General features: G+C 51.8%; 49 protein-coding genes, 1 tRNA gene and 2 pseudogenes (1 of these 52 running past the window's edge). 26 read left to right on the forward strand and 26 right to left on the reverse strand.

Annotated features, from left to right (window positions below):
* Positions 1 to 569: DNA adenine methylase (locus CZ787_RS00115; protein WP_087105307.1), on the forward strand; the 569-nt coding region annotated here is incomplete at its 5' end.
* 68 nt (positions 570 to 637) lie between these two features.
* A complete protein-coding gene (locus CZ787_RS00120) occupies positions 638 to 1,456 on the forward strand; it encodes a hypothetical protein (protein WP_087105308.1) in 819 nt (272 codons plus the stop codon).
* A gap of 102 nt (positions 1,457 to 1,558) precedes the next feature.
* Here CZ787_RS00120 and CZ787_RS00125 read toward each other — a convergent pair whose 3' ends face one another.
* Both CZ787_RS00125 and CZ787_RS00130 read right to left on the reverse strand, forming a co-directional pair.
* Positions 1,559 to 1,846, reverse strand: coding sequence for a hypothetical protein (locus CZ787_RS00125; RefSeq protein ID WP_254908502.1), 288 nt, complete (start codon positions 1,844 to 1,846; stop codon positions 1,559 to 1,561).
* A gap of 97 nt (positions 1,847 to 1,943) precedes the next feature.
* Positions 1,944 to 2,020 (reverse strand) — tRNA-Ile (locus tag CZ787_RS00130).
* A gap of 113 nt (positions 2,021 to 2,133) precedes the next feature.
* Between CZ787_RS00130 and CZ787_RS00135 the strand changes: the two genes are divergently transcribed.
* Positions 2,134 to 2,724, forward strand: coding sequence for a hypothetical protein (locus CZ787_RS00135; protein WP_087105309.1), 591 nt, complete (start codon positions 2,134 to 2,136; stop codon positions 2,722 to 2,724).
* 20 nt (positions 2,725 to 2,744) lie between these two features.
* On the opposite strand, the gene CZ787_RS00140 is transcribed toward CZ787_RS00135, so the two are convergent.
* Genes CZ787_RS00140 through CZ787_RS00155 form a run of 4 tightly spaced genes read right to left on the reverse strand, consistent with a single transcriptional unit; the run spans position 2,745 to position 6,683 of the window.
* Positions 2,745 to 3,554 carry an ABC transporter ATP-binding protein gene (locus CZ787_RS00140; protein WP_087105310.1) on the reverse strand — a complete coding sequence of 270 codons (810 nt, stop codon included), beginning with the start codon at positions 3,552 to 3,554 and terminating at the stop codon, positions 2,745 to 2,747.
* Positions 3,551 to 4,699 carry a FecCD family ABC transporter permease gene (locus CZ787_RS00145; RefSeq protein WP_087105311.1) on the reverse strand — a complete coding sequence of 383 codons (1,149 nt, stop codon included), beginning with the start codon at positions 4,697 to 4,699 and terminating at the stop codon, positions 3,551 to 3,553. The genes CZ787_RS00140 and CZ787_RS00145 overlap by 4 nt, the downstream gene beginning before the upstream one ends.
* A gap of 7 nt (positions 4,700 to 4,706) precedes the next feature.
* Positions 4,707 to 5,720: a FecCD family ABC transporter permease gene (locus CZ787_RS00150; protein ID WP_087105312.1), complete on the reverse strand. Its 1,014-nt coding sequence runs from the start codon at positions 5,718 to 5,720 to the stop codon at positions 4,707 to 4,709.
* A gap of 39 nt (positions 5,721 to 5,759) precedes the next feature.
* Entirely contained in the window at positions 5,760 to 6,683 is a 924-nt protein-coding gene (locus tag CZ787_RS00155) for an iron-siderophore ABC transporter substrate-binding protein (RefSeq protein ID WP_087105313.1), read from the reverse strand.
* A gap of 274 nt (positions 6,684 to 6,957) precedes the next feature.
* Here CZ787_RS00155 and CZ787_RS00160 point away from each other — a divergent pair, with 274 nt between their 5' ends.
* Positions 6,958 to 9,174, forward strand: coding sequence for a TonB-dependent receptor domain-containing protein (locus CZ787_RS00160; protein ID WP_087105314.1), 2,217 nt, complete (start codon positions 6,958 to 6,960; stop codon positions 9,172 to 9,174).
* A 153-nt stretch (positions 9,175 to 9,327) separates the two neighbouring features.
* Here CZ787_RS00160 and CZ787_RS00165 read toward each other — a convergent pair whose 3' ends face one another.
* Positions 9,328 to 11,289, reverse strand: a complete 1,962-nt coding sequence (locus CZ787_RS00165) for a ligand-gated channel protein (RefSeq protein ID WP_087105315.1) — start codon at positions 11,287 to 11,289, stop codon at positions 9,328 to 9,330.
* A gap of 180 nt (positions 11,290 to 11,469) precedes the next feature.
* Between CZ787_RS00165 and CZ787_RS00170 the strand changes: the two genes are divergently transcribed.
* The 5 genes from CZ787_RS00170 to CZ787_RS00190 all read left to right on the forward strand — a co-directional run bounded on the left by CZ787_RS00170 (position 11,470) and on the right by CZ787_RS00190 (position 17,600).
* Positions 11,470 to 12,384, forward strand: coding sequence for a LysR family transcriptional regulator (locus tag CZ787_RS00170; protein ID WP_087105316.1), 915 nt, complete (start codon positions 11,470 to 11,472; stop codon positions 12,382 to 12,384).
* 78 nt (positions 12,385 to 12,462) lie between these two features.
* Entirely contained in the window at positions 12,463 to 13,356 is an 894-nt protein-coding gene (locus CZ787_RS00175) for an AEC family transporter (RefSeq protein ID WP_087105317.1), read from the forward strand.
* 99 nt (positions 13,357 to 13,455) lie between these two features.
* The gene (locus CZ787_RS00180; protein ID WP_087105318.1) at positions 13,456 to 14,634 is read left to right on the forward strand and encodes a PQQ-dependent sugar dehydrogenase; all 1,179 of its coding nucleotides are present in this window, start codon (positions 13,456 to 13,458) and stop codon (positions 14,632 to 14,634) included.
* Between the two features lie 108 nt (positions 14,635 to 14,742).
* The gene (locus CZ787_RS00185) at positions 14,743 to 16,188 is read left to right on the forward strand and encodes a sensor histidine kinase (protein WP_087105319.1); all 1,446 of its coding nucleotides are present in this window, start codon (positions 14,743 to 14,745) and stop codon (positions 16,186 to 16,188) included.
* 11 nt (positions 16,189 to 16,199) lie between these two features.
* Entirely contained in the window at positions 16,200 to 17,600 is a 1,401-nt protein-coding gene (locus CZ787_RS00190; protein WP_087105320.1) for a sigma-54-dependent transcriptional regulator, read from the forward strand.
* Between the two features lie 283 nt (positions 17,601 to 17,883).
* On the opposite strand, the gene CZ787_RS00195 is transcribed toward CZ787_RS00190, so the two are convergent.
* The gene (locus CZ787_RS00195) at positions 17,884 to 18,288 is read right to left on the reverse strand and encodes a hypothetical protein (protein ID WP_087105365.1); all 405 of its coding nucleotides are present in this window, start codon (positions 18,286 to 18,288) and stop codon (positions 17,884 to 17,886) included.
* Between the two features lie 363 nt (positions 18,289 to 18,651).
* Here CZ787_RS00195 and CZ787_RS00200 point away from each other — a divergent pair, with 363 nt between their 5' ends.
* From CZ787_RS00200 to CZ787_RS00215, 4 genes are all read left to right on the forward strand, one after another.
* A complete protein-coding gene (locus tag CZ787_RS00200; RefSeq protein WP_087105321.1) occupies positions 18,652 to 19,854 on the forward strand; it encodes a quaternary amine ABC transporter ATP-binding protein in 1,203 nt (400 codons plus the stop codon).
* Positions 19,854 to 20,687, forward strand: a complete 834-nt coding sequence (locus CZ787_RS00205) for an ABC transporter permease (protein WP_087105322.1) — start codon at positions 19,854 to 19,856, stop codon at positions 20,685 to 20,687. Before CZ787_RS00200 ends, CZ787_RS00205 begins: the two co-directional genes overlap by 1 nt.
* Before the next feature lie 152 nt (positions 20,688 to 20,839).
* The gene (locus CZ787_RS00210) at positions 20,840 to 21,712 is read left to right on the forward strand and encodes a glycine betaine ABC transporter substrate-binding protein (protein WP_087105323.1); all 873 of its coding nucleotides are present in this window, start codon (positions 20,840 to 20,842) and stop codon (positions 21,710 to 21,712) included.
* A 170-nt stretch (positions 21,713 to 21,882) separates the two neighbouring features.
* Positions 21,883 to 23,526: a BCCT family transporter gene (locus tag CZ787_RS00215; protein WP_087105324.1), complete on the forward strand. Its 1,644-nt coding sequence runs from the start codon at positions 21,883 to 21,885 to the stop codon at positions 23,524 to 23,526.
* Between the two features lie 63 nt (positions 23,527 to 23,589).
* On the opposite strand, the gene CZ787_RS00220 is transcribed toward CZ787_RS00215, so the two are convergent.
* The 6 genes from CZ787_RS00220 to CZ787_RS00245 all read right to left on the reverse strand — a co-directional run bounded on the left by CZ787_RS00220 (position 23,590) and on the right by CZ787_RS00245 (position 29,852).
* A complete protein-coding gene (locus CZ787_RS00220; protein ID WP_087105325.1) occupies positions 23,590 to 24,315 on the reverse strand; it encodes a 3'-5' exonuclease in 726 nt (241 codons plus the stop codon).
* 1 nt (position 24,316) lies between these two features.
* Positions 24,317 to 26,227: a DUF294 nucleotidyltransferase-like domain-containing protein gene (locus CZ787_RS00225; protein ID WP_087105326.1), complete on the reverse strand. Its 1,911-nt coding sequence runs from the start codon at positions 26,225 to 26,227 to the stop codon at positions 24,317 to 24,319.
* Positions 26,228 to 26,356: 129 nt separating this feature from the next.
* On the reverse strand, positions 26,357 to 26,749 hold the full coding sequence (locus CZ787_RS00230; RefSeq protein WP_087105327.1) for a DUF4168 domain-containing protein: 393 nt from the start codon (positions 26,747 to 26,749) through the stop codon (positions 26,357 to 26,359).
* A gap of 270 nt (positions 26,750 to 27,019) precedes the next feature.
* A complete protein-coding gene (gene mtgA / locus CZ787_RS00235; protein ID WP_087105328.1) occupies positions 27,020 to 27,736 on the reverse strand; it encodes a monofunctional biosynthetic peptidoglycan transglycosylase in 717 nt (238 codons plus the stop codon).
* An 8-nt stretch (positions 27,737 to 27,744) separates the two neighbouring features.
* Entirely contained in the window at positions 27,745 to 28,599 is an 855-nt protein-coding gene (gene fghA / locus CZ787_RS00240) for an S-formylglutathione hydrolase (protein WP_087105329.1), read from the reverse strand.
* A gap of 143 nt (positions 28,600 to 28,742) precedes the next feature.
* On the reverse strand, positions 28,743 to 29,852 hold the full coding sequence (locus CZ787_RS00245) for an S-(hydroxymethyl)glutathione dehydrogenase/class III alcohol dehydrogenase (protein ID WP_018916457.1): 1,110 nt from the start codon (positions 29,850 to 29,852) through the stop codon (positions 28,743 to 28,745).
* Between the two features lie 160 nt (positions 29,853 to 30,012).
* Here CZ787_RS00245 and CZ787_RS00250 point away from each other — a divergent pair, with 160 nt between their 5' ends.
* From CZ787_RS00250 to CZ787_RS00260, 3 genes and pseudogenes are all read left to right on the forward strand, one after another.
* Positions 30,013 to 30,909 (forward strand): LysR family transcriptional regulator, encoded by an 897-nt coding sequence (locus CZ787_RS00250; RefSeq protein ID WP_087105330.1) that lies wholly within the window; start codon positions 30,013 to 30,015, stop codon positions 30,907 to 30,909.
* A gap of 248 nt (positions 30,910 to 31,157) precedes the next feature.
* Complete coding sequence (locus CZ787_RS00255; protein ID WP_087105331.1) at positions 31,158 to 31,808, forward strand: hypothetical protein; 651 nt, start codon at positions 31,158 to 31,160, stop codon at positions 31,806 to 31,808.
* A 2-nt stretch (positions 31,809 to 31,810) separates the two neighbouring features.
* Positions 31,811 to 32,107 (forward strand): annotated as a pseudogene (locus tag CZ787_RS00260) (IS3 family transposase); the annotation flags it as partial.
* A gap of 91 nt (positions 32,108 to 32,198) precedes the next feature.
* Here the strand turns inward: CZ787_RS00260 and rpoD are convergent.
* The 3 genes from rpoD to rpsU form a co-directional block, all read right to left on the reverse strand.
* On the reverse strand, positions 32,199 to 34,052 hold the full coding sequence (gene rpoD / locus CZ787_RS00265; protein WP_087105332.1) for an RNA polymerase sigma factor RpoD: 1,854 nt from the start codon (positions 34,050 to 34,052) through the stop codon (positions 32,199 to 32,201).
* Positions 34,053 to 34,277: 225 nt separating this feature from the next.
* Positions 34,278 to 36,158: a DNA primase gene (gene dnaG, locus CZ787_RS00270; protein WP_087105333.1), complete on the reverse strand. Its 1,881-nt coding sequence runs from the start codon at positions 36,156 to 36,158 to the stop codon at positions 34,278 to 34,280.
* Between the two features lie 174 nt (positions 36,159 to 36,332).
* On the reverse strand, positions 36,333 to 36,548 hold the full coding sequence (gene rpsU, locus CZ787_RS00275; protein WP_008956349.1) for a 30S ribosomal protein S21: 216 nt from the start codon (positions 36,546 to 36,548) through the stop codon (positions 36,333 to 36,335).
* A 237-nt stretch (positions 36,549 to 36,785) separates the two neighbouring features.
* Here rpsU and tsaD point away from each other — a divergent pair, with 237 nt between their 5' ends.
* Positions 36,786 to 37,835: a tRNA (adenosine(37)-N6)-threonylcarbamoyltransferase complex transferase subunit TsaD gene (tsaD, locus tag CZ787_RS00280; RefSeq protein WP_087105334.1), complete on the forward strand. Its 1,050-nt coding sequence runs from the start codon at positions 36,786 to 36,788 to the stop codon at positions 37,833 to 37,835.
* Here the strand turns inward: tsaD and plsY are convergent, their stop codons facing one another.
* Positions 37,836 to 38,408: a glycerol-3-phosphate 1-O-acyltransferase PlsY gene (gene plsY, locus CZ787_RS00285; RefSeq protein ID WP_087105335.1), complete on the reverse strand. Its 573-nt coding sequence runs from the start codon at positions 38,406 to 38,408 to the stop codon at positions 37,836 to 37,838.
* Positions 38,409 to 38,486: 78 nt separating this feature from the next.
* Here plsY and folB point away from each other — a divergent pair, with 78 nt between their 5' ends.
* Together folB and folK are read left to right on the forward strand one after the other, a co-directional pair.
* Complete coding sequence (gene folB, locus CZ787_RS00290; protein ID WP_087105336.1) at positions 38,487 to 38,858, forward strand: dihydroneopterin aldolase; 372 nt, start codon at positions 38,487 to 38,489, stop codon at positions 38,856 to 38,858.
* A 4-nt stretch (positions 38,859 to 38,862) separates the two neighbouring features.
* The gene (folK, locus tag CZ787_RS00295; RefSeq protein WP_087105337.1) at positions 38,863 to 39,408 is read left to right on the forward strand and encodes a 2-amino-4-hydroxy-6-hydroxymethyldihydropteridine diphosphokinase; all 546 of its coding nucleotides are present in this window, start codon (positions 38,863 to 38,865) and stop codon (positions 39,406 to 39,408) included.
* Positions 39,409 to 39,426: 18 nt separating this feature from the next.
* Here folK and CZ787_RS00300 read toward each other — a convergent pair whose 3' ends face one another.
* Entirely contained in the window at positions 39,427 to 40,587 is a 1,161-nt protein-coding gene (locus CZ787_RS00300) for a polynucleotide adenylyltransferase (RefSeq protein ID WP_087105338.1), read from the reverse strand.
* Positions 40,587 to 41,405: a symmetrical bis(5'-nucleosyl)-tetraphosphatase gene (locus CZ787_RS00305; RefSeq protein ID WP_087105339.1), complete on the reverse strand. Its 819-nt coding sequence runs from the start codon at positions 41,403 to 41,405 to the stop codon at positions 40,587 to 40,589. Before CZ787_RS00305 ends, CZ787_RS00300 begins: the two co-directional genes overlap by 1 nt.
* 409 nt (positions 41,406 to 41,814) lie before the next feature.
* On the opposite strand from CZ787_RS00305, the gene CZ787_RS00310 reads away from it, so the two are divergent.
* The 5 genes from CZ787_RS00310 to CZ787_RS00330 are packed head-to-tail and all read left to right on the forward strand — an operon-like array spanning position 41,815 to position 48,438.
* Positions 41,815 to 42,537 (forward strand): FAD-dependent oxidoreductase, encoded by a 723-nt coding sequence (locus CZ787_RS00310; protein WP_087105340.1) that lies wholly within the window; start codon positions 41,815 to 41,817, stop codon positions 42,535 to 42,537.
* A gap of 27 nt (positions 42,538 to 42,564) precedes the next feature.
* On the forward strand, positions 42,565 to 44,037 hold the full coding sequence (locus tag CZ787_RS00315; protein WP_087105341.1) for a site-specific integrase: 1,473 nt from the start codon (positions 42,565 to 42,567) through the stop codon (positions 44,035 to 44,037).
* Complete coding sequence (locus tag CZ787_RS00320; protein ID WP_087105342.1) at positions 44,034 to 45,995, forward strand: hypothetical protein; 1,962 nt, start codon at positions 44,034 to 44,036, stop codon at positions 45,993 to 45,995. The genes CZ787_RS00315 and CZ787_RS00320 overlap by 4 nt, the downstream gene beginning before the upstream one ends.
* On the forward strand, positions 45,992 to 48,031 hold the full coding sequence (locus tag CZ787_RS00325) for a hypothetical protein (RefSeq protein ID WP_087105343.1): 2,040 nt from the start codon (positions 45,992 to 45,994) through the stop codon (positions 48,029 to 48,031). Before CZ787_RS00320 ends, CZ787_RS00325 begins: the two co-directional genes overlap by 4 nt.
* On the forward strand, positions 48,028 to 48,438 hold the full coding sequence (locus CZ787_RS00330; protein ID WP_087105344.1) for a hypothetical protein: 411 nt from the start codon (positions 48,028 to 48,030) through the stop codon (positions 48,436 to 48,438). Before CZ787_RS00325 ends, CZ787_RS00330 begins: the two co-directional genes overlap by 4 nt.
* 173 nt (positions 48,439 to 48,611) lie before the next feature.
* Here CZ787_RS00330 and CZ787_RS00335 read toward each other — a convergent pair whose 3' ends face one another.
* From CZ787_RS00335 to CZ787_RS00355, 5 genes are read right to left on the reverse strand one after another with little or no spacing between them, the layout of a single operon-like run.
* Positions 48,612 to 49,391: a M48 family metallopeptidase gene (locus tag CZ787_RS00335; protein WP_087105345.1), complete on the reverse strand. Its 780-nt coding sequence runs from the start codon at positions 49,389 to 49,391 to the stop codon at positions 48,612 to 48,614.
* Positions 49,391 to 52,669 carry a type I restriction endonuclease subunit R gene (locus tag CZ787_RS00340; RefSeq protein WP_087105346.1) on the reverse strand — a complete coding sequence of 1,093 codons (3,279 nt, stop codon included), beginning with the start codon at positions 52,667 to 52,669 and terminating at the stop codon, positions 49,391 to 49,393. Before CZ787_RS00340 ends, CZ787_RS00335 begins: the two co-directional genes overlap by 1 nt.
* Positions 52,666 to 53,889: a restriction endonuclease subunit S gene (locus tag CZ787_RS00345; protein ID WP_087105347.1), complete on the reverse strand. Its 1,224-nt coding sequence runs from the start codon at positions 53,887 to 53,889 to the stop codon at positions 52,666 to 52,668. Before CZ787_RS00345 ends, CZ787_RS00340 begins: the two co-directional genes overlap by 4 nt.
* On the reverse strand, positions 53,879 to 55,396 hold the full coding sequence (locus tag CZ787_RS00350) for a type I restriction-modification system subunit M (protein ID WP_087105348.1): 1,518 nt from the start codon (positions 55,394 to 55,396) through the stop codon (positions 53,879 to 53,881). Before CZ787_RS00350 ends, CZ787_RS00345 begins: the two co-directional genes overlap by 11 nt.
* A 1-nt stretch (position 55,397) precedes the next feature.
* Complete coding sequence (locus CZ787_RS00355; RefSeq protein WP_087105349.1) at positions 55,398 to 56,021, reverse strand: restriction endonuclease subunit S; 624 nt, start codon at positions 56,019 to 56,021, stop codon at positions 55,398 to 55,400.
* A gap of 107 nt (positions 56,022 to 56,128) precedes the next feature.
* Between CZ787_RS00355 and CZ787_RS00360 the strand changes: the two genes are divergently transcribed.
* Complete coding sequence (locus CZ787_RS00360) at positions 56,129 to 56,347, forward strand: hypothetical protein (protein WP_087105350.1); 219 nt, start codon at positions 56,129 to 56,131, stop codon at positions 56,345 to 56,347.
* A gap of 99 nt (positions 56,348 to 56,446) precedes the next feature.
* Here CZ787_RS00360 and CZ787_RS00365 read toward each other — a convergent pair.
* Positions 56,447 to 57,297 (reverse strand): annotated as a pseudogene (locus CZ787_RS00365) (IS1595 family transposase).
* Between the two features lie 294 nt (positions 57,298 to 57,591).
* Here CZ787_RS00365 and hutC point away from each other — a divergent pair.
* On the forward strand, positions 57,592 to 57,671 hold the start of the coding sequence (hutC, locus tag CZ787_RS00375) for a histidine utilization repressor (RefSeq protein WP_087105353.1). 637 nt of this gene lie beyond the right edge of the window; 80 of the gene's 717 nt are visible here — the first part of the coding sequence; it begins with the start codon at positions 57,592 to 57,594; the stop codon falls past the right edge of the window.

Here is a 57,671-nt window from a genome sequence, read left to right on the forward strand (position 1 = left end):
GGCAGTTTAAGTGGGCGCTCTCCAGCCGTCAGGTGTTTGAGTGGCTGAAGATGACAAGGCCTGAAACGCTCACTGATATACAGCGGGCAGCCCGCTTCTATTACCTACAACAGAACGCCTTCGGTGCCCGTATTGAAGGCCAAAGCTTCGGCACTGCAACCACCGCACCACCGGGCTTAAACCTGCTGCGCCTGGAGGAGTCGCTTTCGGCAGCCCACCTGCGCTTGGCCAGCACCTTTATTGAACATCTAAGCTGGCAAGACTGCATTGAGCGGTATGATCGCCCACACACCCTCTTTTATATGGACCCACCCTACTGGCAGACAGAAGGATATGGGGTACCCTTTGGCATAGAACAGTACGAACAAATGGCGAGCATGCTGGCAAAGCTCAAAGGCAAAGCCATCATCAGCCTCAACGACCACCCAGACATCCGCCGGATCTTCGCGGCCTACCACATCGAAACCATCGACATCCGCTACACCGTCGGCGGCGGAAAAGGCTCAGACGCCAAAGAAGTGCTGATCTTTAGTTGGGATGTGGAGGCGGAGCCAGCGGGGTTGTTTTAATAGAGGTTTATCACCACCCCTAAGTGAGCATAAGATCGCTCTAGGTAAACACTTATTCAGGAGCTCTTATGGATACCGCTTACTGCACATTAGATGGGGTAACGTACCACATCACAACCTTTGCTGCTCTACCGCAAAATGAAATAGCGGAGAAGCGGCGACACCTCATATGCCCAGATCCAAGATGTAGAATGCAGGCCTACTTCAAGCGAGCCGCGACCAGTGGTCAAGGAGCCTGTTTCGGTGCAAGACCACATTCAAAAAACTGTGATCTTGCTGCTTCTTTGGGTGAGAGTCGTTTAGGCAGCACTGAAGTCAGAGATATTCTACGAAACCCCATGGACCATATTGTTATTGATACAACCTGTAGGGGACGTGGAAGCTTTCATATAGAGGGTGAAGATGATTCGCCCGGGGCACCCAAAGGAGGCCAATTTCAAGGTGATGGGCCTAGAGGCCCTTCCAAAATGAATAGGCGCCTACGACCACTTCTTAAAAGTTTGATTGCGTCCGAGCAATTCAGAAACTCATCTACGATAATCGAGCTTCCACAACACTTTAGCCTGCCAGTTAATAAGCTCTTCGTAAATTTCAACGATATAGGGCCGAACCATGAAAAGAGCTTCCATGGTTTTTGGGGGCTAATTTACGATACCGGTACATCGTACAGCGGTGCCTTCTGGCTGAACACGGGAGAGCGTGATGAGCTAAGCGTTATGGTTCCAGCTGAACTCTACTCTGACTTCAAGAAAAGGTTTGGCTTTCAGTTCGACCATGAAGCAGAAGGCATGCACGTTCTTGTTTTAGGCTCTCTACGATCTGCACAAAGCGGCAAGAAGTATATAGCACTTCGAGATATAAATATGTGTGCCCTGTGCAATGACTGAACCAGTAACCAGGGGTGCCAAAGGAAGCGCTAAATAAATAGATCACAGTCTTTGCATTAGGTGCCAAATCCAGTGCGAGATAGTGCCAAGTATGGCGCGCGCTTACAAATGCTCAACAAGCGTATTCGCCTTGTGGCGCTCGCTTTTCTGGCTGCTGGGTTTCTTGGTAGGAGTGATATCGGCTAGGTAACGCTTTAAGGCTGCTTCAAGCGTCATTCGTTCAGAGGCACTACGCTGGATATAAACGCCGCGCACCATTTCGTCTTCAGTGCGGCGTGCCCAATCTTGGGCGTCACGTTTGGTGCGGAAGGTTTTTGCAGTGGTAGGCCAGCCCGACTTGCGGATGACGGCTTTCCAGGTTGCAGAGGGGGTCTTGACGATGGTGGCCACAATAAATCTCCAGGGTCTGAAAGATCGGCGCTGTACCGAAACTGTACCCTTGGAGTAGGGGACTCACCAGATAAAACTGCTAAGCTACTGATTTTAATGGTGGGCCCAGTAGGACTTGAACCTACGACCAAGGGATTATGAGTCCCCTGCTCTAACCAACTGAGCTATAGGCCCGAAAAGCGTGCATATAATAGCGAATGTGGCGGGGCGAGGCTACCCCTACGCACGTATCTTCGTGCGGGAATGGCACTTTTTACGGGATTGCAGGTCTTGAAGTGGAGTTCTTTATGCGGAGACGCACCTTGAAAGCTTTGATTGCTCTTTTCCCGTTGCTGCTAACGGCGCCTGTTCAGGCCGATTGGCAGCTCGATCCTGGTGAGTCGCATGTAGAGGCGGCGATTACCCAGCTCAACGGGGCGACACCTCAAACACATCATCATCAGGTGCGTAATTTAGAAGGTGATATTTCGCCCGATGGCACGCTGCGCCTTCCCCTCAAGTTGAGCCAGACCGATCTGCTTTCGCGCTTTAATGATCTACCACCGTGGGTCGCGCTGCTGTCGAATACCACCCTGGTCACGCTGGTTGGGCAGATGCCTCCGGAGCGGCTGGATGCATTGGATATTAATGAGTCGCTGGTCGAGACCATTACCTTTCGCGTACAAAACGAAATGGTGAGCCGGGAGGAGTCGGTGCCCTTGCGCTTTACCCGCGAAGGCTTGAATCAAGTAAGGGTGACTCACGCAGAGCCAATGACGCTGGATGGCAAGACGTTAATGGCAAACACCACGGTCCGTACTCTGCTATCCATGCTTGGCTATCAACAGATTGACGATAACGTGCCCATTACCCTGAATGCCTTGCTGATTAACCGTTAAGCCTTTAGCGAATAATCTTTTTAAGCGGGCTCGGTCGCCCGGCGCACATTCGCCAGTAACGGGCTACCGGTCGCCGGGTCGGAAAGTAACGTGCAGTCGACCTGATACAGCTTGCGCACCAGCTCTGGCGTGACCACATTAGCGGGCGCGCCTTGATCAACAATTTTCCCATCACACATGGCGATCAAGTGGTCCGCGTAGCGGCAGGCGCTGGCTAAATCATGCAGTACCATCACCACGGTGCGCCCATGCCCAGCCAAGTGGCGCACCAGTTCAAACACTTCGATCTGGTGACCTAAATCAAGCGCGGAAGTCGGCTCATCCAGTAGCAGTAGCGGCGTTTGCTGAGCGATGGTCATGGCGATCCACGCACGCTGGCGTTGCCCACCAGAAAGGGCGTCAATGGGTCGATCCGCTAAATCCTCAAGCCCTGCCGCTAAAAGCGCGTGTTGTACCACCCCCTGGTCTTCGGCCGACCATTGCCGCAACCAGCCCTGATGCGGCTGACGCCCAAAGCGAATCAGTTCCGTTACCGTTAGCCCTTCTGGGGCGATAGCTTCCTGGGGCAACAGCGCCAACTGCGTGGCGAGTTGGCGAGACGGTAAGCGTTGAATATCTTCACCGTTGAGCAACACGCTACCTTCATCGGGCTTATGCAAACGCGCCAGGCCCGCAAGTAATGTCGATTTACCACATCCGTTAGGCCCTACAATGGCCGTCACTTTGGCACTGGGCAGTGTCACCTCCAAGCCATCGATCACCCGCCGCGTGCCATAACCCATGCTTAATGCGTGGGTCGCCAGGGTGGGCGGGGTTCGAAAATCGTTCATGCGTGACTCCGTTGCGGGCGCATCAAAATCCATAAAAGCCAGGGGCCGCCGATGATGGCGGTGACAATACCAACCGGCAGTTCGATTGGGGACAGTAGCGTTCGTCCCGCAAGGTCCGCTAACACCATCACGAGCGCACCTGCCAGCGTAGCCGCCACTACCGGCACATGGCGCGGAGTGGAAAGTGCACGGGCAATTTCAGGGCCGATTAGCCCCACCATGCCTACGGGCCCCGCCACCGCAACGGCCAAGGCCGTTAAAGCAACCGATAGCAGTAATATTTGGATACGGCGCACGGTGGTGTTGATGCCCAACCCACTGGCCGTAGCGTCGGAAAACCGTAACACCGTGAGTGAGCGTGCCAGCACCAGCGCAGCAACAAAGCCCAGCGCTAAGCCAATTCCCAGCAGTTGGACTGAGCCGCCGGAACGGGCATTGAGGGAACCGACAGTCCAGGGATAAGCAGCATTGGCTGTATCGATAGCCACGCGCGCCAACATCAGTTGCGTGATGGCCCCAAAGATGGCCCCTACCCCAATACCCGCAACGATAAACCGGTACCCTTGCGTGCCGCTGCCAGCAGCAAGCCCAAAGGTAATAACGGCAGCCGTGGCGGCGCCGGTCAAGGCCATCGCGGAAGGCGCCAGCGATACGCTCATCCCCACAACGGAGGCCACCGCAAAGGCAGTGGCACCGTTATCAATACCAATAATACCGGGCGTGGCCAAGCGGTTACGTGCCAGCGTTTGCATCAAAATACCCGCCAGCGCAAAGGCGCCTCCGGTCAAACAGGCGGCCACAAGCCGTGGCAAGCGTAACTCCTGCACCATAAAACCGGTCATCATATCGCCCTGCCCAGCCAGCGCTTGTACTACATCACGCGGGTCCAGGGTGATGGTGCCAAGGCTAAGGTAGGCAATGCAAGCGAGCAGCAGTACAACCGCTAATCCACTGTTAACCCAAACGGCTCGCTGCTCAAGCAGAATACTGTAGCCATCGCCTCGGTGCTCGCCCCAGCGCCAGTATCCCGCTGGCGGCTCTACCGGCTCTTTTTCATAATGCGCCATGCCCATACCGGGTGTTCTCGCAACCACAGCCGTGGCGCCCTGTTTTTTGAATTCAGCTTTTAACCAGCGAGGCGTCATAACAAACTCATAACATGGGTAAACGGCGGGCGCGTACAACAGCAATAAGCACAGGCGCTCCGCACAATGCCGTAAGAACACCCAGCGGTAGTTCAGAGGGAGCGACCACCAAGCGGGAAATAACATCGGCCGAGACGACGATTAACGGGCCAATCGGTAAACAAAACCATAGGGTGCGTCGGATATCCGGCCCGGCAAACGCGCGAGCAACAAAAGGCACTACCAACCCGACAAAAATAATAGGCCCGGCAATGGCCGTTGCGGCCCCAACCAATAGCGCTACGCAAAGTACGACCAATGCACGAATCAGTTGGGGATGATGCCCCAGTCCCGATGCCATCCGCTCCCCGAGCGCTAATGCGGATAAAGGGCGCGCAATCAGCGCAACCAAAAGCGTGCAAAAGGCGATAGAAGGCAATACGGCTATTAGATCTTCCAGACGACGGCCCGCCAAACTGCCAATCACCCAGAAGCGCACTTCGTCAGCAGAGCGCTGGTCAAACAGCAGCAGTAGCGCGGTCATCGCTCCCAGCAACGCTGAGAAAGCAGCACCGGCCAGCACCAGGCGCACTGGGTCATTACCCACGCCGCGCCAACGCGCTACGCCCAATACGCAGAGGCAGCCTATCAATGCACCCAACTGCGCAACGGAAATACGCAGGGTTGCCGCACTTGAACCCAGCACTAGCGCCAACGCAACAGCAAACGCCGCCCCCGCACTGACGCCCAGCAACCCCGGTTCCGCTAGCGGGTTACGCGCAACGGCTTGCAAGAGCGCACCTGAAACCCCCAGTGCCATACCCACCACAATGCCAATCAAGGTGCGTGGCGCGCGCAACCCCCATACCACAAAATGCGCGTCACTGTCTTCGCTACCCAACAGTATAGAGAGCGCTTGTAATGGCGAAACGCTACCAGCCCCCACCAGCAAACTAACGACACTCACCGCCACTAGGGCGGTGAGCAGGCTTAACAGCAGCGTTCGTTGTTCAAAGCGCTGCGTTAGCGAACTTACTGTCATGTTCGTTCCTTCACAGGCGTACCTTGATAGAAAGGACGCTTAAGGCAAGAGCGCTTGCTCGATATCGTTCAGGATGGCCTGGGCAGCCAGCGGCCCTGAGGCGCTGCTCCATACTTGGCCATTCACAGGCACAACGTGTTCTTGTTGCACAACATTCAAACGGGTGAAGGCATTACTCTGTTCGGCAGCATCCAACGCTTGCTGGCCATCTTCATTTAGTGTGGCAAGAAATAGCCAGTCGCTGTCAATCAATGAGAGGTTTTCAAGGCTTAATACATCGCTATGGGCACTGCCCTCACTGACCAGGCCTTCGTCTTCCACTATCAGCCCTGTCGAAGCAAGTACTCCGGTTGAAAACAGCTCAGAGGACATGACCATGGGGCCAGCAGGCATCCACCGCACCAGGTAAGCGGTGCCGCCGACATTAGCATCACTCAAACGTTCGTTAAGTTCTGCGGCGCGCTGCTCCACATTTTCAAGCGCTTCATCAATTTCTGCTTCTTTACCCAGCGCCTGACCAAACAGCTGCGTTTCTGCTTTCCAGCTGTCGCGAGAAAAACCGCTTGTTTTGGGCACGACCGTGGGGGCAATACGTGACAGCAACTGGTACTGCTCTTCAGAAAGCTGGGGCGCTGCAAGAATCAGGTCAGGCTGTAAACGAAGCACCGCTTCGATATTGAGTTCACGGGTAACACCGACCATTTCCAGCGCGCTTACATCCGTGTGTTCACCAATATAAGCAGCGACATCGTTGCTGCCACGCGAAGCAATTGCGCCTATCGGGGTGACACCTGCAGCCAACGTTGCGTCTAATGCGCCTTCATATAGCGTTACTACACGCTGCGGCGCATCAGGCACTTCAATTTCTCCAAAAGCAGTATCCAGCTCCCGTGCGTGTGCATTGGCAACCAAACTACTCAATAGCACACCGGCCAAGCCAAGACGCAGTACCGAACGCAGCATAGTGAACCTCTATTCTTAGACCATTCGTTCGAATAGTAACGATTCTCAAAAACATTTGCATCTATATTAAATAGAACCCGTCGTTCCATTTTACGCAACACAAAGAACACCGCTTGTGTAATCCCCCTGCCCCTAAACCGGGCCTCCCTGTGTTTCGATTTTAGCAACGCATTGTTCCATGACATTGACTCGCGCATGGGAACTTTTCTTTTTAGAATCCCACCCTCATTTGATAATAAATATCATTACCGAATCGTTAACCAAGGGGATCGCTATGCCACGCTTTACTCGTAATGCTTTAGCCAGCGCTGTTGCTCTTGGGCTTACCGCTGGCGCGGCCAATGCTCAGGAAAATACCCAGCTTAATAACATGGTGGTGACCGCTTCCGGGTATGAGCAAACGCTAAATAGTGCCCCTGCGAGTATCTCTGTGGTAACGCGGGAAGAGCTGGAGCAAAACCAGTTTTCCAACATTGCCGAGGCTATCAAGGATATTCCAGGCGTCGATATTCGCTCTGGAACCGGCAAAACAGGCGGTTACAACATCTCCATACGAGGCATGCCAAGTGCTTATACGCTCATCCTGATTGATGGGCGCCGCCAAAATGCCTCAGGCGATGTAACGCCGAATGGCTTTGGCGAAACCTCAACCAGCTTTATGCCGCCCCTTTCAGCGATTGAGCGTATTGAAGTTATCCGTGGCCCAATGTCCACTCTTTATGGGTCGGACGCCATGGGCGGGGTTATCAATATAATTACTCGTCGCGTTAGTACTGAATGGGCAGGCTCAGTAACGCTTGAGAACACCTTTCAGCAAGATCGTGATGCGGGCAACAACTCAGCAATTAATCTCTACACCTCAGGCCCGCTGGTTGAAGATACACTCGGCCTACAGTTGCGTGGGCGCTTGTTTGACCGCGATAGCTCTGAGCGCATGGTAGAAAACAGTGTAGGGCGTGACCCACGCCCTTCCGAAGCGCGCATCTACTCGATTGGCGGGCGCTTAAACCTAACGCCCGATGATACCAACGAATTTTGGCTGGATGCCGAACGCTCCCGCCAGGTGTACGACAACTCAGATTGTCGCTTGGGCAGCCTGGATGGCTTAACGCGTGATGACTGTTCCACCCCCCAACCGGGTAAGTTTTTCGGCTACTCAGATGAGCTGCGCTTTAACCGCGACCAAATTGCCGTAGGGCATACCGGCCACTACGCCGCAGGCACCCTTGAGAGTAGCGTTACGCATACTTTTACGGAATCGCTCGGGCGTACGCTGCCTGCCGGAAACGCACCTGACTATGGCTATATAGCTCAAGGAGGCGAGCCACGCCTTCTGGAAAACCGTGACACTGTGGTCGACAGCAAGTTCATTGCACCGCTGGATGACCACATGGTGACCGTAGGCGTTCAGTATATTGATGCTGAGCTTAAAGAAGGCACTGCAGGCAACGAGAAATTTTCTCAGTCAAGCTGGTCATTTTTTGCCGAAGATGAGTGGCTGCTAACCGATGACTTAGCGCTAACCCTGGGCGGCCGCTATGAAAACCATGATGCGTTCGGTGGCCACTTTAGCCCGCGCGGTTACTTAGTGTGGAATACCACTGACCAGTTAACCCTTAAAGGGGGTATTAGCCAAGGGTACAAAACGCCCACGCTGAACCAGTTACACGATGGCGTTAATGGCTTTACCAATCAAGGTCAAACAATCAGCCTCGGCTCGCCAGACCTCGGGCCCGAGAAAAGTACCAACTATGAAGTGGGTGCGATCTATGACAACCTTAGCGGCTTCTCTGCCGGGGCAACTGTCTTTTATACCCAGTTTCGCGACCGTATCGCTGATGGCGACAGCCTGCCCAACTGCCAGTATATTGACGATAATGGCAATCAGCCTTACGCCAATGCCGCTAACTGCTTAAGTGTAGGGAACTTCACTCAGCAAACCAGCTTTGACCAATCAATCAATATTGATCGTGCGGAAACCCGTGGTATTGAGCTAAGCAGCAGCTACCAAATTACCCCGGCTTGGGCGATCAGCGGTGGCTATACCTACACTGACACCGAAATCACTTCCGGAGAGAATGAAGGTCAACCGCTTACCAACGCGCCCAAACACAAGCTGACAGCTGATCTAAGCTGGGCGATTAATGATCGCTGGACAACATCACTGGAAGGCGAATACTACTCTTCTCGGGACCGCTTCTCGTCAGGCCTGCCCACTTCGGGTGAAAATCTGGCGCTGTATGAACAATTGGGCAATAAGCTTGATGGCTATACGCTTTTCAACCTTCGAAGCTCTTACCAGGTATCTGACAGCATCCGACTCACCGGCGCCGTTCAAAACCTTTTTGACAAAGACTTTTCCAGTCACGACACGTTCGAGTACCAGGGTAACGAGTATGTCGCTTATCGGTATACGCAAACATGGCGCGCAACCGACGGCGTCGCCCTGGATGGCCGTAATTTCTGGGTCTCAGCTACTTACGAGTTCTAATCGCCTCCTACTTGAACGGACCTGCTTGCTGTTTCAATGCTCTCTTTACGCCTCGGCTTTGCCGGGGCTTTTTTTATAGCGCTCTCTTATATAACCGCTATAAAAAAAGCGACCACTTAAAAATGGCCGCTTGGTTAATGTGCTTTAGAAGAATTAAAAATCCACGCTCAAGCCTAACCACACCCGGCGGCCATCTTCCACATAGCCATACTCATCGTAAGTAATCGTTTCATCCAGCAGGTTATAGATACCGGCATTAAGCTGCGTATTGGCATTCAGTTGATAGCCAAGACCTGTATCTACAAAGGTGTAAGAAGGCGCGATAGTGGAGCTTGAGGAAGGCCCGGTGACCGGCTGGCTCTCCTTACCCCGGTAGGTTGCTCTGGTCCACTGGCTTAACCGAGCAGACACCTGCCAATCAAGCGATGCTGAAATTTGATGGCGAGGCAGTTGCGTCAGCGGGCTACCGGCGTACTCACCACTCTTCTGTTCGGAGTCGGTGAACGTGTAGCTGCCGGTTAAATCAAGCGATTCGTTAAGCGGTGCGGCCATGCTGATTTCCACCCCACGCGTTATCGCTTCATCAACGTTAATGCGGTACGTCGGGTCACTGCCAAAGTCGTTGGCGCCTGCATCACAAATTGAAACAGGGCATGCAATGCGGGTGATCTTGTCGTCAAAGTCGTTATGGAAAACCGTCAAGCTGCCGTTAAACCCATTTTCATTTCCATAATAAAGCGCCAGCTCTTTGTTGAGCGAGGTTTCCGGTTTTAAATTCGGATTGCCATATACGTTGCCCCCGCGGCTAACCTGCCCCCAGCCGGGCGCCGTCTCACGAATATTGGGTGAGCGATACCCGGTAGACACGCCCCCTTTCAGTGTCCAGTCCGGCGTCATGTTCCAGACGCTGTAAAGTCGTGGGCTTATATGACTGCTGTATTTATCCGACTCATCAAGGCGTATACCGCCTGTTAGCGACCAGCTATCGGTCAACATCCACTCGTCTTCAACAAACACAGCCCACTGACGTTGATCAAGCGTAGTAAGGTCGGAAATCTGGTTGGTAGTGCCATCCTCCAGCTTCTCCTCCTCGTAGCTGGCCCCCACCGTCACCATGTGCGTGCTAAGCGGAATGACGGCACTGGTCTTGGCTGTCGTGTTGGTAATTTCGATATCCCGCGAGTCGTTGCGGCTATTTTCGCGCTGAACGAACGTTTCGCTGGTACCCCAATCAAAACGACCGCTATGGGTCACCGCCATATGCCGATTGGTAAATTTGTTGAGGCTGTCAGAGCAGCCGCCACGGCAACCTTCAGAAGGCGCAGAACGCCCCATCAACGCTTGGCGCTCTTGCTCAGTAATACCCGCCTCGGCGGTAACGTCGTGGTTGTCGCTGGCCGCCAAACTTAAACGCGCGGTCAGGCTCTGCAGGCTTTTATCCTCATAGCCATTGATGATGTTGTCTTCATCACGCTGGGAGGCTTGACCATAGAGTTGAAGCCCTAGGGTGTCGCCCACCAGCGGCCCACTTAGGTAGAAGTTACCTTGACGGCTATCGCCTGAAGAACTGCTTTCCTGCAGCACGGTATCGACCTGAAGGTTGCCATGCCATTGCTGGGCCACCTTGCGAGTGATCACGTTGATGACCCCACCAATAGCGTCTGATCCATATAGAGTCGACATGGGCCCGCGCACGATTTCAATACGTTCAATAGCTTGTAGGGGCGGCAGCCAATCCTGTTCGAAACCAGCGCTACCGTTCGGACGCGATTCTCGAGAATTCTGCGGACGACCATCTACCAAAACCAGCGTGTACTGGGCAGGCATACCGCGAATGGAAATGTCGTGCCCGCCATCCCCCCCTCCGCCTCCGGTTACCGTTACCCCCGGAACATCGCGCAGCGCGTCCGTAATATTTTGGTAATGGCCTCGCTCCAGCTGCTCGCGAGATAATACGCTAATGGAAGCGGGAGCGTCCTTTATCTGCTGTTCGAAGCCCGAAGCGGTCACCACCATATTGCCTAATGTCTCAGGCTGCTGGGCCAGCGCGGTGCTTGTTGCCAGCGAAGTAACCGCCGTTGTAGTAAGTAACGTTAGACGAAATGAGCCTAGCATGTGTTTCCCTTGTAAAAATACAAATCAAAATGATAAACATTAGCATTACAATGCTACCTATAAAGTTTCTTCAAGGGACGGTACGGCGTGTTCGGTAATACGAAACATAAATGCCAATTATTTTCATTCCACCTTTAAAGTGGCACAATAGACACTTCTTAACTGACCTGTGGCGCGACCATGTATGACTTTGACGAACTGGCTGCTTTCGCGGATGTAATGGCGACCGGTAGCGTGACACGCAGTGCGCAAAAGCTGGGGTTAGCAAAATCAACACTGAGTCGTCGTATCAGCCAGTTGGAAGCGCGGCTTAATCAGCCATTACTGCGGCGTCAGGCCAATCGTTTAATTCCTACCGAGGCTGGCCTGCTATTTCATACTTACTGTACTGAATTGCTCTCAATGGCAAGCCACAGCCAGGAAGCCTTGGCCGAGCTGCGCGAAGAAATCAGTGGCAAAGTCACTCTGGAAATCCATGGGGCCTTGGCACGTATCTGGATGGCCCCTGTGGTCAATGCCTTTTTAAGCAGTTACCCAAAAGTAGAGCTAGAGCTTCGAACCCGTGAAACGCCGCCCACCAAAATGCACAGCAATAGCGTGCATGTATGGTTGGGCTTTACCAATGAATGCGGGCTTAACCAGGAGTGTCTGGGCCATTTAACCCGCGGGTTATATGCCAGCCCACGCTACCTGGCCGAAAACGGGTCGCCAACCCATCCTGATGAGTTACCCCAGCATGCCTGGATCGACTTGCTCAACACGGCATCAAATGGGTTAACGCTCCATCACGCCAGGCACGGTGACTATCTTTTCGACCCGCCACACTCGCGTCTTCGCGTCGATTTGACCGCGCTGCATATCGACGCCATTGCTGGTCATCAGGGGATAGGTCTACTGCCCCACTGGTTAGTTAAACGGCGTGAAGAACATCACCCTGGCGAGCTGGTCCCTTGCCTGGTGGGCTGGGAACCTACGCCGTTACCCATTAACTTGCTCTACGCTTACGGCCACCAACCTCGGCGAACCAACGCGTTGCTTGATTTTTTACGCCAGCACGTTCCCGTGCAGTGGCAACGTTCAGCAGTAAACGCTTAACGAATTTTGCGTATTCGCCTTGCCTATTAGCAGGCTCATTAACGACAATAGGCAACCCGCGATTGCCAAGGACCGTTAATGCTTGCCGAACTGTTTGCTGTTATGGCCCCCGTACTGGCCGGTGCGGGGTTAGGTTTTTTGTGGATTCGGCTAGGACACCCTTATCCTGTCGATTTTGTTACTCGACTGGTTTTCAACATCGGTACGCCCTCGCTGGTGTTGGCCTCGCTTGCGGGTGCCGACATAGATGCCGACACCTTTGGTCGCACCATGCTGGCGACTGCGCTGGTGATCATCACCATGGGGCTAGCGACCTTTGCTGTTGCCAAACTGCTGCGCCGCGACTGGCGCGTTCTGCTGTCTCCCATGATGTACCCCAATACCGGCAACATGGGGCTACCGGTGGTTCTTTATGCATTTGGTAGCGCTGGTTTTGCTTATGGCATCACGGTGATGGTGACGGTCTCGCTGTTCCAGTTCACTCTGGGCTCTGTTCTCAACAGCCAAGGCAACCCGCTAAAGACGCTCGTTAAGACCCCGACGGTATATGCCATTTTAATTTCCATGGTGCTGCTACTAACCAATACCTCACTACCGCCTTGGCTTGGCAACACCGTGGGCCTTATGTCCGGTTTTACCGTACCGTTGATGCTGATCACCTTGGGTGTTTCCTTGGCGAGCATTCAGGTAAAAAGCCTGCGTTCCGGGTTAGGGTTTAGCCTTGTACGCATACCGTTGGCGGCGGTGGCGGCCTGGTTCATCGCAGGCTGGGTAGGGCTTCCGCCGCTGGCGCAAGGCATTCTCGTTTTACAAATGTGCATGCCCGTGGCGGTGTTTAACTATTTATTTGCCCAGCGTGCCCGGCGTGAGCCAGCCTATGTGGCCAGCCTGGTATTTTGCTCGACCCTGTTAGCACTGATCTACCTACCGATACTGCTAGCACTCCTAATGCCTTCTCTTGGTGGGGAATGAGCCCAATAGGAAAAGTCCCTGCTAGACTGATGAAAGCCTTATTGCAAGGTTCGCCCCGCTGAGGTTCCCCTTGGGCTCATCACTACAGGAGAATGCGCTATGCATGTGGAACAAAACGCCAGGCCGGTTAATTCATGGCTATCAACCGTTTTGGGCGGACTGCTGCTAACAAGTGCATTGGGTACGGCGCACGCTGACGTTGTCCATGAATCTATCGAAACCGAGCACCTAGCCGTTGCCATTGAGCGGGTAGCCACGGGGTTTGAACACCCTTGGGCGGTGGCATTTCTTCCGGATGGCCGCTTCCTGGTGAGCGAGCGCAACGGGCGACTAAATCTGGTGGATTCGCGCAGCGGTGAATATCAGGCGCTTGAGGGCATGCCAACGGTCAATCATTATGGCCAGGGAGGCCTCCTTGACGTGGTACTGCACCCGGGTTTTGCAGACGGCAGCGGCGAACACGACTGGATTTACGTTACCTGGAGTAAACCCGACGCTAATAACAGCCGTACAGCGCTTTCGCGTGTTTACTGGCAAGATGACCAATTAGGCGATGTAGAGCATTTGTTTGAGCAGGATCGTGCCTCGGCTCCTGGTCGCCATTACGGCTCACGCTTGGCCTGGTTAAACGATGGTACGCTGCTTATGAGCGTTGGCGACCGGGGTTCAGAGCCTTCCAGAGCGCAGGCGCGCGATGACCACGCAGGCTCTACGCTGCGCTTGACCGAAACAGGAGGTGTGCCGGAAGACAACCCGTTTGTGAATGATGCCAGCACCCGAGATGAGATTTACTCGCTGGGTAATCGTAATATTCAAGGTATGACCGTATTGAAAAACGGTGAGCCGTGGGTATCGGAACATGGCCCGCTCACGGGTGATGAGCTGAATCACATCAAGGCAGGTGCTAACTACGGTTGGCCTGACGTGACGCTCGGCAACGATTACGCTACTCAGCAACCCATGGGCGAAAAGTCGCTGCCAGGCATGGAAGACCCGAATTATGACTTTGAAGGACGTTTTGCACCATCCGGCTTAGCCGAAGTCAGAGGAAGCACGTTCAACGCTTGGGAAGGCAACCTGCTCACAGGTGGTTTAAGCAGTGAACAGCTGCTACGCCTCACGCTTCATGGCGATGAAGTTACTGAAAGTGAGCGTATTCTTGATGGTCATATTGGCCGTATTCGTGATGTGCGCCAAGGCCCAGACGGTGCCATTTACTTGCTAACCGATGAACGCCAAGGCAGCCTTTATCGGCTACTGCCTGCTGAATTGCCTTAAGCTGGCGATTCTTTGATGGCCCTATTTTCATAACTCTATTCATCAACCGCCGTTTCTACTGATAATGCTTTTCACTGATGAAACGCTTAATGCCACCATGGAAGCAGCATGCGACTTCGTAATTTAATTATCATCACCGTCATCGTACCGCTGTTTGTTGTATTGGTGGTGTTCAGCTTAGTGGCCATAAAATCACTGGAAGACAATGTTCGCTCCAAATTGCAAACAGAAGTCGAGATCATTACTCGGGCGCTTAGCACCTCGCTGAGTGGTGCAGTTTCCCGAGACAGCCCAACACCGCTAGAAGAAGCGCTGCAATCGGCATTTTCGTTCCATCGAATTTATGGCGCTTACGTCTTTGACCTTCAGGGACGCGAAGTTTACGGGCTGGGCTTAGGCAAAGACCTTTTCTCTCCCGAAGAGATCCGCCAGGTGATTGAGCGCGATGACCTTTACAGTAATTATCGCCAGCATGATGGCTGGACCTATTACTCAGCCATCATCCCACTACGCACCCAGGATGGTACCGTTCATGGTGTGCTTCAGGTTAACCGCTTAAATACCGGCATCGAAAATTACACCGGATTTATAAGCATTGTGGCGGTTCTGGTGTTTGTCATTGGCGCGGCTGGCATCGTCTTTAGCATTTGGTGGGGGTTTAGGCGCTATATTGAACGTCCGCTTAATCGTTTATTGCACGTTATGCTGCTGGTGGAAGACGGTGATCGTAGCCAGCGTGCGACGATAGACGGCCCGGATGAGTATCGTCGGCTTGCCTCAGGCTTAAACGGCATGCTCGACGCCATGGCTGAAAAAGATCACGATATTGAAGAGCGTCAACAGCGTGAAATTGAGCTTGAAAAGCGCCTGCGTAAATCCAAAAAACTGGCAGAACTGGGTGTTCTTGCGGCTGGCGTCGCCCACGAAATTGGCGCCCCCCTTACGGTTATTAACGGCCAGGCCCAGCGGCTAGCTCGCCGAAATGTCATTGGCGATGAGGAACGGGCGAAACTTGTACGCATTCGCGGCGAAGTTGAGCGAATTGTCGAAATAGTTCGTCAATTGATGGAATTAGGCCGACAGCATAATGTCGAAAAAGGCGAGCTGGCGCTAGACCGGTTAATTCAAACTGCCAGCGATTTAGTAGAAGAGGAGCTTGAACCGCGAAATATCCGGTTGGATACCCATCTTCCCTCGCCCACGCCTCATTTACTGGCAAACGAACAGCAAATCGTTCAGGTGCTTACCAATCTACTGCGTAATGCAGCGCAAGCACCTAACGTAAGCCATATTCGCGTACGAGTACGTACGCATAAGCATGAATTAACGCTCTATGTAGAAGACAACGGCCCTGGCATCCCTGCTAGCAATCATCAGCACGTTTTTGACCCATTTTTCACTACCAAACCGGTGGGTCAAGGCAGTGGCTTGGGGCTCTCCATGGTGCACCGTATTATTAATGACCACGGCGGTACGATTGGTGTGTTTGACAGCGCTCTTGGTGGCGCTGGATTTGAAATCACACTTCCACTTAGTGAAACCGCATCCGCTTGAGGACAACATTTGTGACCCATCAGGAACATCCTTTACCTTTGCTGGTAGTGGAAGATGACCCCGCTATCCGAGAGCTTTTAGAAGAAGAGTTGAACGATGCGGGCTATCAAACGCTTGGCGTGCCAAGCGCTGAAGAGGCCATTGCCCTACTAAGCCATACCCCTGTGGCCATGATGATTACCGATGTACGCCTGCCGGGGATGACGGGCATTCAGTTGCTGCAGCAAATTCGTCAAAGTGGCAGCGAATTGGGGATCATCGTTATTACCGCTTTTGGCACTATCGATCAGGCAGTTGAAGCGCTCAAGCTTGGCGCCAACGACTTCCTGACCAAGCCACTTGACCTTGACGCTATCCGTGAGGCGGTCTTTCGGGTGCTGGAGCGCCAGCGTCTATCGCTTTCACACGATACAGAGCTCAGCCACTTTCATGGCATTGTGGGCAAAAGTAATGTTATGCAGTCGCTGTTTCATGACGCATCGCGGTTGGCTAAAAGTAATGCACCCATTCTTATTCTGGGGGAAAGCGGTACCGGCAAGGAGCTTTTGGCGCGCGCCATTCATCAGGAGAGCCCTCGCCATGAGGCCCCCTTTATACCCGTCAACTGTGCCAGCATACCTGCTGACCTGATGGAAAGTGAGTTTTTCGGCCATGTGAAAGGCGCCTTTACTGGGGCCAATGAAGCGCGCAAAGGGCTTTTTCATACCGCTCAAGGTGGCAGCCTGTTTTTAGATGAGATAGGCGAAATGCCGATCAACCTCCAGGCCAAGCTGCTTCGGGCGCTTCAGGAAAAAACCGTGCGCCCGGTCGGCGGCGAGCGCGAAGAAACTGTGGATGTGCGCATCATCGCGGCGACCCACCGCAATCTGGATAAAGAGATTGAGCAGGAGAGTTTTCGTAGCGACTTGTTTTATCGTCTGGAAACCTTTTCACTGCGCATTCCCCCCCTGCGTGAACGGGGCAGTGATATTGAACATCTGATTTTTGCGTTGATTGATAAACATTCGGAAGCGCAAAACAAACAGATTGAGCAAATTGAGCCCGAGGCACTCAACAGCCTGCTGAATTACACTTACCCTGGTAATGTCCGCGAATTGGAAAATGCCATTATGCGAGCGGTAACGCTCAGTGAAGAGGGTCTTTTGCAGCACCAGGACTTACCTGAACGGTTGCGCGAAAATTCTCATACGGAAGCTAGTGCCGAGATCACCCCGACGTTAAGCGGAGAAGTACTGCCTGGTACACAGTTACCGACGCCCTCGCCTACTCGATGGCCTAGCCTGGAGGAAGTGGAAAAGCGCTATATTCGAAAAGTGCTCGAAGCGACTGGAGGCAACAAACGCCGAACAGCGGAGCTTTTGGGTATCGCTCGACGCACACTCTATCGCCGACTTGAAGATAGCGAAGAGTAGAGCAATAGGACTGGTTCAACGGGACTAGACCAACAGGACTCTGTATGAAAAGGCCAACAACAGTGCCTTGATGCGTGTTTTATCGACATAGCCAGGCGCTTCTACGATGCAAGCGTCTGGCTGCGATAGCGCGGGTACACGGCTAGCGACCCTTAGTAGCATTATACTTCAGCGCAAAAAAAACCCTCGCAGGCGCGAGGGTAAAGATGATAAACCGTGTGGAGCAGCCGCAGGGAACGAACAGCTGAAGCGGATTATCATCGTAGGGAACGATACGTAGGTATTAGCCGTTAGTTAACTCATCATCATTTTCTTCATCGGCACCTGGCATGGGGTCTGTACCTTCACCAAAACCGGGCTCTTCTTCAACATCCTGGGTGCGCGCCTCATCTTCAGGCTGTATTGACTCTTGCGGGACAATTGCTTCACCGTTATCTGCTGAGCCCATGCCTGCAGGATCAGCTGGATCTGCGGTTTGATCCATCGTGGAGGGCTCTTGGGTCATGGTGGCATCCTGCTCAACGTCAGGTGCTGCACTTTGCTCCATGGTTTCAGGCTGTTGGGCAGGCGGCAATTCTTCTTCATTGTCACCGCAGCCAGCAAGCAAGAGGACACTGGCAGCAGTTGCGATCATGCACAAAGAAAGTAGACGTGGGCGCTTCGCTTTTACATCCGCGTGCTTGTTCATAAAATTCATCTCCTTGAAACCTGCAAAAAACATCCTGAATCACTACTCCAAACCAAGCACACTTCAAGCCAACTCAATGATTTATAAAAAATAACACTTAATATCAACACTTTAAAAACAAAAAAACATTATTGATAATCAACCAAGCGTGGACGCAAAATGACACATGTGGCATTTCTGGACCGCGCTTAAAGAGGCGTTGTGACACAACCAGCTCATTTATGTATAATATTTTTTAATAAATACACGACCATATACTGTTTTTTTCATTATGAATGCTTTGTGTGGCTGCTTTATATAGATGGCGGCAAATCAGAAAGAGCAACCATACAAAGCGCCTCATACACATAAAAGGCATCGCCTATGGATGAGCAACGTCCTGTTAAAATTAGAGTCCGAGGCTTAAGTAAGGTCTTTGGTAAACAACCTCGAAAAGCATTAGAGCTACGCGACCAGGGTCTTAAGCGTCCAGAAATCCTAGAGCAAACAGGCCAGACACTCGGCCTTTCCAATATATCCTTCGATGTTTATGAAGGTGAGCTCCTCGTCATCATGGGCCTTTCGGGCTCAGGCAAATCGACACTGATCCGCTGTCTTAATCGCCTGATTGACACAACGGAAGGTGAGATCATCATTGATGATGAAAACATCCCCACCCTGAGTGAAAAAGCGTTACTGGAATGCCGACGCCGCCATTTCTCGATGGTCTTCCAAAATTTTGCGCTGTTTCCGCATCGCACGGTGCAAAAAAACGCAGAGTTTGGCTTGGAAATACGCGGTATTGATAAAGCCGAGCGTCATAAAATCGCCCATACCGCCCTTAAACAGGTGGGCCTGGAAGGCTGGGAGAACGCGTATCCCCACCAGCTTTCAGGGGGAATGCAACAGCGCGTTGGTTTGGCCCGCGCACTGGCTAACGATGCCAGCGTACTGCTAATGGATGAAGCATTTTCAGCGCTTGACCCCTTGATTCGTAAGGACATGCAACAGGAACTTTTGCAGCTCCAAACAAAAATGCAAAAGACCACCGTCTTCATTACCCACGATTTGGATGAAGCGCTGAATATCGGTGACCGAATCGTGCTGCTTAAAGATGGCGAAGTAGTTCAAATTGGAACCCCTGAAGAAATTCTGACCCAACCCGCTGATGATTATGTGCGTCGTTTTATCGAAGGGGTCGACCGCTCGCGTATTCTAACGGCCGAGAGCGCCATGCGCCCACTGCGTAGCACCGCGCGTGACAGTGATGGCCCGCGCACGGCTCTTCACCGCATGCGGGACCACGCAATTGACTCTATCTACGTAACTGACCGTGACCGCCGTCTGCTCGGGCTACTGGAAGCCGAGTCCGCGAGTACGGCTATCAAGGAAGGCGCCGAAAAAATCGCCGACTACCTGACTCAGGACTTCCGCAAAGTGTCCCCCGACGAGCCGTTGCAGAACCTGTTCGCCATGTTTAGTGAAAAGAGATTTCCTATTGCCGTGGTAGATGAACAGCAACGCCTACTGGGTGTTGTGGTGAAAGGCGCGGTACTGGATGAATTGGCACGAGCAGGAGAACCGTAATGGACATTCCCCGTATCCCGCTAGGCAGTTGGATCGAAGGTGGCCTCACTTGGCTAACCAGCGAATACTCTGTGGTTACTCGCGGCATTTCACGCTTTACCCAAACCGGGATTAACAGCCTGAATGATGGGCTGATGTGGCTACCGGAGTGGGCACTGCTGGCCATTATTGCCCTGCTTTGCTGGAGGCTTGCGGGCCCGCGCTTGGCACTGGGGGCGGTCCTTGGCTTGGCATTAATCTGGAATATGGGCCTTTGGGAACCCATGATCGAGACGTTAACGCTGGTGGTGATCGCAACCGTCGTTGCCGTTGTCATTGCACTGCCTATCGGCATCACCGCGGCCTTATCGGAACGCCTTTACCGCTTGTTCATGCCGCTGCTGGATTTTATGCAGACCATGCCTGCGTTCGTCTATCTGATACCGGCCATTCCCTTTTTCGGTATTGGTTCTGTGTCCGCTATTTTTGCCACGGTTATCTTTTCCATGCCGCCCGCCATTCGCTTTACGACGCTCGGCATTCGTCAGGTACCAACAGAGCTAATAGAAGCCGCGGATGCTTACGGTGCTACTCGAAGCCAAAAGCTATTTAAAGTGCAGCTACCGCTCTCGTTACCTACCTTGATGGCGGGCATTAACCAAACGATCATGCTAGCGCTTTCCATGGTGGTTATTGCCGCGATGATAGGTGCGGATGGGTTAGGCAGCGAAGTATGGCGTGCTATACAGCGCCTGCGCCCAGGCGACGGCTTTGAAGCAGGTATTGCCGTTGTTATTCTGGCCATGCTGCTGGACCGTTTAACTCAGTCGTTACGCAAGGCCTCTTCTAAGTAGGCTGACTAAGCTACCTAGCAACAACGAGAAGATGAGAAGTAGCTTGACGGGGTGTTAACCCCTTTGACTTGATGAGCTTTATTTTCACGACCATGCTGAATTGCCTAACATGATGGTATGTTAAGGCAAACAATACAAAAGGAAGCAAGTGAATGAAAACACGTATGCTAAATCGTCGTATCCGCTTGGCCTCTGCCGCATTGATTGCAGGTACTGGGTTAGTCGTAGGCAGTGCCGCTCAGGCGCAGGATCAAGGCACCATCAATCTTGCGTATGTTGAATGGTCGTCAGAAGTAGCCTCCACTAACGTCATTGCTGCGGTGCTGGAGCAGGCTGGCTACGAAGTAGACATGACCTCGCTTTCCGCAGCGGCCATGTTCCAGGCACTTTCAACCGGTGACGCCGATGCGATTGTTGCCGCATGGCTGCCAACAACGCACGCTGAGTACATGGAGCGCATTGGTGACCACGTTGAAGACCTGGGCCCCAACCTGGACGGCACCAAACTAGGGCTCGTCGTACCGTCTTATACAGACGTTGACTCGATTGCCGACCTTAATAGCAACGCTGACCTCTTTAACAGTGAGATCATCGGTATAGATCCTGGTGCAGGCCTGATGGGCTTGACGGAACAAGTTGTCGATACCTATGGCATTGAACTTCGCCTGCGCAGTGGCAGCGATGCAACGATGGTGGCATCGCTTAGTAACGCCATTAATAATGAAGAAGATATCGTGATCACCAGTTGGACGCCCCACTGGATGTTTGCACGCTGGGACCTTAAATATCTGGAAGATCCAGAAAACGTGTTTGGTGGCGCTGAGCAAATTCATACCGTTGTACGTAACGGTTTTGCCGATGAAATGCCAGAAGCCTACGCGATTCTTAATGCATTCGAATGGACCCCAGAGCAAATGGGTGAAGTAATGCTGATGAACCAGGAAGACGGAAGCGACCCCTACGAAAACGCCAAGAAATGGGTAGAAGAAAACCAGAATGTGGTTGAGCAATGGCTAAATAGCTAATCGCTATCCATCACTGTGCCGACGTCAGTTGATACTGGGGTCGGCACCTTTGTTTGCACTTGTCGTTCTACAAAAAACAGTTCCAATAAAACAGCAATACAATGCTTGTTAATATATAGTTAAGCAAAACGACACTGCGCGTGTTTTCTAATTAAAACGGAGAGGTACTCGTGGATAAACAAGAGCCCAACAGCTCCCCTAAGGAGCCAAAAGCCTCTGAAGGCATACCCGCTCCAGATGGGGCAGCAAACCTGATCGATACCGACTACGTTATCGGTCAGGACAACATTACGACCAATAAAATGGGCTTTGACCTTGACCTGCACGGCAAGGTATTTAGCATTTCAGCGATTATTGTACTGCTATTCGTGGTCTTGACGCTGGCGCTGCAAGACACCATTGCCCCAGTATACGATGCCATTTTCAACTTCCTAACCGGCAACCTGTCCTGGTTTTTTATCACGGCTGCCAACATATTCGTTATTTTGTGTATTGGTTTGATTGTATCCCCTTTGGGTAAAATACGCCTTGGTGGCGTCGACGCCAAACCGGACTACACCTATATGGGCTGGTTCTCAATGCTGTTTGCCGCGGGCATGGGCATTGGCTTGATGTTCTTTGGCGTGAATGAGCCACTTACCCACTTCGGTACCTCGCTAGATGGCGGCAGTTGGGCACCGCTGGGCGGCGCAGAGGGTGACACGGCGGCGGCCACATCACTTGCCATGGCAGCCACCATTTACCACTGGGGCCTGCACCCTTGGGCGATTTACGCCATTGTGGCACTTTCACTGGCCCTATTCTCTTTCAATAAAGGTTTGCCGCTCTCGATGCGCTCGGTGTTTTACCCCATTTTGGGTGAGCGCGTCTGGGGCTGGCCTGGCCATGTGATCGATATTCTGGCGGTATTTGCATCGTTGTTTGGTTTGGCGACGTCACTAGGCCTAGGTGCTAGCCAGGCAGCTGCGGGGCTTTCTTATTTGTTTGGCGCGCCTGAAGGCGATGTGACGATGATTCTCTTGATCGTCGGCATTACCCTAGTGGCGATTGCGTCCATTGTTGCTGGCGTTGATAAGGGTGTGCAACTGCTCTCCAAGATCAACATCGCTATGGCGGCGTTGCTGCTGTTCTTTGTGATAGCGGTCGGTCCGACCCTATTCATCGCGACGGGCTTCTTTGAAAATCTGTGGAGCTATGCGACTCACTTCACCGCGCTTTCAAACCCGTTCGGCCGTGAAGATGCTAACTTCAGCCAAGGCTGGACAGCCTTCTACTGGGCATGGTGGATCTCCTGGTCTCCGTACGTCGGCATGTTTATCGCCCGCGTATCACGTGGTCGTACGGTTCGAGAATTTTTGATTTCCGTACTTATTATCCCCTCAGTGGTATCGGTACTTTGGATGACGACCTTTGGCGGTACAGCCATTGATCAATATGTGAGCCAAGGTATTAGCTCAGTGCGCGATGCGGGTGTCGACCTTCAGCTGTTCCTGATGTTGGAGCAACTGCCACTGGCGCAAATCACCTCATTCTTGGCGATTTTGCTGGTCATCATTTTCTTTGTAACCTCATCCGACTCAGGCTCACTCGTGATTGATTCCATCACCGCAGGCGGCAAAGTAGATGCCCCAACACCGCAACGCGTGTTTTGGGCGATCATTGAAGGCGCCATTGCGATTGCTCTACTGCTGGGCGGCGGTCTTACGGCGCTACAAACCATGGCCGTTTCCACCGGGTTCCCGTTTACTATCATCCTACTGGTGGCGTGCTACGCGATCGTCAAAGGTTTGATGAGCGAACCAAAAGCAGTGTAATTAATCGGTACGCATGACCAAAACGGGCAGCCCAAGGGCTGCCCGTTTTTTATTAGTACCGTGCTAACACCAGATATTTTTTAAAGGCGTATCTGGCTGATAATGGGTGGCGATTTGTGCCTGGAGAAGCTCTGCCGTTGCCAATGCATCGACCAGCGCATGGTGCCCCTGGTAGGCTGGCAAACCATAGCGGGCACGGCTAGCGTTTAAACGTATTGAAACCGGGGGGCGTCCCAACCATCGGCGAAAACGTGCCCATAACGTTTGTCGATGTATCCTGGCCTCAAGCGACATCGTATCGATCATCGGGAACATCACCCCTTCTCCACGCCGCGCTTTAATCGCCGTATCCAGGAAGGGTCGCTCAATATTGCGAAAGTGGACCACGACCAAATGGCCCGCGAGCGTGCCCAATAGCTCATCCAGCACCACATCCAAATCCGGGGCATCTGCCACCTCGGAATGGGTAATATGATGAAAAGCTATCGAGGATCCAGACAGCGTCCTAGTGGGCTTGACGACCCAATAACGGCGCTCCGCGAGCTTGATACGATCAAGCGTAAACGGCACAACGCCTATACTGACAATGGCATGGCGCCGCTCATCCAAACCGGTGGTTTCCAGATCCAGCGCAACCATCGGTACGTCAGCAATGGGGGTATCACCAGAAGGCAGTGGTGTGGCAAAAAACCGCTGGATAGCAGGGTCTTTTGCATGGCGCTCACGCTGTGCCATATAGTCAGTCCAGTCGGGCTGGATGATGCGGTGACGCGGGCGAATGCCTAGCATGTTACTGCCTCTGCCGTTGAGCGGGCACCGGATAACGGAACTTTAAAAACTTCTGAGCATTGCTAAGCACATGGAAAGCATCTTTCAACGTATGCCGTTCGCTGTCCTCTACATTTTCAGGCTCAATATTGTTATCTGGCTCTCGGTCTTCCTGAATATCGATCATCTGGTGGCGCAACCGCGACATACATAAAAACTCAAACGCATAACTCAGCTTATCGCTGACCCCCGGAGCTAATAACTGTGTATCACTGATATCCTTTAGTCGCTGAAACGAGTTTTGCGCTTTGGAGCCACACGCCAGCGCATGGATGCGGATCAGATCAACCATCGGTGCTGTGCCACGTCGTTTCAGGTTAATTGAATTGTTATGTTTGCCATCCTTTTCCATGACAAAGGTACGAAAGAAGCCAAGCGGCGGCGTGCGGTTCAACGCGTTACGCGCCATTGCCGCTAAAAACAACGGCGACTCAGCGGCTCTACGAGCAATTAGATCCTGTAGCGTTTCAACAAAATGTTCTTCGCCATAGATGCTATCAAGGTCAAAGAAGATCGAACTCTGCAGCAGCTTTTTAGGCGTCGGATTGGAAATCCAATCTTCAAAATAGCTTTTCCAAACGCCCAGCGGCTGACGCCACTCTTGATTGGTGGCCATGATATCGCCTTTGCAGTAAGTGTAACCACAGGCATCCAGCCCATCGCTAACAAACTTGGCCAGCGCATAAAAATAGGCGTCATGCTCTTCAGGGATAAAGTCATCAGACAAAATGAGCGCATTATCCTGGTCAGTCACAATGCTTTGTTCATTGCGTGCCATTGAGCCATTAACCATAAAACAGTAAGGCACCGGCGGTGACCCCAGCTCAGCTTCGGCCAGTTCCAGCAAGCGCCGGAAGAAGCTACGCCCCACCGTTGAAAGCGCGCTGCCCACCATTTGCGAGTTAGCGCCCTCCTGAACCATTCGGACAAAGGACGCTCGAACATCGGGTGCCAGTTTGGCAAGCCCTTGTGTGCTGGACTGATTAAAAATATTGCTGACCAGATAGAGTCCGCTATGCGTTTCATAGCGAATAATATCGGAAAGGTGCACCACGCCAACAGGCCGCTGCCGATACAGCACCGGCAAGTGATGAACATTGTTGCGCAGCATGGTCAGCATGGCCTCATATATCGACGCATCCGACTGTATGGTAATCAAATGAGAAGACGCGACATCGCCAATCGCGGTTTGCGGTGAAAGCCCCTCTGCCACGACCCGGGTTCTAAAGTCACTATCGGTAAAAATACCCACCATTTTCCATTTGACACCCTCGCTGTCTTGAAAACTGTAGCGCGGGCTGCCAGTACATTGGGTGATCACTATGGCCGCCGATGCCTGAGAATCATTAATTTGCTGGGCGGCCTGTTGAAGACTGGTGGTGGATGCCACCATCACAGGATAACGGGTCACCAGTTTACGAATACGCGTGACCATCATATCGTTCGACTTTTTTTGTTGCTCGGCAACCGTTTCAAGCCGGGGCCGTTCAAGCTCTACAAAGTCAGCAAAGTCATCATCCTCTTCACATAAGCGCTGAAAGACATCGTTGGGAATAAAATAGATCAGTGTGTCTTCAATCGCCTGAGCCGGAAAGCGTACTTTGTGATTTCGCAATAAGCTAAAGTGGCCAAAAATATCCCCTTCGCCCAACCGGTTATAAAGCTCGCCCTGGCGGCGATACACCTCAACAGCGCCACTTCTTATAAAGCACAGCTCACTAACGGTGTCATTTAACTCCAAGATATCGCTGCCCGTTTTGAAATAGCTGACCTCAACGCGCTCGGCAATCGCATCAAGCAGCTCATCCGAGAGACCATCAAAAGGAGGAAACTGGCCCATAAACTGGCGTATTTCAAGTAGTTCTACGTCCATGTGATCTCCCAAGACGTGTCTAATAGATAAGCCGAGTTTGGCTCGGTTCATCACTACCGTAAACCCTGGACGCAAAAAAAGCCCGACACCAAGGTGTCGGGCTTTGATGGTGTATCAGCTAGTGATGGCTTAGGACTGGCTTGCCATCTCTTGAACACGCTGCATCATTTCCGGATCTTGCTGGATAGACTGACCGATAGCATTGAAGGTATCGACATCCAAGCCACTGTCTTCAACTACTTCGATCATACGATCGTTAGCTTCGGCGCGAACTTCCTGTTGGGCTGACTCATCTCCTGCTTCCTGCAGACGCTGTGTGTACTCTTGCGAGATCACGGCGATTTCTTGAGAAGCATCGGCGAACTGCTGTAGCTGCTGGTCAGAAAAATCCTGGGCGGGTGCTGCTTGCTGAGTAGCCATGGGATCCTGAGCCGGGTCCTGCGCTTGCTGGGCGTTGGCAGTAGATGCCATTAAGCCAGTGGCGAGCAGGGCAGCAGAGAATAGAGCAGTTATACGTTGCATAGTAAGAAACCTCATTGACGCGGTATGAATGTGGTAGGTGTGACGCAAGGATTCAGCACAGGTTCAATTTTTTAAGTAAGAGAACGTAACAAAATGAAGTGATGATAATAACAACATGCGCACAGAAATATTAAAAAAGCTTATATTCAATTACTTATATAAAAATATGCCGCTAGTATTTTGAACAATATTAGCGAACTTTTATTTATGTAAAGAAGAGCATCAAGGGAAGAAGATGGCTTTAGCTCTTTAATCGCTGCGAACAGCCTTCTATAGCCGTTCCAAGTACCCTACTCCGCCCAGGTTATGCATCTGCTGGCGTACCCATTGGCTACGCCTTTCCACTTGGGCGTCAGGTCGAGAGGCGCTGCGGGTACGTGGGCTGGGAAGGATTGCCGCGAGCAGGCTTGCCTGGCGCTCCGTCATCACTCCGCCGGAGGCGCCGAAATAGTGTTGCGCGGCGGCTTCCAGGCCAAACACGCCGCTATCCCATTCAGCGATATTCAGATACACCTCAAGAATACGCTGTTTGCTCCAGAAAATTTCAATCAACAGCGTGAACCAGGCCTCTAACGCTTTGCGCGTCCAGCTGCGCCCACTCCACAAAAAAATATTTTTGGCTGTTTGCTGACTCAGCGTGCTGGCGCCGCGCAAACGGCCACCATCACGACTGGTCTCCCAAGCACGACGTAACTCAACAAGGTCAAAGCCACGATGTAGAGGGAAGCGCTGATCTTCAGCAGCAATCACCGCCAACTTGGCGTTGCTGGATAAATTGTCCCAGCTTCGCCACTGATGCTGAATGCGTATAGGCTCGCTGTTTACCCAGCTCTGTATTTTGCGCTCCACCATGATCATGGAGCCTGGCAAGGGCACAAAACGAAACAGGATGACCAGTGCCACAGAAAGAAGCACAAAAACCAGCACGCCGCGCCACACAAGACGCCATAGCTGACGAAGAAAGCGGCTCAGCGTACGTTTAAGCATCGTTATCCTTAAGATTTCATAAGATGTTCCGCATGATAACGTAGATGCTCCTCAATGAACGAGGCAATAAAGAAGTAACTATGGTCGTAACCCGGCTGACGACGCAGCGTCAGCGGGTGATCATGCGCTTCACATACGGCTTCAAGCCGCTCGGGCTTGAGCTGCTCTTCTAAAAACTGGTCCGCCTCGCCCTGGTCAATAAACAGCCGTTGACGCGAGGCACCATTAGCGACCAGTTCACAGGCATCGTACTGACGCCAGGTTGACTGATCCTCACCCAAATAGCTGGTAAACGCCTTTTGCCCCCAAGGGCAGTTCATCGGGTTCACAATTGGCGAGAATGCTGACACCGAGCTAAAACGACCTGGATGACGCAACGCTAAAATTAATGCCCCGTGGCCGCCCATCGAGTGACCACTAATCGACTCACGCCCGTTTACCGGGAAGTGCTGGCGTACAACGGAAGGCAACTCTTCAACGATATAGTCGTACATTCGATAGTGTGGCTTCCACGGCGCTTGGGTCGCGTTGACATAAAAGCCGGCCCCCGAGCCAAGGTCATAACTATCGTGCTCGCCTGGTAGGTCCGTGCCACGTGGGCTGGTATCCGGACAAACAATGGCAATCCCAAGCTCTGCCGCTATCCGCTGGGCACCCGCCTTCTGCATGAAGTTTTCATCGTTGCAGGTAAGCCCGGACAACCACCATAAAAGCGGTACACGCTCGCTTTCGGCTTGAGGCGGTAGGTACACCGCAAATTCCATATCGCAATCCAGCGCCCGTGAGTAATGGCGGTAGCGTTTGTGCCAGCCACCAAAACTGCGATTGGCAGACACCAGTTCCAGGGTTTCACTCATGCTCATGGGGCAGGCTCCTTGAGAAAAGAGAAGCGCGGCAGTGCTGCCTGCCGCGCTTTATCAGTAAATTAGCGATGGTCGATTGGCGATAGCACTCGGTCATTCAAACGTGAATGCATAACCAGCAATACAGACCGGGTAATACAGACTTAGTAATGCAGAACGGTGCGGATGCTCTTGCCCGCATGCAGCAGTTCAAACGCTTCGTTGATTTTCTCAAATGGCATATCGTGAGTAATGAAATCATCAATATTGATTTCACCGTTCATGTAACGCTCAACGTATCCTGGCAGTTCACTGCGGCCTTTAACACCACCAAACGCAGAGCCTTTCCAAACGCGCCCGGTCACCAGTTGGAACGGACGTGTGGAAATCTCCTCCCCCGCACCGGCGACGCCAATCACGATCGATTCGCCCCAGCCTTTGTGGCAGCACTCAAGCGCTGAGCGCATCACATTGACGTTACCGATACACTCAAACGAATAGTCCACGCCACCATCGGTCAAATCAACAATAACCTGCTGAATGGAGTCGCTGTAATCCTTGGGGTTTACAAAGTCAGTCGCGCCAAACTGCTTGGCCAGCTCAAACTTATCCGCATTAACATCAATGGCGATAATTCGACCCGCTTTCGCCATGACCGCGCCCTGGATCACCGCCAGGCCAATCGCACCCAAACCAAATACTGCGACGGTAGCGCCGGGCTCTACTTTTGCAGTGTTGAGTACCGCGCCAATACCGGTAGTCACGCCACAGCCCAGCAAGCAGATTTTATCCATCGGGGCTTCTTTGGAAACGACCGCTAACGAAACTTCAGGAAGTACGGTGTACTCGCTGAACGTGGACGTTCCCATGTAGTGGTGCAGCATCTTGCCATCCAGCGAGAAGCGCGAGGTGCCGTCGGGCATGACGCCTTTACCCTGAGTGGCACGCACGCTGCCGCACAGGTTGGTTTTACCTGACAGACAGAATTTGCACTTGCCACACTCAGCAGTATATAGCGGAATAACATGGTCGCCAGGCTTGAGGCTGGTCACCCCTTCACCCACTTCCTGAACGACACCAGCGCCTTCATGACCCAGCACTGAGGGGAAGAGTCCTTCCGGGTCAGCCCCCGACAACGTATAAGCATCGGTATGACAAACGCTAGTAGCCGCCATTTTTACCAACACTTCTCCCGCTTTCGGGCCTTCCACATCAATTTCAACCAGCTCAAGCGGTTTACCCGCCTCTAACGCAACGGCAGCACGTGATTTCATAGTGTCACTCCTTAAGACAGTGGCGTAGTAAGTCGCCAGAACAGATAACGTATTGCTTCAATAGCGACAGTGTAAGGTAGCTAGAGGTACTAGAAAAAGCGGGATATACTCATAACATTGTTGCCATTGAGCAACAATCACCCACAACGGAAGAGCCTCTATGCAGCGCTGGGATCGTGTCGAAGCCTTTATTGAAGTGGTCAGACTGGGCACATTTTCTGCGGCCGCAAACCATCTAAAAGTATCAACCTCGCATATTAGCCGTTTGGTGAGCCAACTTGAAAACCAGCTCGGCATTCAGCTTCTGTACCGCACAACGCGTCAAATACGCTTAACGGATGCAGGCGCTCTGTATATGGAGCATTGTCAGCACCTGTTTGATGGATTGAAAGATGCCGAACAGGCGCTTAGCGAACTGCAAGCCAAGCCTCGGGGCCTGCTTAAGCTGACATCAGCTACTACCTTTGGCGAGCGTTATATCGCGCCGCTGGTTAATGACTTTCAATGCCTACATCCTGACCTTGAAGTGTACATGCATTTTACCAACCGACCCGTTGAACTCATTGAGGAAGGCTTTGATATCGCCATTCGCATGGGCGTATTAAAGGATTCAAGCTTAATCGCTAGGCGCCTGTGCAACCGGCGAGAATATGTTGTCGGCTCCCAGGATTACTTTCGCCAGACACCGCCTCCTCACACGCTGGCGGAACTTGGCCAACATCGTTGTCTGGTAGGTTCACGGCCTAATTGGTTGTTTGATACCAACGGCCAACGCCGCGAAGTACGCGTAGAAAGCTGCTGGACTGGTAACTCCGGCCCCGCCCTGCTGGATGCCGCGCTTAAGGGACTGGGCCTTGCCCAACTGCCCGACTATTACGTAGCACCTTACCTTGCAAGTGGCGAACTCATCGCCGTACTGGAGCCCTTTCAGCATCATGATACGGCGGTCTGGGCGGTTTACCCCCGCCACCGCCACTTGTCCCCCAAGATTCGTCAATTGGTCGATTATCTGGTGGCTAATATCGCTCAGGTATTGCCTAACACTCAATCGCATTAACGGCGACACCGCCTTTGGATATTTCTTTATACATCGGCCAACCCGGCAACCGCCATGGCACAAGCGGAACCCATCTCTTTAGCGCTAACTTTCTCATTTATTGATGACGGCGCAGCGCTATAGCCCATTCGTCGAAAAATTATTCACAAGTGTAGCGTGCGAGCACATAAAGGTGACGATATAATAAACATTCACAATTGAATGTTTCTGTCAGCAACACCGTGACTATCGACCCTCAAGGATAAGGCATGCCACTCCCTCCACCTAACTGGCCTATTGATTTTCGCATTACGCTACTACGGGCCACTCTCTATGTGCTGTTTATTGGCGGCATTGCGCAAGGCGCTTATTTGGAAGCACTGTATTTGCCGTCAGTACGCTTTACTGAGCTTGGTTTTACCGAGTTTACCCAAACGCTCGCACTAGCCAGCTGTTGCGGGTTGTTGCTCTATATCCGCGAGGTACTCAAGGTATGGCCAAATGTCACTCTACTTATGCTTGCTTTTGTTGCAGCCTCGCTAGTCCGCGAGCAGGATTATTTTCTTGATGAGTTTGTGGCAGATAATAGTTGGAAGGTCGTCGTTACATTAATCGTACTGCCCTCGATTGGCTGGGCAGTGTATCAACGTCGACGTTTTATCGCTGAGTTTGCTCACTACAGCAACACCTTTTCGTTTGGCCTGTTTGCGGGCGGCGTGCTGACTACCTATATTTTCTCGCGCCTTTATGGGCGCCAGATTTTTTGGCGTGCCGTGCTTGAAGATAACTATGTGCGCATCTTTAAAGATGTCGCTGAAGAAGTGATCGAGCTTTTAGGCTATAGCCTGATTCTGTTTGCCATTATCGAGCTTCTACTTCTTGCTCTACGCATCCGCAAAGCGCATAGCACCACCCGTTAACTCTGCTGCACTCGGATCAAGGGTGGCATTATCGCCACCCCAGTTACCGCCGCATGGTGGTGGAGAAAAGAATACTGCGCAGCATGTCCAGGAAAGGAAACTGTCTGGACAATGCCCCCATGGAGAGCTTTTTCGGCACCCTGAAAGCGGAGTACTTCCACCTGAACCGGTTCGACACGATTGAGGAGCTAACGCGAGGCATTGCCTATATCCACTACTATAATCACCAGCGGATCAAGCAGAAACTAAAAGGCCTGAGCCCCGTACAATACAGGACTCAGGCCATGACCACCGGTTAGAGAAACCAACCGTCCAACTATTGGGGGTCAGTTCAAAACGGCGGGCTTTTTTACGCTGGACACTAGTGCCTGAGCACTAACTTAGACTGATTTACTCGTCCAGGAACGAGCGTAGCGGCTCAGAGCGGCTAGGGTGGCGAAGCTTGCGCAGCGCCTTGGCCTCAATCTGACGAATCCGTTCACGGGTTACGTCAAACTGCTTGCCCACTTCTTCAAGCGTGTGGTCGGTATTCATATCAATACCGAACCGCATGCGCAGTACCTTGGCTTCACGTGCAGTGAGACCACCCAGTACGTTACGCGTCGCTTCAATCAAGCCTTCGCCGGTGGCCATATCGATAGGCAGCAGCATGGTGCCGTCCTCGATAAAGTCGCCCAGATGCGAGTCATCATCATCACCAATCGGCGTCTCCATGGAGATAGGCTCTTTGGCAATTTTGAGCACCTTACGTACTTTGTCTTCCGGCATTTCAAGACGTTCGCCCAGCTCTTCCGGGGTCGGCTCGCGGCCCATTTCCTGCAGCATTTGGCGCGACACGCGGTTAAGCTTGTTGATCGTCTCGATCATGTGAACCGGAATACGAATCGTCCGCGCCTGATCGGCAATCGAGCGGGTAATCGCCTGACGAATCCACCAGGTAGCATAAGTAGAGAACTTATAACCCCGACGGTATTCGAACTTATCCACTGCCTTCATCAAGCCGATGTTGCCTTCCTGGATCAAATCCAAGAACTGCAGACCTCGGTTGGTATACTTCTTGGCAATCGAGATTACCAGGCGCAGGTTGGCCTCAACCATCTCTTTCTTGGCGCGGCGCGCTTTCGCCTCACCAATCGACAGCTTGCGGTTCACCTCTTTCAAATCCGCCACGGTGAGCTGCACCATGTCTTCTTCGAAAGCAATTTTACGCTGCGAACGGGCGATATCAGAACGTAACGGCTCAAGACGGTCAGCGTATTTAGGCTGCGCTTCCTGGAAAGCATCCAACCACTTGGGGTTAGATTCGCTACCTGGGAACGATTTGATAAACGTCTTGCGCGGTACCTTGGCTTTTTTAACACAAAGCTGCATGACCGCTTTTTCCTGGGCACGCACTTGCTCAACACTAATACGTACCTGACCTACCAGGCGTTCAAAGTGTTTCGGCACCAGTTTGATCGGCGAGAACAATTCGGCAAGACGAGCCTGCTCAGCTTTCAACTCGGCGCTGCCGCGACCGTGCTTGGTAAGCGCCGCTCCAGCTAACGCATTTTGCTCGCGAATTTGCTCAAAACGCGCCCGCGCCTCTTCGGGGTCCGGGCCGCCTTCGCTGGCGTTGGAATCTTCGTCATCCTCCTCGCCATCGCCGTCGCCGTCTTCGTCGCTTAAGTCGGTGGCTACCTCAGGTTCAGGCACATCCGCTTCGGCAACGCCAGGTATACCTTCATCGGGGTCGATAAACCCTGAGAAAAGATCCGACAGACGGCCAGGCGCTTCTTCATCCTGAGTAGCGTCATAAGCATCCAGAATGGAGGCGACAGCCCCTGGCAAGTAGGCCAGTGCCGACATGACTTCACGTGTACCCTCTTCGATCCGCTTGGCAATTTCGATTTCGCCTTCACGGGTCAAGAGTTCTACTGTGCCCATTTCACGCATGTACATGCGTACTGGGTCGGTGGTGCGACCCACGTCGCTTTCCACGGCAGCGAGTGCCGCAACGGCCTCTTCCGCAGCGGACTCGTCCGTGGAGTGATCCGACATCATCAAAGTGTCTTCATCAGGCGCTTCTTCAGCGACACGGATACCCATGTCGTTGATCATGCCAATGATGTCTTCCACTTGATCCGGGTCGGCGATATCCTCGGGTAGATGGTCGTTGACCTCGGCATACGTCAGGTAACCCTGCTCTTTGCCGCGCGCGATCAACTCCTTCAGACGTGACTGCTGCTGCGCATTTCCAGCCATAGAAACCCTATCTCGACGAAGAAGAATGAAACACCTGGAGCGCTGAATCGATTAAACTCAACAAGCCGAACAGTATAGCGTAAATAGCTGTATTTTTTCCAGCGAAACGTATTTGCGCGGTCATTCAGGTGTGTTAGGTTGTTCGGTTAGGCCAGCACTTGGTGACTGGCCCTATATCTGGTGTTGGTGAGGGGAAAATTCAACCCCCCTCTCTCCGAACACCGGTCAAAATCGCTGAGCCAACTCTACTACCAAGCCGGCCAAGCGCTGACGCTGCTGTTTATCCAATTTCTGCCCAGCGCGTTCCTGAGCCAACAACGCTTCGTACTCTTCCTGGGGCGAGCGCTTACGTTGCTTCTGCTGCAAATGCTCAACTAACCCCATTAACTCTGCTTCTCGTGCTGCCTTGGGGATCAATAACTCCCGCGCGGCAAACTCTGCCAGCACCGCGCCCTGTGGCGTACCCTGAAAATGCGCCAGCACGACCTGCGGACTGCGATAGCGTCCGGCCTGCAAGAGCACAATCAAATCGCGACAGAGCGGCACATCCTCATCATCAGGCAACCACTCCAGATTATCCGGCAAGGCTGACACTACGCTCGGCTCGTGCAGCAGAAGCTGCACGATGCGCCCAACGGGCGTAAGCACCCGGCTGCGCGCACGCGACTTAGCTCTAGTAGAGCCCGCCTTTACAGAACCCGTCTGCCAGGAGTCCGCTTGAGCAAAACCCGCCTGCTCCGCGCTATCTTCGACAACAGGTTCAGCAGCTTCCCAATACGCTTGCCCCTTGGGTGCCGCTGTGCGCTTATCCAACAGCGCTTGCAGCTGCTGTTGTGCCAAGCCACTACGCTTGGCAAGCGCTTCAAGCAGTAACGATTTGAGCATGCCATCAGGCACTTTGTTCAACGCTTCAAGCACCTGGTTTGCAAATCGCTCGCGCCCCTCCACCGTGTTTAAATCACGGCCTTGGGCCGCCTGCTCAAACAAAAACTCCGACAGCGGCATCGCACAGGTAACACGATCCTTAAACGCCTCGGTGCCTTCACGGCGCACCAGCGTATCCGGGTCATCGCCTTCTGGCAGAAATAGAAAACGCGCCTCACGGCCATCAATCATCAACGGCAGCGCGGTTTCCAGTGCTCGGCTGGCGGCCTGGCGGCCAGCGCGGTCGCCGTCAAAGCAGAACACCACTCGGCTGACCAAACGAAACAGACGGCTTAGATGATCTTCGGTCGTCGCGGTTCCCAGCGTAGCCACAGCGTTATGGATGCCGTACTGCGCAAGCGCCACAACGTCCATATAGCCTTCTACCATCACCAGCTGCTCAAGCTTGCTGGATGCCTGGCGCGCCTCATAAAGCCCATAAAGCTCGCGACCTTTATGAAACACTGGTGTTTCTGGTGAGTTGAGGTATTTGGGCTGCTCATCGCCCATCACTCGCCCACCAAATGCAATCGTCCGTCCTCGTAAATCTCGGATCGGAAACATCACCCGATCCCGAAAACGATCGTAAGTACGCCCCGTATCTTCACGATGAATCAACAGGCCATACTCAATCTGGACAGGTTCTGATATCTCCCGCTCACCAAGGTGCTGCTTGAGCGCTTCCCAACCGCCAGGCGCGTAACCTATGCCGTAGGCACTGATCACCTCAGCAGAAAGCCCCCGGTTTTCCAGATATTGCTGGGCGCCTTGCCCCTCATGCATTTTAAGCCGCTCGCGATAAAAGCTTGCCGCAAGCTCAAGCAGGTTAACGCCCTCTTTGCGCTTTCTTTCACGCTGGTGTGCACGCGGGTCGTCAGCGCCTTCGCGCGGCACGTCAAGACCCAGCCGCCCGGCCAAATGCTCCACCGCTTCAGGAAACGGCAATTTGTCGTATTCCATCAAGAAGCGTAGTGCATTCCCATGCACGCCACAGCCAAAGCAGTGATAAAACTGTTTATCAGCACTTACCGTGAACGAAGGCGTTTTTTCCTGATGAAAAGGGCAAAGACCCGAGTAGTTCCGGCCAGCTTTTTTAAGCTGCACACGCTCACCAACCACTTCCACCACGTCAACGCGGCTGAGCAAATCGTCAATAAAACGCTGGGGAATCTGGCCTGCCATTTACAACGGCACCCTCGCGCATGTGCGCTAAACGCTTGCTTAACGTCATCTGGCAGACTGCCCAATCACCTTAAACAGCGTAGAAAACTGAAAAACAAACGGCCACCTAGTGGCGGCCGCTTGGCATCCCTCTTGAGACAACCAGCTAACCGCTCTGGCTCTCTCGGGTACGGATCAATAGAGCCGTTCGAAACGCTTTTGCTCACGCTGCACTTTCTTGGCGTGGCGTTTTACGGCAGCTGCCGCTTTGCGTTTACGCTCAGCAGTCGGCTTCTCATAGTGCTCGCGGCGGCGTACTTCAGAAAGAACACCGGCTTTTTCGCAAGAACGCTTGAAGCGACGCAGGGCGACGTCAAACGGCTCGTTATCACGTACTTTTACAGAAGGCATTAAGCACTCACCTACCTTAAGGAGTCTTGAGTTCGAAAGTACGTACACCATCACCGCATGATTGCGAAGAACATAGCGTACGACCCAGTTTTTACAGCGCACGATAGTTTAGTCGTGGTTGGCAATGATTGCAAACTGGCGCCCATGGCATTGTGTAATCAATGCCACCTTTATGGGCGTTAGACATGTTAAAATTCTGTCCTTATGCAATCTGTTAGCCCTCTGTAGAGATTTCCTATGCGTGTGCTTGGCATCGAAACTTCCTGCGACGAAACCGGCGTTGCTCTTTATGACACCTCCCGCTCAGGGGGCGATGGCCTGCTGGCCGATGCGCTGTATAGCCAAATTGCCATGCACGCCGAGTATGGCGGCGTGGTGCCCGAGCTTGCCTCACGAGACCACACGCGCAAGCTGCTCCCTTTGATTGAGCAGGTGTTAAGTGATGCCAGGCTAACAAGAGACGATTTAGAGGGTATTGCCTATACCGCAGGCCCAGGGTTGGTAGGCGCGCTCATGGTGGGTGCCAGCACGGCCCACGGTATGGCCCGTGCACTAGGCATTCCGGTATTGGGCGTGCACCACATGGAAGGTCATCTACTCGCTCCCATGCTGGAAGACGATGCGCCAGCGTTTCCTTTTGTGGCCCTACTGGTATCTGGCGGTCATACCCAGTTGGTGGAAGTCCAAGGACTTGGAAGCTATCAGCTATTGGGTGAATCCGTTGATGATGCGGCCGGTGAGGCGTTTGATAAAGCCGCTAAAATGCTCGGCCTTGCTTATCCCGGCGGCCCTTTGGTGGCCAAGCTTGCCGAACAGGGCGACCCCAAACGGTTTCGTTTTCCACGTCCGATGACCGACCGGCCGGGGCTTAATTTCAGTTTCTCAGGGTTAAAAACGCATACCTTAACGGCCATACGTCAGCTGGAAGCGGCTGGCGAGCTTGACGAGCAGGCGCGCGCTGATGTGGCCCGCGCCTTTGAAGAAGCCGTTGTCGATACACTGGTCATCAAATGCCGACGGGCGCTGGACCAAACGGGGTTAAAACGGCTGGTGGTGGCTGGCGGGGTGAGTGCCAATCACCGGTTGCGTGAGCGCTTGGCGCTTGAGTGTCAAAAGCGTCAGGCAAAGGCCTACTATCCTCGCGGCCGGTTCTGCACGGATAACGGCGCCATGATCGCGTATGTGGGCGCGCAGCGCCTGGCCGCTGGCGAACAGGACAAGGATGGCGTTATGCAGGCTACGCCGCGCTGGCCGCTTGATCAGTTGACGCCTCCCAACGCCGAATAATTAGCGACGCCCCAGGCGCGGCTCATCGCCGCGTCTTAATCTGCGAATATTAAGCCCATGACGCAGCAGTACCAGTAGGCTCAAGCCGCCCACTACGCCCACATAAGCAGGCGCCAGCCAGATACAGGCAAGCGGCGCCACCAGCGCGCTTAACAAGGAAGCCATTGCCGCGGTTTTTAAGCGCCACGCCAGCAAGGTCCACACCCCCGCGCTCACCAGCGCAACGCCCGGGGCCAGCACCAGCAGCACGCCCAACGCGCTGGCGACGGCCTTTCCGCCACGAAAGCCATACCATACCGGGTAGCTATGCCCCAGTAATACCGCCAGCCCAATCAGCCCCTGCCAACTGACCGGTAACGCCATTAATTTACTGGCAAGCACGACGGGTACGCCTTTTAACGCATCCAGGAAAAGCGTGGCGCCCGCCAGGCGCGGCCCATAAAGGCGTAACACGTTAGAAAAACCGGGATTACCGGAGCCACAGCGACGAGGATCGCCCACTCCCGCTATCCGGCAAACACTAATCGCCGCCAGCCAACTGCCGCTTAAATAGCCGAACACTAACCACGCCATGGCGCCTTTTCCGTCCTACTGTCGTTTCGTTTCATCCTAACGTACAATCGCCCGCTTGTTGTCGCCGAGGAAGAGCTTGTGGACCGCATTTTGATCGAAGCACTCAAGGTAGACACCGTGATTGGTGTTTACGATTGGGAGCGCACCATTCAACAGTCGCTTAGCCTGGACTTAACCCTGGCGACCGATATTCGCCCGGCTGCTGCCACTGACGATTTAAGCTTAACGCTAGACTATGCGGCTATCTGCCAGCGTATCCAGCGATTCGCTGACACGCATCAATTCGCTCTGGTGGAGACCTTCGCGGAACGCTTGGCTGACTGCCTGCGCAGCGAGTTTTCCATTACCTGGTTACGCTTGCGGGTGCGTAAACCCGGCGCGGTACCGCAAGCGGCGAGTGTAGGCCTTGAAATTACACGTGGCGAGCTGCCGGAGGCCACAAGGATATAATCTCATGAGCCTGGTTACCGTCAGTTTAGGCAGCAATATTGATCCTGTGCGTCATATCCGCCTGTGTCTCGATGCACTTTTCGATACCTTTGGGCCTTTAAACGTCTCGCGCGTTTTTGAAAGCGAGCCGGTTGGTTTTAGCGATACCCGTAATTTTTACAACCTGGTCGTGGCCTTCGAAAGTAACTGGTCGCCGGGTGAATTACAGGCATGGGCCAAGGCTTTGGAGATTCTTCATGGCCGTAAGCAGGGCTTGGCCAAATACAGCCCTAAAGCGCTGGATATCGACCTGCTAACGGTGGGTAGCCTGCGTGGCGTTGTTGAAGGTGTTGCACTGCCCCGTGCAGAGATTACCGAAAGCGCATTCGTGTTACAGCCCTTGGCGGAGCTGCTACCTAACGAACGGCATCCGGCTTGTAACACGCCTTACGCCGCACTTTGGAATAATTTTTCGTTGGGGAATCAGCGGCTTTGGGCGGTAGATTTCACCTGGGGCAGCGCTTGGATATCGCATGCGGAGTCTGCGCCTTGTAAGTCCCAGGCTCGCTAATCATCTCTGTTTACCTAATCATCCGTTTAACGCATCACTGACCGCTTGCTGACGCTGTTCACGTAGCGCCTGGCCTAATCCAGCCCCCTTGAACCCTTGAGCGATTAGCTCCTGCGGGCTAACGCTGCGTGCCGCCAGCCAAGCAGCCTGTAGCGGCTGGGCATAGTTACTGTCAATAACACCGGCACTTTCAATAACACCGACACTTTCAACCACACTGACTAACGTGAGCTGTGTGGCGACCTGGTCAGGCTTACGAAAACCATCCAGGCGCTCCAGCCAATGCAACACGGCTACCGCCTCTAAGGGCTCTTTTAGTAGCGAAAGCGTCAACGCGACATGGCGCGCCAACTGCGTTACCGCATTGGGTAAACGTAGCTTTTCCGCCAATGCCTCGCGGCCCACGTCATCCAGCACGCTCACCAGTAATGCATAGCGCCAGTGCGCCAGCAGCGTTGGGTTATCGTCAGGCACGTACTGTAGTGCGGCCAAGCCGTCCTGCAGTTTTTCTGCTGAGAACGGCCACCATATTGCCAGCGCTTCACACTGCGCCAATGTCGTGAAGTAAGCTTCGGGGCTGGGTTCACCCAAAGCTTTTTCGGTTTCTACCCATACCCGTTCAGCCGCCAAATGCTCAAGCTCACCACTGCGGCTAACCTCGGTCATCAATGCCAGGGTTTCAGAGGCGATAGAGAATCCCAGCGACGCATAGCGGGCTAAAAAACGTGCCGTGCGCAGCACCCGAAGCGGGTCTTCACCAAACGCACAGGAAATATGGCGCAGTATGCGTTTTTCGATATCCCCTTGGCCATCAAAGGGGTCAATCAGCGGCCCATCGACCCGTTGAGCAATGGCATTGACGGTCAGGTCGCGGCGCAGCAGGTCCTCTTCCAACGTTACCTCGGGGCTGGCATGCACTTCAAACCCGGAATATCCGTGCCCGGTTTTTCGCTCCGTACGCGCCAGCGCATACTCCTCCGCTGTATCAGGGTGCAAAAACACCGGAAAATCTCGCCCCACCGGCTTAAAGCCGCGCTGGCGCATAGCCGCTGGGGTAGCGCCGACCACCACCCAGTCGTTGTCATACACTGGCCAGCCCAGCAGTGCATCGCGAACAGCGCCACCCACGCGGTATACGTCCAGCCCGACAATGCGCGGATCATTCGAATGCGTCACCACTACCGCTCTCCTCGTTGCTGGCTGGGTACGCTAATTCGCTCACCGGTATCTATATTAAGCGCGGTTAACGCCCCACCCCACACGCAGCCCGTATCCAACGCGTCTACCCGAACCCTGGCGCCCCGAGTTTTTCCTTCTAGCGCGGCCCAGTGACCAAACAGGAGGTGCGGATCATCGTCACGTGCATACTGAAACCACGGCGCAAAGCCAGATGGGGCGCTAGCGAGGCCCTCTTTAGCAGCAAACTCCAGCTGCCCTTGGCTGTCAATAAAGCGCATACGTGCCATAGCGTTAACAATAAAGCGCAGCCGGTCCATTCCCTCCAGGTCCTCTCGCCAACGATCAGGCTGATTACCAAAAAGCTCGGTCAAGAAATGCCCTGACTGCTCGCTGGCCAGCGCTTGCTCGACCTCACGGCTATAAGCGACAGCCTGCTCTATGCGCCACTGAGGCAGCAAACCGGCATGCGTCATTAGGGTATTGCCTTGCTGCACTGCAAGCGGCTGGCACTGCAGCCAATCCAGCAGTTGCTCGCGATCTGGCGCATTAAGAATATCGTTGAGAGTGTCGTGCTTTTTTTGCCTGCCGCCGCCACGCGCGACCACCAACAAATGAAAGTCGTGGTTGCCTAGCACACAGCGTACCGCGCCGCCCAGTGCGTGCGCTTCGCGTAAACACTCAAGGGAGCCTGGACCACGGTTGATCACATCGCCCACCAGCCACAAAGTATCGTGCGAGGGATTAAAGTCCAGGGCTTCAAGTAGCGTCATAAACTCGGCGTAACAGCCATGCAAATCGCCAATCGCGTAGGTACTCATGCGCGGGCCTTATATGAAAACAAAGAGCGTCGAAATAAAAAAACGTGCTGCATGCTCACAGCACTGTAGCCGCTAAATTGCTCTGGTGAATTGGGAAAATATGGACCAATATAAATCAAGCATACCCGTTGGGGTGCTTTTGCTTTTAACAACGCGACCATACCTTTTAATAGCTATCGTTAATTACAACCGTTAATAACATCCTGCAAAGTAAAGCACTTGCCACAGCCAAGGACAACACAACCAATATGACGCCCACCTATACACGGCGCTGGCTATTAAAAATCGCAACGTTTACGGGCATGAGCCTTGTTCTCGTCCCCGTTACCGCCTTGCTCCCTGTGGCCAACGCAACGAACGTTTCACCCACATTGGTTAACGGTTGGCTACTGCGAGCGAGTGATTGCTAATGTACCTGCCTTTTGAGGAGCTCAACGAGCAGGATGATACGCTGGATGTGTGTATTATTGGCAGCGGCGCTGCAGGCATGTCAATTGCCGTGACGCTAGCCCGGCAAGGCCATCAGGTTTTACTCTGCGAAGGCGGCGATGAAGTATTTAGCGAACGCTCTCAGGATAATTACCGCGGCGAAGTGGTTGGCGATACGTATATTCCGCTCGAGACGAGCCGGCTACGCTATTTAGGCGGCTCCACCAATCATTGGGGCGGCGTTTCTCGCTCACTTGATGCTTATGACTTTACGGGCAAAACGGCTGCCCCCGAGACCGTATGGCCTATTGGCCAGGAAGCGCTAACCCCTTACCTTAGCGCAGCCACCGAGCTGCTAAATTTGGACCCGATTCCTGCGGATGAGCCTGTCGCCTCCTCAGACCTTAACCGTATTCATTTTTCACTGGGAACGCCGGTACGCGTGCAACATAAGTATGCCGAGATGCTTGAAGCATCACCCCATCTGACCTGTTGTCTGACCGCCAACCTGGTGGCACTTGAAACCGAAAATGGCCGTATCACCAGTGCTACATTTGCCAACTACCAAGGCGAGACACACACAGTACACGCCCGCTACTTTGTCCTCGCCTGCGGAGGGATTGATAACGCGCGTTTGCTGCTATGGTGCAACCAACAATATCAGCTAACATTTAGATTGACACCCTATCCTTTAACATCCTAAGGTTGACATCAAAACTAGGGTGTTAGTATGGCTGATGTTATTCTTGAGAAAAATAAACGAATATTGAATATCGAGCTTTGCCAGGGGCTGTTCGACTTTGTATCGGCCTCCAAACTTGATAAAGATTATTCAAAAACACATTTAGAAGCATCGGACCCGCCATGTTATTTCTATACCAAACCAGAAACCCATTACCAGTCACTTCGGTCAGAAATTTACAACATGCCATTTTTGTTGCTAGAGGATGGAAATCCTTGGTGGGAAGCAAATGCATTTTTTGTAGAACAAGTTAGATATAACACCAACCCTATGGCCAGGCCTACTGATGACCTTCATCGTAAAGCTAGTAGATTGCTAAGCTATAAAATGTTTTGCGAGGAAAGGAATATCGATTGGTTGAATTTTTCAGGTAGACGTCCCTCAACGCGGCCTACTTATAGATTCTACCATTATCTTATTCATGATAGCGGTTTGAGTAATGGGGTTATCAGTCAGTTTACAGGTGCAGTTTATAGTTTCTATGAGTATGTGGCAAAAAACTGGCATGTGATTGATTTAGAACGTGTTGATTCAGTAAAAACTGTAAGACTGTTTTTAGAGGGTAAAACAGGAAGTTTTACAAAAGAAGTGAAAGTACGCCAGCTTCGTAGGCCTATGATTAAGTCTGATGGCCCAGAAATTGGTTATGTTCGTGAGAACGGCGAAGATTTGCGCCCTCTTAGCAAAAAGCATCGAGAAGAATTTTTGAAAGTCATTAACGGGTCGTCTTGGGCGCCACTGGAACGCTTGATTTGCCTTTCCAGTATGTTCACAGGTGCTAGAAAGCAGTCAGTTTTAACACTTAGGATGAAGCACCTTGCCTCCTTTGTTAAAGAAAATCTTAATAATGATGGAACCTATACAGTACACGCCGGAGCTGGAACGAGCATAGACACTAAGTTTGGCAAAAAACAAACTCTGTATTTTCCACAACAGTTAGCTCATGAGATGTTTGTGTATGCCAATTCAGATGTTGCTCGTGCTAGAAGGGAGAAATTTAAACATGTCTTTGCTTCTAATTACCCCAATATGGAGATGATAAAAGATGAAGATATTTATTTATTTCTTTCAGATCAAGGAAATTGTTACTACATGGCTAAGGATGATCCAAGATATCCCAAGGCTAAAGCTCCTCCTACTGGTCAGGTAACTGGTACACTTAGAGCAAAGCTCTTTAAATTTGTAGAGGATGACTTTCCTAAAAATTTTACGTTCCATTGGTTGAGGGCAACTTACGCTTACATGTACTACCTCTGGTTGCAGCCGCTAGTTGAGGCAGGCTATATTAAAATTGGTGAAGAAATATCATTGATTCAACGGAGGCTTCACCACAATGACCGAGCAACAACAGAGGAGTATCTAAAGCTTTTTAGCAACATAAATGAAGTACTTGACGCACAAGAAAAATTCGAGAGTGTGATTTTGAATCGCAAGATGTTTGATCATAGGGGTTTTCTTTGATTAATGTCGAGCGAAAAAACCCTGATGCATTGAAGAAACTCGTCGAAAGACCAACAGATATCTTTACGGTTCGAGAGTTGGATGTTGAGCTTCTTAGACCTGAACGCCTAAGAATAAAGCTTGCAGATGATATTAGGCTTACGCCTTTAGATTTCGGGGCGCTTTGCTACGAGAGACGAGAAAGATTATTTTGCAACACTAGAGAACGTAATAAAATTATAGGACGCTCCGACCATGTAGATTTAAGCTCTCTGCGAACTGAGCGGCGTACTGTTATAGCTGGTTTGGTCGATCTTTTTTTAGTAAATGGATCAAGAGAGAACACAATCAAAGCACTACATGTTCAAGTGTCGGCGGTATTTGATTGGTGTGACTTGAGTGGACACAGCGATTTTCTTACGAGTAAGGAAGCCGCAAGAGTAGCTTATATTCTTTTTATTGATAGCCTCTTTGCTGCAATTCACGCTGGCAAGTATAAGCCTTACACGCTACTTCCACGGCAGCACGCAATGTGGCGTTTGTTGGAGCTACGTTTTGGAAAGGCCGATGAAATTGCAATAACGAGCGGAATTACTCCTCTTCGGGCAGCCTCAAGCTCAGTTCAAGCGCCAAAAAAAGAGGCGGTTGTGCAGTATTTTGACGTTGTGAAAACCCTTGCTTTAAGTCTTTCAGATAACCTTTTGAATGAAAAGCCTTTTCCCTTTCTTTTAGAATTCATGAATTACTCGACGTATAGGTTTCCGGTTCACCAGCGAGGCGTTAAAACTCCATATACGAGCAATGAAGCTAAAACCTATAATTTTATCGAGGGTAGAGTAGCTACGTTTCCTGAGTACATGGAAAATTACCAGGGGAAGAAATTTGAAGCGCTGCGTACTCTCAATAAAGCCCAGGTTTTCTTAAATGAAAGTAATAGTAATTCTAGGTGTGGAGCAAGGATTGAATGCGGCGCTACAGCTATGAAAGCATGGGCGTGCGTGTTTTTTGTTTTGACCGGGGCTAACGAAGATGTGTTTCGTAATCTCGAATATGACTCTGCCCTTGAGGTAGTTAAGTCGCCATTTAAAAAAAGCTTGAGTAGTATTAAGTTTCGAGCAAATGGTAAGAATATTCGGCTGCCAATCGGTCGTGAGCAGGGGCTTTTCTTGCTTAAAAAATATCTTAGTTTTAGAGCGTGGATGCTTAATGGTCAGGAATGTAAGTGGCTTTTTCTTTATGTTGTAGGGGCTAACTACTCACCAAAGCGTGACTTTAAAAAAATGCCTACAGGGCTGCAGTCACGGTTTTGCTCTAAGACATTATCCGGAATATACTTGCCTCCAGGCTTTAAGAATATTACAACTGGGCTTTCTAGAAAGTATAAATCGGCAATACTCCATGAACTGCAAACCTCGCCGTCTATTGTGGCTGGCGTTATGGGGCATAAGCCATCAACAAACTTATCGCATTATGCGGAGCCGTATCCAGGGCAGGCGGAGAGAGAGCTAGGAAAATACTGGGCCTCAATTCGAAAAGCTGCTGATAAAATTAAGATACAAGAAATAGGGAATGAATCATCCGATCAAAAAACTACGTCAGGTCATTGCAATTTATTCGGTTCTCCAGAGCCTGTCGTAGAATATCCCCCTATTAATCCAAATTGCGAAAAACAGTCCGGGTGCTTATTTTGTGAGCATTATGTGTGTCATGCCGATGAAGAGGATTTACATAAGTTGCTTAGCTATAAATATGTGATTGGCGAGATTATTGAACAGGCAGAAGACGTTAAACATGCAGATGATCTTCTATCTGGGCTAATGGATCGCATTGATGAAGTTGTTAACGCTATAGCTGAGTCTTCAAACCTAAACCTCGATCTCGTCCATACTATGAAGAAGCGCGTTTTTTCACTTGGCATTCTTACTCCATTTTGGGAAAAAAGAATGCAGCGTTATGAGGCTGTTGGAATTATTCTATGAGAGATAATAATATATACGCTTCTTCAATCTATGAAGAATATGATTTAGGTAGGCACTCCGAAGTGGGGAGGGTTCCACCTGATATTGTTCATGATTTTAGAGATCCACCTCCTGATTTTGTTCTTTGCAGGGACTCTTCGGGAAAGGCTACAGCGATATATGGTGAGAATGTTTGGGATTTCGATCCCTATGCTTTGAGTATTACTCGTTCCCATTTTGTTAATTTCAACAATATTTCTGAAGGGTCTCACGCTCAGATCCAAATTATGCGATCGGAAGCGAAGAGAATTTTATTTTGTCTGATATATTTTACCAGCGGCGGTCGATTGGGGAGAATTTCGGCTACAACCGTGCAATCGTTTTATAATTCGATAGTTAAGGCTGCTAAGTTTTGCGCTACATTGAACGACAACCAGTTTTCAGATGGGGCGACGCTAAAAGATCTGTATGGGAATCCATCATACTTGGCTTTATTCATTAGAAGTATTTCTAAGAGCGCAATGTACTTGAAGAGTACCGCAGCAATACTTGGTAGACTTCAGCAGTTGGAAGTTGCAAAATTGGGATTTAAAGTTTGTTCTGAGATAGATATAAAGCCTGATCGTTCGCACAATCAACATCCAGTAATACCTTCGCGAATATACTTAGAGATTGTTAACTATTGGCATTCTTTAATGGAGCATATTGCGGGAAAAGAGAGTGAGCTTACTGCTTTTATTAAAAATTTTAAAGACCCTGTGTACGGATACTCACATAAAAAGCAGAAAACGATTAGAGGGGTGTCAAAGAAGGATTTTCGTCCAGATGTAAAGGAGGGTATTTTGGCACATGGGCTAAATGATTTATTTGACGGTCCACTTTCTGCAGCTAATAGGATTCAATTTGTCTCCGCGTTAACAAAAATGCAATATGTTGTTCTTAATATCGTTCAATTATATACTGGCATGAGGTTTGGAGAGGCTATTCGTCTTCACTATGGGTGTTTAGAAAATGTGAATGTTCCTTCGGGAAGCGAGGCGCCGGGCGCGAAAAATAAGGTTGTTTCGATTATATCAACAACGACAAAATTTACTGGGTTTAGGTCTGAATGTGCTTGGTTGGCAGGCGAGCCGGTAGTTCAGGCTGTTCGTATGGCGGAGGCTATTGTCGTAGGATTGGCTCATGTTTTGGGGCGCAATGTTGAGTCTACCCCCCTTTTCCTAAACCCTAACTTTCTTACTCTTAAGAGTGCAAGAGAAGTAATACCATTTAATAAGAAGACTGTGGAAGGAGTTAGACCAAAGATAATAATATCCAGGAAAGACTTAGATGAGCTTGTCGCTGGAGATCCAGAACGAGACTTTATGTCTGAAGCGGCTTTTTCGATAGGAACAGAATGGCCCCTTACGTCACACCAGTATCGTCGATCACTGTCATTTTATGCAAGTAATAGCGGTTTTGTTTCTTTGCCAACCCTTCAAACTCAGTATAAGCATACAACGAGAGAAATGGCTAAGTATTACCAGCGCGGTTTTCAAAATATTGCTTCAGTGTTTGGCTTTTATGATGAGGAGATGGACGACTTTGTACTTCCATCAGATCATTTTGCTAATGAGTTTCAAACGGGGGTTCCAATTAATAAGGCACACCAGATATTGGTAGATGTTCTTGGTTCAGAAAGTCGCCTTTTCGGAGGGACTGGGTCTTATATGGAAAAGCAACGCCTTGCTGCCAATGAGGGAGTAAGCATTTTGACTCGTAAGGAAACTGAAAGGCTGGTGCGCGAAGGTTCCATATCTTATAAGGTAACTCTATTAGGCGGTTGTACTAAAGTTGAGCCTTGCGATTCATATATACTGGGTGAACTATTTGAATGTTTGTCCTGTCCCGGTTCGGTCATACATCCTGATAAGGTGGCTACCGAAATTCAAAAGACTGAAAGCGAGCTATCCAACTACGATACGGACAGTGGAGAGTATCAAGTTGTGAATGCTGAGTTAGACCGATTAAAGAAGTATCAAGACAAAAATATCATAATTCATGAGGTCTTGGAATGAAGAGAGGTTCGGGGATAGCGGCGTGTGAGGATGCCTTTGAGCGCTTGATTGCTGGGGAACCAGTTGTAGCTGCTCATGTGGGTATCGATGATTCAAAGATAACTGCTGGTGTGGTTAGTGTTGAAGCAGGATTTGATAGGGGATACCTTAAGAAAGGCCGAGTGTCTCATCGTCCTCTAATTGCTCGTATCGAGGCCAGAAGAGAAGAGCACGCTCAGTCTGAAGATTCTCTGCGTAACAGGCTTCGGAGGGCTGATGCGAAGGCTCAGGTGTCTCGATCGGAAGTTACTGACATTCAGAGAGTATTAGACAAAGTTTTAATTCAGAATCTTGTTTTGGTCGAGAGAATAAAAGAGCTGGAAGATGAGCTAAAACAATATCAACCAAAGCACTTTGAAGGGCATTAATTTTCTAGCCTATTTATAGTTTTTATTTATATTTGAATTCCTCTGTGGTCAGCCTTAACTTTACAGCTAACAAAGTTTAAGTGTTGGTTGGAAACGAGCACTTAAAGTCATTTCAAATAGTCACCTGGCTCATTAAACTTTACCTCAGGACTGTACAAGCTAAATCACCGTCATCAGCAAGATTTAGTTCTTGCTAAAATCACCTCCGCCTGCCCATCTAACTGCTCCTTCACCGAACGCCACTCCGGCATAAACCTATCCAGCAGCGCGTAGAAGCGCGGGCTGTGGTTGTGTTCTACCAAGTGGCAAAGCTCATGAAGCAGCACGTAGTCGATGGCACGCGAGTTGGCTTTGATCAAATGCGGATTTAGTAGCACTGCGCCTTCGGGCGAGCAGCTGCCCCATTGGGTTTGCATTTCGATCATGCGCCAATCGGGAGTCGTTTTTGCCCATGGCAACGCCTCAATCATCATATTCAGGCGGCGCTGAAACACATCCACCGCTCTGTCGCGGTACCACTGGCGTACTGCCTTTTGTATACGCTCAGTGCTCAGGGCTTTACCTTGTACCCGCAGCTGGCCGCCTATGAGCTTACAGGTGACTTTCCGCTGGCTTGGGTCATCGATTACCTTGAGTACGTACCTGCGCCCTAGATAGAGCATGCTTTCGCCGCTTACCCACGCTCTTGGTTGCACGTAGCGGTTGCGTTCTTCAATGTCCTCCAGATGCTTGAGTATCCATCTCGCCCGGCGCTGCACCGCTGCTTTTATTTCGGGCAGCTGTGCCGATTCGGGCGCGTCTACCTGCACCATGCCGTTGGGGTGAACATGCACCCGTATCGTGGCTTTTTTATGTTCGGGCAGATAGCACAGGTGGTAGCTGAATGTTCGCTCACCGTATCGCGTTTGATACACGTGTGGTTGTTCGTCCTGGGGGGCATCCACAGCGGTCATCACTTTGCTACTCCGTTACGCAGAATCTGAACCACTTCATCCAGGATCGCTTTGGCTTTATTCAAGCCTACCAGTGAGAACAGCTGTGGGAGCAAATGTTTCCGTACATCCTGCTCAATGCCCACGGGGTTCAGTGAGTTTTCTGCCACGGCGCGATTAACCACCGTGTCGATCTCAAAGGCTTCTTCGATCAATTCCTCGCCTTTGTCTTTTTCCAACACAGCGAAGTCATCACCTAGCACTAGCTTAAACGTGCCGTAGTAGGCCTGGGCATGCTTGTTTCCGCTAAATGCCTCTAGCGGTAGGTCAGGCACTTCTCGCTCTTCAACCTTAGCTTCCAGGTCGCTGAACAGCTTGAACTGCGCCTTATAGTCGAACATGGATTCGGCTTTTTCGATGGCTTCCTTCAGCAGCGCTGAGAACACTTTCTTGGCGTAGGGGTCGTCGCCTAGCTTCTCCTCGATGGTCTTCTTGGTACGCGTCTTGATCTTGTCGGTTTCGTTTTTGGTCTTCTCGTCGCTCCAGTTATCCGGGTTGCTCTCTACGGGGTCGATAAGCACGGGCTCATCGCCGGGGGCAACATGGACACCGGTGACATAACGATCAATCAGGTCTCGAATCTGCCCTTCATAGGCGGAGTAATCGACGGTTTCCTGGGCATCCATCCGCACGGTCTTACGCAGGTCTGAAAACCACTTCAAGTCGGATTTGTACCGACGGATATCCGCCTCGGTGAACGCCTTGTCATCAAAGAAGCTTTGTGTGGACAGCGCCGTTTTCAAACACATCCCGAAGTGAGTGACAGCCTCATAGAAATCCTCCCGCAGTGCCTGACGAACATCCACCTCGACACCGTCCTCATCGGCTTCATAGTGAGGCATGAACACCTGACGATAGGGTTCAGGGTCTAGGCGGTTATCAATATGCCCGAAGAAGCTTAGAAGCCGGTCGTGCAACCTTGGCAGCTTCTTGTACTCGGTGTCGACGTTGGCATACAGACCTTCAATATCCTCAATGGCAAAGCCCCCCTGAGTCTGTTCCTCAAAGTTCTGGTAATCCTTAATGGCGGTATCCAACTCTCTGAGGATGCCTCGGTAATCAATCAGGTAACCAAAGGGCTTCTGAGGATGCAGCCGGTTGACGCGAGCAATGGCCTGGATCAGGTTGTGGCCTTTCAGCTGCTTGTCGATGTAGAGAACGGTGTTACGAGGCTCATCAAAGCCTGTCAGGAGCTTATCAACAACGATCAGGATATCCGGTGGGCCATCGGTGCCGAAGTCCTCTATCGTGGCTTTCTCGTAGTCCTGGGGGTCGCCCGTAACGTTCTGCTTCCACCACGCTTGCACTAACGGCAGGTTGGTTTCATCCACATCGGTATGGCCTTCGCGGGTATCCGGCGGAGAAATCACAATGGCACTGGTCACCATACCTGCGCTATCGAGTTCCTGTTTATAGCGAATCGCGCTGAGCTTACTGTCCGTGGCCAATTGACCTTTGAGTTCCAGCCCCGCCTTTTTGAAGTTTTCGCTGAAATGCACGCTGATATCAAACGCGTTGAGCTTGATGCGATCCTGCGCGGTATAAATCTGGCCTTGCTTGGCGTACTTGCGTTTGAGATCGGCTTTCTGGTCGTCTGACAGTGCGGCGGTCACCTTATCAAACCAGCTATCAACCGCCTTTTGGTTCACATCGAGCAGCGGCTTTCTCTCTTCGTACAGCAGCGGCGTAATGGTGCCGTCTTCCACCGCCCGCTTCATGGTGTAGGCGTGAATGATGGCCCCGAACTTCTCGGCGGTTTCGCTTTTCTCGTTTTTCAGTAGCGGCGTGCCGGTAAAGGCAATGAATGAGGCATTGGGCAGGGCTTGCCGCATCCGTTGGTGGTTTTCACCCCCCTGGCTGCGGTGGCCTTCATCCACAATGACGATGATGTTTTCCGAGGGGTTATAGCATTCTGGCTGCTTAGCAGCGGAGGCGAATTTGTTAATGATGGTGAACATAATCCGCTCATTGCCTTGGCCTATACGCTTGGCCAGCTCCTTGCCAGAACGCGTTTTGGCAAGGGAGTCACCGCTTTTCTTACCGGCGATATCACTGCCAAAAGCTCCACCGGTTAGGAAGGTCTTGGAGAGCTGCTTCTCAAGATCTACCCGATCCGTGACGACGATGACTCGGCAATTCTTTAGCGCGTCACTAAGCAGTAGTGCACGACATAGGTAGACCATGGTGAAGGATTTGCCGGAGCCGGTGGTGTGCCACAGCACGCCGCCCCGGCGCTCACCGCTGGCCTTAAAGCCGGAGATGCGTTCCAGCAATGCCTTGATGCCGAACGCCTGGGGGTAACGGGCCGCAATCTTGCCTACTTTGCGGTCGAACAGGATGAATAATCGTAGAAACTCCAGAAACCGGTGCCTATCCAGCAAACCTACTAAAAGCCGATCTTGTTCGGTCGGCGTGACGTGTTTTGACCATAGCTGTTCAAAGTAAGCCCGAATCTTCAGGGGCTTGCCCTGGAACAGCGCGTCCTTAACCGATGAAGACAAGGGCTGGTTCTTGATGCCCTGAACGTATTGATCGTCGAACGCTTCATCTTGCCACGTCGACCAGAACTTAGCCGGGGTGTGGGTCGTACCGTATCGGCCATCGTTACTGCTGATGGCGAGCAGCAACTGGGCGAACGCGTACAGGTAAGGGATTTCATCGTTTTTCTGGTTGCGGAGGTTCTGGCTGATGCCTTCCTCCACCATGTTCTTGTTGGGGTTGCCGGAGGCGGCTCGTTTTGCCTCTATCACCGCCAAAGGAATACCGTTAACGAACGCCACCACATCGGGCCTGCGGGTGTGAGTACCCTGTGTGGAAAGCACCTCCATCTCTTCGGTGACGTGGAATTCGTTGTTATCCAGGTGCTCCCAATCGATCAAGTGAACCGTTGGCTGGGCTTTCTTGCCGCCCACGAACTCGGTCACGGTAATGCCCAGCGTCAACATGTCGTACACGGACTGGTTGGCGTCCATCAACCCTTGAGCCATGGAGGGCGTCGTGATCTCTCTGATAACTTGATCAATCGCCTGGTCAGACAGAGGGTATGATTCGCCCTTAAACTCGAATCGGCGCTGGCGTAATACACGCTCTAACACCGGCTTCATCACCACATCCCGCTGGCTGGCCCGAAGCGCCTGACACTCGGTGGCGGGCAGAAACATCCAGCCCAGGTTGATCAATGTGGCCAGGGCGGGAATGTGGCTAGCATGCTGCTCGTTCCCTTGAGGAGTGGTGTTCATGCAGCCTCCGTGTCCACTTTCCCCCGGCGCTTACCGGTCAAGAGTTGCTGCATTAGGGCTTTCTTTTCTTCTTTCAACAAAATAAGCCTTTGTGCAATAGCCTCAATTTCCTGATCCGCTATCGTCATAACATCCGAAATAGCTTCTTGCTCGTTGGCGTCTCTCGGAATAGGGAGCCTGAGTTTTTTAGAACCCTTTACATCGAGGTGAAGCACTGTAGAGCCGCTCGCACGTGAACGCATAAAGTTTCTTGCCGTTGAGCGTTTGAGTGCAAAATATAGAAACTTAGGAGCTACACTTGGCTTAACCAACAATTTCACCATATCCATTGATATGGCTACTTGCGGAAGCCTAAGATTTGGTACAAGAAGAGGAGCACCAACTATTTCGGCTCCTCTTGTAATGTCTGTTACAGCAAAGACAATATCTCCTTCCTTAACCAAAAACTTGTCCTCGATTTCGGTCGTGAGATATTTGAGGCCTCCTTTGCTGTACCCCCCACCTCGGAGCAGTGATTTTAGGGTCAGGAATCCAGTGCTGGTTGGTATTTCTGAATATTCGTCAGATTTATAGGTGTAGCCCTTAACATAATCTGCAAGCTCGGATAGGGGGACTTCTTCCCACTCCCCCTCAAACCCCGGCAACCGCTTCTTCCCTGTCATCAACTGCTGCATCAATCCTTTCTTCCGCTGCTGACTGTTCTCAAGCAGGCGCTCGGTGGCGGTGATAGCCTGATCCCAGGTGGAGAGGATCTGGGCGATCTTTTTTTGTTCGGGAAGGGGAGGCAAAGGAACGGGAATGCTCTCACAGTTTGCTTTGTTCAGATATGGAATAGTAGTTTTGGATGCCACTGACTCCATGTAATACTTCTGAGCGCTAAGTGCGTATGCGAGGTATTCATTCTGAACTGAATCAGAACATACGAACGCATGGAGTTGTTGATTGAGAACAACATCTTCTGTAGAAATCGCAACAAGCCCAAGTTCACCAACAGCTGCCATAATGACTGCGCCGCTTGGGACAATTTTGCCACCACACTCGGCTAAAGCTGATTTGGTTACATAGTTTTTCTGTAGATACGATGGAATATATCGACCAGAAATTTCTGGTGTTGTGACCCATGGAATGTCGCCATCAAAAGATTTGGGCTTATTTCTGCCAGGTACAATAGACTGGCAAATCGTCCCGACAGGCGCTTTTTTCCAACCCTCAGGCACCATAACCCAACTCCTTCAAATAACCATCCATCTGCTCGTTCAGCTTCTCAATCTCGGCTTCAATGTCCTTTCGCTCCGCTTGCACGGCCATCAGGTCGATTTCGTCCTCTTCCTCGAAGGTGTCCACATAGCGGGGGATGTTGAGATTGAAGTCGTTTTCCTGAATTTCCTCCATGCTGGCCACGTAGGAATATTTGTCTCGGGTGTCGCGCTGTTTGTAGGTGTCAACCACCTTGGCGATGTTGTCGTCGGAGAGCTGGTTCTGGTTCTTGCCGGCCTTGAACTCGCGGCTGGCGTCGATGAACAGCACGTTGTTGTCGGTCTTGTCCTTGCGAAACACCAGAACCGCTGCCGGAATACCGGTGCCGTAGAACAACTTCTCGGGCAGGCCGATGACGGCATCTAGCAGGTTTTCTTCAATCAGCTTCTGGCGAATTCTGCCTTCGCTAGAGCCACGGAACAGAACGCCGTGGGGTACGACCACCGCCATTCGGCCGGTCTTTGGTTTCATCGTCTCGATCATGTGCAAGATGAAGGCGTAATCACCCTTGGTCTTGGGCGGCAAGCCACGACGGAAACGGGCATAGGGATCGCTCTCGGCGCCCTCAACACCCCACTTTTCCAACGAAAACGGCGGATTGGCCACCACGATATCGAAGTGCTTCAGGCCACCGTTTTCATCCAGCAGCTTGGGGTTGCGGATGGTATCGCCCCATTCCAGCTTATGGTTATCGATGCCGTGCAGAAACATGTTCATCTTCGCCAGGGCCCAGGTGCTGCCAATGGCTTCCTGACCGAACAGTGCAAAATTCTTGGAGCCATCGTCCCCTTTGCGGATCTGATTAGCGCACTTCAACAATAGCGAGGCGGAACCACAGGCCGGATCGCAAATCTCATCGCCTTTCTTCGGCTCGACGATTTCAGCCATCAGCTCGGAGACTTCTGGCGGGGTGTAGAACTCACCAGCCTTCTTGCCGGAGGTGGCTGCGAAGTTTTTGATCAGGTATTCGTAGGCATTGCCGATCACATCCAGCTTACCAATACGGCTCGGGCTCAGATTGAGCTCCGGGCGGGCAAAGTCTTCCAAGATGTGGCGCAGAAGCTCGTTTTTCTGCTTCTCATCGCCCAACTTATTGGAGTTGAAGCTGATGTCTTGGAACACATCGGCTAGCTTAACGATGTTGGCCTCTTCAATAGCGTGCAGAGCCTTGTCGATACGCTCGCCGTTGCCTGGTTCATGCCGCTGGTCATGCAGGGCGTAGAAGCCGGAATTCTTAGGCAGCACGAAGCGCTCATTTTTCATCAGCTCTTCGATTAGTTCCGGGGTATCGCCGTATTCGGCCACGTAGTTGTTGTAGTGATCCTGATACACGTCTGATAGGTACTTCACGAACAGCATGGTCAGTACGTAATCTTTGTAGATACTGGGGTCTACCGTGCCCCGGAAGGTGTCGCAGGCATTCCAGACCGCCTTGTTGATCTGTTCCTGCTTAACGGAATCATTATTCATATCATTTCCCAGTCGTCGTATCAGGACGAAGTAGTTGATAGCCAGCTGCATCAATCATGCGCTGGCGATTTTCGATTAACTGGTTAAAAAGCTGTTGTTCGCGGGTGGCGGCATCGGCCAGTTTGACCATCAGCGCCTGCTGCTGAATAGGCGGCACCACAATAGGCAGGTTGCCTAGCTGTGACTTGGTGATGCTGGGAGCCGCCGAACCCTGCGAGCACATGGCGAAATAGCGCTGGGCATCAAGATGGTTGAGCTGCCAGGCTAGAAACTCGGGCATCAGGTTGAATGCATCCGGGATTAGCCGAATGTGGTAGAAATTTGGCGTGCAGACGGTATTGTGTGGAAGCTCCCGAACCACTGTCGCATCGTTGCGCGTGCCCTTAGCCATAAACAGGAGGTCGCCAGAACGGAGATATTCTGGGCGTTTCCGGCCCGGCAACGTCACCCGATCTAGCGTTTTACCTTGTTGGTCATGAAGGGTTTCACCCACGATAATGTGGCGGTACTGCACAACAAAAGCATCGCCTTGGCTGTCCAGCTCTAGCTTTCCACGAAAGGGATAGCCAGGCTGAATAGCGGCAATACTCTTTAGCAAACACGTTTGTTTGGGCTGATGATTCATGTGCAGTGACAATGTGGTGATTAGGTTGACTTAACTCTAATCATATTTGCATCATGTGGCAAGATGCATTTTTGGAAATAATAGCCATATCTCTTGAGGAGGCCGTGATGTCAGGTGAAGAGCAAAAACCAGAGGAGCACCCACAGCTTAACCCGCTGCAAAAGCTCAATGGCTCAGTGCAACGCTACGATCAGCCGTTTGAACCGGTTGGTGCGCAGGACTGGGAAGCGGTGCTGCTTGATGGGCTAACGCCCGAGACCGCCCATGCTGATGAGCTTGCGATACCGAGCTTAAAGGAGCTTGGGGAAGATAAAAGCGAGCGGTAAACCCTCCTAATAGCATGTTGATGCGGAGCCTCTCGGTATACTATATATAATCGGCTATGCTGGAATCTGTTGTTGGTCTGCGCCTATCGCTGCGCGAAACTACGATTCCTCTGCTGGCTTCGCGGTTTCAAACAACTGCTGCCATGCTAGGTAATTTGGTAAGTACGCAGTCCCCATCCCATGAATGCGCGCCATCCAGCCCTTCAGCCGGCTCATGTAACTGTTCACGTTCTGAATGTGGTATTCCTTGCCGAGCGCTCGTTGATTATCGAATGCTATCAGTCGATGATGGGCAACCCCGTAGTCGCGGGAGAAGGTTTGATACCAGCTGTGTCCGTCAGAGCATAAAATCGAGTCACGCTCGATGATCGGTGCCAGGAATTCATGAATCGTGGCTTTCTTGAGCGCTGGATCCACCAAGTCACTGATCTTTCCGCTCCGATTTCGCGCAATAAGTACTTGAATCTTTTTTTCTTTATATTGTCTTGCCCGCCGCGCTTTCGAGGCTTGCGGTGCGTGACATGACGCTTTCCTTTGCAGGACTCCAAGAGGAAGGTTTCGTCGACCTCGATGATGCCGGATAGTGGGTTGGCGTTGTCTTGAGCGCTCGTTTTCAGGAAGCGATGTCGCCAGCGGAAGGCCGTCTTCAAATCGATGTCCACTCGGGCCGCCGAGACGCGTAACGTCAGACTGTCTCGCATGCAGAGGTAGTTGAACCACTTGTCGCGGTGCTGCAGTTTGGCCAAGGGCGTGCCGGTGAAGGCATTGAACGTCTTGTGACAATCGGGATTCCTGCAGCGATACCGCTGCAGGTCACCGCTGCGTCCCCGCTTGGCAGGGTGTTCAGCGCCACAGTGCGGACAGGGAAGGTGAGGTCTCGTAATGTCGAGCAGGGTATTCGCTTAGGAGTTGATTTGCCCAAGATTCTGATCTGTCAGGTATTTCTTGATATGGGTAGGGAGGCTAGCTAGTGACTTCTATTGGGCTTTGAGGTCTGTTTTTTTCATGGCGTGCTCCAGATTTAAACTGGATAAACAGTGTTTTTAAAGCATGCCAACAGCAGATACCAACATAGCCATATGCCCCCAGCGCAATGAAAAAAGGTACAGCAATACAGCGAGCTAGAAAAAAGACTGCCATAGAAGTTGTAGATGTGGTCACTACTGATAAACAGGATATGGACAGTCTCTCTGTGTTATGTATACTGTAATTGTATATACATTACCCTATCCCAAGGATGCTCCATGGCTAGCACGCCGCCTCTCTATCAGCAGATACAGCAGCACTTGCTGGATAAGATCAGTAGTGGTGAGTGGTCCTCACA

This window comes from Halomonas citrativorans (assembly GCF_900163645.1).
GTDB lineage: Bacteria > Pseudomonadota > Gammaproteobacteria > Pseudomonadales > Halomonadaceae > Vreelandella > Vreelandella citrativorans.

Bases quoted from the DNA above. Each gene is read 5' to 3' on its own strand.
- CZ787_RS00165 (WP_087105315.1), bottom strand. From the start codon at position 11,289: ATGCTAGGCTCATTTCGTCTAACGTTACTTACTACAACGGCGGTTACT.
- plsY (WP_087105335.1), bottom strand. From the start codon at position 38,408: ATGGCGTGGTTAGTGTTCGGCTATTTAAGCGGCAGTTGGCTGGCGGCG.
- mtgA (WP_087105328.1), bottom strand. From the start codon at position 27,736: ATGCTTAAACGTACGCTGAGCCGCTTTCTTCGTCAGCTATGGCGTCTT.
- CZ787_RS00245 (WP_018916457.1), bottom strand. From the start codon at position 29,852: ATGAAATCACGTGCTGCCGTTGCGTTAGAGGCGGGTAAACCGCTTGAG.
- folK (WP_087105337.1), top strand. From the start codon at position 38,863: ATGAGCCTGGTTACCGTCAGTTTAGGCAGCAATATTGATCCTGTGCGT.
- CZ787_RS00325 (WP_087105343.1), top strand. From the start codon at position 45,992: ATGAGAGATAATAATATATACGCTTCTTCAATCTATGAAGAATATGAT.
- CZ787_RS00340 (WP_087105346.1), bottom strand. From the start codon at position 52,669: ATGAACACCACTCCTCAAGGGAACGAGCAGCATGCTAGCCACATTCCC.
- CZ787_RS00360 (WP_087105350.1), top strand. From the start codon at position 56,129: ATGTCAGGTGAAGAGCAAAAACCAGAGGAGCACCCACAGCTTAACCCG.
- CZ787_RS00135 (WP_087105309.1), top strand. From the start codon at position 2,134: ATGCGGAGACGCACCTTGAAAGCTTTGATTGCTCTTTTCCCGTTGCTG.
- CZ787_RS00140 (WP_087105310.1), bottom strand. From the start codon at position 3,554: ATGAACGATTTTCGAACCCCGCCCACCCTGGCGACCCACGCATTAAGC.
- CZ787_RS00255 (WP_087105331.1), top strand. From the start codon at position 31,158: ATGCCACTCCCTCCACCTAACTGGCCTATTGATTTTCGCATTACGCTA.
- CZ787_RS00155 (WP_087105313.1), bottom strand. From the start codon at position 6,683: ATGCTGCGTTCGGTACTGCGTCTTGGCTTGGCCGGTGTGCTATTGAGT.
- dnaG (WP_087105333.1), bottom strand. From the start codon at position 36,158: ATGGCAGGCCAGATTCCCCAGCGTTTTATTGACGATTTGCTCAGCCGC.
- CZ787_RS00345 (WP_087105347.1), bottom strand. From the start codon at position 53,889: ATGGTGCCTGAGGGTTGGAAAAAAGCGCCTGTCGGGACGATTTGCCAG.
- CZ787_RS00170 (WP_087105316.1), top strand. From the start codon at position 11,470: ATGTATGACTTTGACGAACTGGCTGCTTTCGCGGATGTAATGGCGACC.
- CZ787_RS00200 (WP_087105321.1), top strand. From the start codon at position 18,652: ATGGATGAGCAACGTCCTGTTAAAATTAGAGTCCGAGGCTTAAGTAAG.
- CZ787_RS00185 (WP_087105319.1), top strand. From the start codon at position 14,743: ATGCGACTTCGTAATTTAATTATCATCACCGTCATCGTACCGCTGTTT.
- CZ787_RS00180 (WP_087105318.1), top strand. From the start codon at position 13,456: ATGCATGTGGAACAAAACGCCAGGCCGGTTAATTCATGGCTATCAACC.
- tsaD (WP_087105334.1), top strand. From the start codon at position 36,786: ATGCGTGTGCTTGGCATCGAAACTTCCTGCGACGAAACCGGCGTTGCT.
- CZ787_RS00250 (WP_087105330.1), top strand. From the start codon at position 30,013: ATGCAGCGCTGGGATCGTGTCGAAGCCTTTATTGAAGTGGTCAGACTG.
- rpoD (WP_087105332.1), bottom strand. From the start codon at position 34,052: ATGGCTGGAAATGCGCAGCAGCAGTCACGTCTGAAGGAGTTGATCGCG.
- CZ787_RS00175 (WP_087105317.1), top strand. From the start codon at position 12,463: ATGCTTGCCGAACTGTTTGCTGTTATGGCCCCCGTACTGGCCGGTGCG.
- CZ787_RS00220 (WP_087105325.1), bottom strand. From the start codon at position 24,315: ATGCTAGGCATTCGCCCGCGTCACCGCATCATCCAGCCCGACTGGACT.
- CZ787_RS00210 (WP_087105323.1), top strand. From the start codon at position 20,840: ATGAAAACACGTATGCTAAATCGTCGTATCCGCTTGGCCTCTGCCGCA.
- CZ787_RS00335 (WP_087105345.1), bottom strand. From the start codon at position 49,391: ATGACCGCTGTGGATGCCCCCCAGGACGAACAACCACACGTGTATCAA.
- CZ787_RS00225 (WP_087105326.1), bottom strand. From the start codon at position 26,227: ATGGACGTAGAACTACTTGAAATACGCCAGTTTATGGGCCAGTTTCCT.
- CZ787_RS00310 (WP_087105340.1), top strand. From the start codon at position 41,815: ATGTACCTGCCTTTTGAGGAGCTCAACGAGCAGGATGATACGCTGGAT.
- CZ787_RS00150 (WP_087105312.1), bottom strand. From the start codon at position 5,720: ATGACAGTAAGTTCGCTAACGCAGCGCTTTGAACAACGAACGCTGCTG.
- CZ787_RS00230 (WP_087105327.1), bottom strand. From the start codon at position 26,749: ATGCAACGTATAACTGCTCTATTCTCTGCTGCCCTGCTCGCCACTGGC.
- CZ787_RS00355 (WP_087105349.1), bottom strand. From the start codon at position 56,021: ATGAATCATCAGCCCAAACAAACGTGTTTGCTAAAGAGTATTGCCGCT.
- rpsU (WP_008956349.1), bottom strand. From the start codon at position 36,548: ATGCCTTCTGTAAAAGTACGTGATAACGAGCCGTTTGACGTCGCCCTG.
- CZ787_RS00205 (WP_087105322.1), top strand. From the start codon at position 19,854: ATGGACATTCCCCGTATCCCGCTAGGCAGTTGGATCGAAGGTGGCCTC.
- CZ787_RS00120 (WP_087105308.1), top strand. From the start codon at position 638: ATGGATACCGCTTACTGCACATTAGATGGGGTAACGTACCACATCACA.
- CZ787_RS00305 (WP_087105339.1), bottom strand. From the start codon at position 41,405: ATGAGTACCTACGCGATTGGCGATTTGCATGGCTGTTACGCCGAGTTT.
- CZ787_RS00160 (WP_087105314.1), top strand. From the start codon at position 6,958: ATGCCACGCTTTACTCGTAATGCTTTAGCCAGCGCTGTTGCTCTTGGG.
- CZ787_RS00195 (WP_087105365.1), bottom strand. From the start codon at position 18,288: ATGAACAAGCACGCGGATGTAAAAGCGAAGCGCCCACGTCTACTTTCT.
- CZ787_RS00330 (WP_087105344.1), top strand. From the start codon at position 48,028: ATGAAGAGAGGTTCGGGGATAGCGGCGTGTGAGGATGCCTTTGAGCGC.
- CZ787_RS00315 (WP_087105341.1), top strand. From the start codon at position 42,565: ATGGCTGATGTTATTCTTGAGAAAAATAAACGAATATTGAATATCGAG.
- CZ787_RS00145 (WP_087105311.1), bottom strand. From the start codon at position 4,699: ATGACGCCTCGCTGGTTAAAAGCTGAATTCAAAAAACAGGGCGCCACG.
- CZ787_RS00350 (WP_087105348.1), bottom strand. From the start codon at position 55,396: ATGAATAATGATTCCGTTAAGCAGGAACAGATCAACAAGGCGGTCTGG.
- fghA (WP_087105329.1), bottom strand. From the start codon at position 28,599: ATGAGCATGAGTGAAACCCTGGAACTGGTGTCTGCCAATCGCAGTTTT.